Origin of the sequence: Specibacter sp. NPDC078692 (genome assembly GCF_040686835.1) — a bacterium.
Taxonomy (GTDB): Bacteria; Actinomycetota; Actinomycetes; order Actinomycetales; family Micrococcaceae; genus Specibacter.
Genome location: NZ_JBFBLV010000012.1, coordinates 1 through 57,671, shown reverse-complemented (window position 1 = coordinate 57,671; position 57,671 = coordinate 1). Strand labels below are relative to the sequence as shown.

At 60.1% G+C, this 57,671-nt stretch carries 50 protein-coding genes, 1 tRNA gene and 1 pseudogene (1 of these 52 running past the window's edge); 37 read left to right on the top strand and 15 right to left on the bottom strand.

What is annotated here, in order from left to right; all coding sequences use genetic code 11:
• Positions 1-1,355, bottom strand: partial view of an acyl-CoA dehydrogenase gene (locus tag AB0O97_RS10400; RefSeq protein ID WP_363882228.1) — the 5' portion only. The gene continues 721 nt to the left of window position 1, outside the view; 1,355 of the gene's 2,076 nt are visible here — the first part of the coding sequence; the start codon lies at positions 1,353-1,355; its stop codon lies beyond the left edge, outside the window.
• Entirely contained in the window at positions 1,352-2,083 is a 732-nt protein-coding gene (locus AB0O97_RS10395; protein ID WP_363882226.1) for a TetR family transcriptional regulator, read from the bottom strand. The genes AB0O97_RS10400 and AB0O97_RS10395 overlap by 4 nt, the downstream gene beginning before the upstream one ends.
• Before the next feature lie 65 nt (positions 2,084-2,148).
• Here AB0O97_RS10395 and AB0O97_RS10390 point away from each other — a divergent pair, with 65 nt between their 5' ends.
• Genes AB0O97_RS10390 through AB0O97_RS10380 form a run of 3 tightly spaced genes read left to right on the top strand, consistent with a single transcriptional unit; the run spans position 2,149 to position 5,815 of the window.
• Entirely contained in the window at positions 2,149-3,531 is a 1,383-nt protein-coding gene (locus AB0O97_RS10390) for an acetyl-CoA C-acetyltransferase (RefSeq protein ID WP_363882224.1), read from the top strand.
• A gap of 5 nt (positions 3,532-3,536) precedes the next feature.
• On the top strand, positions 3,537-4,913 hold the full coding sequence (locus tag AB0O97_RS10385; RefSeq protein ID WP_363840550.1) for a 3-oxoacyl-ACP reductase: 1,377 nt from the start codon (positions 3,537-3,539) through the stop codon (positions 4,911-4,913).
• Positions 4,910-5,815 carry a MaoC/PaaZ C-terminal domain-containing protein gene (locus AB0O97_RS10380; RefSeq protein WP_363882222.1) on the top strand — a complete coding sequence of 302 codons (906 nt, stop codon included), beginning with the start codon at positions 4,910-4,912 and terminating at the stop codon, positions 5,813-5,815. Before AB0O97_RS10385 ends, AB0O97_RS10380 begins: the two co-directional genes overlap by 4 nt.
• Here the strand turns inward: AB0O97_RS10380 and AB0O97_RS10375 are convergent.
• The 3 genes and pseudogenes from AB0O97_RS10375 to AB0O97_RS10365 all read right to left on the bottom strand — a co-directional run bounded on the left by AB0O97_RS10375 (position 5,812) and on the right by AB0O97_RS10365 (position 9,143).
• Positions 5,812-7,566, bottom strand: a pseudogene (locus AB0O97_RS10375) (alpha/beta-hydrolase family protein). The gene AB0O97_RS10380 and the pseudogene AB0O97_RS10375 overlap by 4 nt on opposite strands.
• A gap of 51 nt (positions 7,567-7,617) precedes the next feature.
• Positions 7,618-8,382: a DUF2786 domain-containing protein gene (locus AB0O97_RS10370; protein WP_363882220.1), complete on the bottom strand. Its 765-nt coding sequence runs from the start codon at positions 8,380-8,382 to the stop codon at positions 7,618-7,620.
• 678 nt (positions 8,383-9,060) lie between these two features.
• Positions 9,061-9,143, bottom strand: a tRNA-Leu gene (locus AB0O97_RS10365).
• A 193-nt stretch (positions 9,144-9,336) separates the two neighbouring features.
• Between AB0O97_RS10365 and AB0O97_RS10360 the strand changes: the two genes are divergently transcribed.
• Both AB0O97_RS10360 and AB0O97_RS10355 read left to right on the top strand, forming a co-directional pair.
• Positions 9,337-10,641, top strand: coding sequence for a M20/M25/M40 family metallo-hydrolase (locus AB0O97_RS10360; RefSeq protein WP_363882219.1), 1,305 nt, complete (start codon positions 9,337-9,339; stop codon positions 10,639-10,641).
• 18 nt (positions 10,642-10,659) lie between these two features.
• Positions 10,660-11,811 (top strand): acyl-CoA dehydrogenase family protein, encoded by a 1,152-nt coding sequence (locus AB0O97_RS10355; protein WP_363882304.1) that lies wholly within the window; start codon positions 10,660-10,662, stop codon positions 11,809-11,811.
• A 63-nt stretch (positions 11,812-11,874) separates the two neighbouring features.
• On the opposite strand, the gene AB0O97_RS10350 is transcribed toward AB0O97_RS10355, so the two are convergent.
• Complete coding sequence (locus AB0O97_RS10350) at positions 11,875-12,117, bottom strand: DUF5703 family protein (protein ID WP_363840564.1); 243 nt, start codon at positions 12,115-12,117, stop codon at positions 11,875-11,877.
• Between the two features lie 194 nt (positions 12,118-12,311).
• Between AB0O97_RS10350 and AB0O97_RS10345 the strand changes: the two genes are divergently transcribed.
• Positions 12,312-12,632: a primosomal protein gene (locus tag AB0O97_RS10345; protein WP_363882217.1), complete on the top strand. Its 321-nt coding sequence runs from the start codon at positions 12,312-12,314 to the stop codon at positions 12,630-12,632.
• 21 nt (positions 12,633-12,653) lie between these two features.
• On the opposite strand, the gene AB0O97_RS10340 is transcribed toward AB0O97_RS10345, so the two are convergent.
• Positions 12,654-13,589: an aldo/keto reductase gene (locus AB0O97_RS10340; RefSeq protein ID WP_363882215.1), complete on the bottom strand. Its 936-nt coding sequence runs from the start codon at positions 13,587-13,589 to the stop codon at positions 12,654-12,656.
• A gap of 92 nt (positions 13,590-13,681) precedes the next feature.
• Here AB0O97_RS10340 and AB0O97_RS10335 point away from each other — a divergent pair, with 92 nt between their 5' ends.
• Both AB0O97_RS10335 and mshC read left to right on the top strand, forming a co-directional pair.
• Positions 13,682-14,518, top strand: a complete 837-nt coding sequence (locus AB0O97_RS10335) for an undecaprenyl-diphosphate phosphatase (protein WP_363882213.1) — start codon at positions 13,682-13,684, stop codon at positions 14,516-14,518.
• A 94-nt stretch (positions 14,519-14,612) separates the two neighbouring features.
• Positions 14,613-15,902: a cysteine--1-D-myo-inosityl 2-amino-2-deoxy-alpha-D-glucopyranoside ligase gene (gene mshC, locus AB0O97_RS10330; RefSeq protein ID WP_363882211.1), complete on the top strand. Its 1,290-nt coding sequence runs from the start codon at positions 14,613-14,615 to the stop codon at positions 15,900-15,902.
• Positions 15,903-15,936: 34 nt separating this feature from the next.
• Here mshC and AB0O97_RS10325 read toward each other — a convergent pair whose 3' ends face one another.
• Complete coding sequence (locus AB0O97_RS10325) at positions 15,937-16,827, bottom strand: PAC2 family protein (RefSeq protein WP_363840579.1); 891 nt, start codon at positions 16,825-16,827, stop codon at positions 15,937-15,939.
• A 95-nt stretch (positions 16,828-16,922) separates the two neighbouring features.
• Between AB0O97_RS10325 and AB0O97_RS10320 the strand changes: the two genes are divergently transcribed.
• The 19 genes from AB0O97_RS10320 to AB0O97_RS10230 all read left to right on the top strand — a co-directional run bounded on the left by AB0O97_RS10320 (position 16,923) and on the right by AB0O97_RS10230 (position 39,178).
• On the top strand, positions 16,923-17,660 hold the full coding sequence (locus AB0O97_RS10320) for an HAD family phosphatase (protein WP_363840581.1): 738 nt from the start codon (positions 16,923-16,925) through the stop codon (positions 17,658-17,660).
• Positions 17,657-18,817, top strand: coding sequence for a site-2 protease family protein (locus tag AB0O97_RS10315; RefSeq protein ID WP_363882209.1), 1,161 nt, complete (start codon positions 17,657-17,659; stop codon positions 18,815-18,817). The genes AB0O97_RS10320 and AB0O97_RS10315 overlap by 4 nt, the downstream gene beginning before the upstream one ends.
• A 132-nt stretch (positions 18,818-18,949) precedes the next feature.
• The gene (locus AB0O97_RS10310; RefSeq protein WP_363882207.1) at positions 18,950-20,017 is read left to right on the top strand and encodes a tRNA (adenine-N1)-methyltransferase; all 1,068 of its coding nucleotides are present in this window, start codon (positions 18,950-18,952) and stop codon (positions 20,015-20,017) included.
• A gap of 165 nt (positions 20,018-20,182) precedes the next feature.
• A complete protein-coding gene (gene arc, locus AB0O97_RS10305) occupies positions 20,183-21,883 on the top strand; it encodes a proteasome ATPase (RefSeq protein ID WP_363882302.1) in 1,701 nt (566 codons plus the stop codon).
• 14 nt (positions 21,884-21,897) lie between these two features.
• Positions 21,898-23,484 carry a depupylase/deamidase Dop gene (gene dop, locus AB0O97_RS10300; RefSeq protein ID WP_363840590.1) on the top strand — a complete coding sequence of 529 codons (1,587 nt, stop codon included), beginning with the start codon at positions 21,898-21,900 and terminating at the stop codon, positions 23,482-23,484.
• 72 nt (positions 23,485-23,556) lie between these two features.
• Positions 23,557-24,348, top strand: coding sequence for a hypothetical protein (locus AB0O97_RS10295; RefSeq protein ID WP_363882205.1), 792 nt, complete (start codon positions 23,557-23,559; stop codon positions 24,346-24,348).
• Positions 24,349-24,539: 191 nt separating this feature from the next.
• A complete protein-coding gene (locus AB0O97_RS10290; RefSeq protein ID WP_363840595.1) occupies positions 24,540-24,746 on the top strand; it encodes a ubiquitin-like protein Pup in 207 nt (68 codons plus the stop codon).
• A gap of 5 nt (positions 24,747-24,751) precedes the next feature.
• On the top strand, positions 24,752-25,588 hold the full coding sequence (gene prcB / locus AB0O97_RS10285) for a proteasome subunit beta (RefSeq protein ID WP_363882204.1): 837 nt from the start codon (positions 24,752-24,754) through the stop codon (positions 25,586-25,588).
• 1 nt (position 25,589) lies between these two features.
• The gene (prcA, locus tag AB0O97_RS10280; protein ID WP_363840601.1) at positions 25,590-26,366 is read left to right on the top strand and encodes a proteasome subunit alpha; all 777 of its coding nucleotides are present in this window, start codon (positions 25,590-25,592) and stop codon (positions 26,364-26,366) included.
• 63 nt (positions 26,367-26,429) lie between these two features.
• Positions 26,430-27,800 (top strand): Pup--protein ligase, encoded by a 1,371-nt coding sequence (gene pafA, locus AB0O97_RS10275; protein WP_363882202.1) that lies wholly within the window; start codon positions 26,430-26,432, stop codon positions 27,798-27,800.
• Positions 27,801-28,037: 237 nt separating this feature from the next.
• On the top strand, positions 28,038-28,964 hold the full coding sequence (locus AB0O97_RS10270; protein ID WP_363882200.1) for an FKBP-type peptidyl-prolyl cis-trans isomerase: 927 nt from the start codon (positions 28,038-28,040) through the stop codon (positions 28,962-28,964).
• A gap of 35 nt (positions 28,965-28,999) precedes the next feature.
• Entirely contained in the window at positions 29,000-29,395 is a 396-nt protein-coding gene (locus AB0O97_RS10265; protein ID WP_363840610.1) for an FKBP-type peptidyl-prolyl cis-trans isomerase, read from the top strand.
• A 143-nt stretch (positions 29,396-29,538) separates the two neighbouring features.
• Positions 29,539-31,644 carry a WYL domain-containing protein gene (locus AB0O97_RS10260; protein WP_363882198.1) on the top strand — a complete coding sequence of 702 codons (2,106 nt, stop codon included), beginning with the start codon at positions 29,539-29,541 and terminating at the stop codon, positions 31,642-31,644.
• A 9-nt stretch (positions 31,645-31,653) separates the two neighbouring features.
• The gene (locus AB0O97_RS10255; RefSeq protein WP_363882197.1) at positions 31,654-32,025 is read left to right on the top strand and encodes a hypothetical protein; all 372 of its coding nucleotides are present in this window, start codon (positions 31,654-31,656) and stop codon (positions 32,023-32,025) included.
• Between the two features lie 21 nt (positions 32,026-32,046).
• The gene (tatA, locus tag AB0O97_RS10250) at positions 32,047-32,340 is read left to right on the top strand and encodes a Sec-independent protein translocase subunit TatA (protein ID WP_363840619.1); all 294 of its coding nucleotides are present in this window, start codon (positions 32,047-32,049) and stop codon (positions 32,338-32,340) included.
• Between the two features lie 17 nt (positions 32,341-32,357).
• A complete protein-coding gene (gene tatC / locus AB0O97_RS10245) occupies positions 32,358-33,200 on the top strand; it encodes a twin-arginine translocase subunit TatC (protein WP_363840621.1) in 843 nt (280 codons plus the stop codon).
• A 35-nt stretch (positions 33,201-33,235) separates the two neighbouring features.
• Positions 33,236-36,145, top strand: coding sequence for a DEAD/DEAH box helicase (locus tag AB0O97_RS10240; protein WP_363882195.1), 2,910 nt, complete (start codon positions 33,236-33,238; stop codon positions 36,143-36,145).
• Between the two features lie 172 nt (positions 36,146-36,317).
• Positions 36,318-37,979 (top strand): amidohydrolase family protein, encoded by a 1,662-nt coding sequence (locus AB0O97_RS10235; RefSeq protein WP_363840627.1) that lies wholly within the window; start codon positions 36,318-36,320, stop codon positions 37,977-37,979.
• A 467-nt stretch (positions 37,980-38,446) separates the two neighbouring features.
• Entirely contained in the window at positions 38,447-39,178 is a 732-nt protein-coding gene (locus AB0O97_RS10230; RefSeq protein ID WP_363841420.1) for a polyprenol monophosphomannose synthase, read from the top strand.
• Between the two features lie 279 nt (positions 39,179-39,457).
• Here the strand turns inward: AB0O97_RS10230 and AB0O97_RS10225 are convergent, their stop codons facing one another.
• The 4 genes from AB0O97_RS10225 to AB0O97_RS10210 form a co-directional block, all read right to left on the bottom strand.
• Positions 39,458-39,799, bottom strand: coding sequence for an RNA polymerase-binding protein RbpA (locus tag AB0O97_RS10225; protein WP_363840630.1), 342 nt, complete (start codon positions 39,797-39,799; stop codon positions 39,458-39,460).
• Positions 39,800-39,973: 174 nt separating this feature from the next.
• Complete coding sequence (locus tag AB0O97_RS10220; protein WP_363840632.1) at positions 39,974-40,909, bottom strand: SPFH domain-containing protein; 936 nt, start codon at positions 40,907-40,909, stop codon at positions 39,974-39,976.
• 85 nt (positions 40,910-40,994) lie between these two features.
• Positions 40,995-41,489, bottom strand: coding sequence for an NfeD family protein (locus tag AB0O97_RS10215; RefSeq protein WP_363882193.1), 495 nt, complete (start codon positions 41,487-41,489; stop codon positions 40,995-40,997).
• A 63-nt stretch (positions 41,490-41,552) separates the two neighbouring features.
• Positions 41,553-42,962 carry a PLP-dependent aminotransferase family protein gene (locus tag AB0O97_RS10210; RefSeq protein WP_363882191.1) on the bottom strand — a complete coding sequence of 470 codons (1,410 nt, stop codon included), beginning with the start codon at positions 42,960-42,962 and terminating at the stop codon, positions 41,553-41,555.
• Positions 42,963-43,022: 60 nt separating this feature from the next.
• Here AB0O97_RS10210 and AB0O97_RS10205 point away from each other — a divergent pair, with 60 nt between their 5' ends.
• Positions 43,023-43,688 carry a hypothetical protein gene (locus tag AB0O97_RS10205; RefSeq protein WP_363882189.1) on the top strand — a complete coding sequence of 222 codons (666 nt, stop codon included), beginning with the start codon at positions 43,023-43,025 and terminating at the stop codon, positions 43,686-43,688.
• Between the two features lie 10 nt (positions 43,689-43,698).
• Here the strand turns inward: AB0O97_RS10205 and AB0O97_RS10200 are convergent, their stop codons facing one another.
• On the bottom strand, positions 43,699-44,604 hold the full coding sequence (locus AB0O97_RS10200; protein WP_363840644.1) for a putative RNA methyltransferase: 906 nt from the start codon (positions 44,602-44,604) through the stop codon (positions 43,699-43,701).
• Positions 44,605-44,665: 61 nt separating this feature from the next.
• Entirely contained in the window at positions 44,666-45,307 is a 642-nt protein-coding gene (locus AB0O97_RS10195) for a peptide deformylase (protein ID WP_363882187.1), read from the bottom strand.
• Positions 45,308-45,640: 333 nt separating this feature from the next.
• Between AB0O97_RS10195 and AB0O97_RS10190 the strand changes: the two genes are divergently transcribed.
• Complete coding sequence (locus AB0O97_RS10190; RefSeq protein WP_363840650.1) at positions 45,641-45,967, top strand: PASTA domain-containing protein; 327 nt, start codon at positions 45,641-45,643, stop codon at positions 45,965-45,967.
• Between the two features lie 90 nt (positions 45,968-46,057).
• Entirely contained in the window at positions 46,058-48,868 is a 2,811-nt protein-coding gene (locus AB0O97_RS10185; RefSeq protein WP_363882185.1) for an aconitate hydratase, read from the top strand.
• A gap of 253 nt (positions 48,869-49,121) precedes the next feature.
• Here the strand turns inward: AB0O97_RS10185 and AB0O97_RS10180 are convergent, their stop codons facing one another.
• Positions 49,122-49,472 (bottom strand): metalloregulator ArsR/SmtB family transcription factor, encoded by a 351-nt coding sequence (locus AB0O97_RS10180; RefSeq protein WP_363840656.1) that lies wholly within the window; start codon positions 49,470-49,472, stop codon positions 49,122-49,124.
• Between the two features lie 98 nt (positions 49,473-49,570).
• Between AB0O97_RS10180 and arsB the strand changes: the two genes are divergently transcribed.
• From arsB to AB0O97_RS10145, 7 genes are all read left to right on the top strand, one after another.
• Positions 49,571-50,650: an ACR3 family arsenite efflux transporter gene (gene arsB / locus AB0O97_RS10175; protein WP_363882183.1), complete on the top strand. Its 1,080-nt coding sequence runs from the start codon at positions 49,571-49,573 to the stop codon at positions 50,648-50,650.
• A gap of 53 nt (positions 50,651-50,703) precedes the next feature.
• Complete coding sequence (locus AB0O97_RS10170; protein ID WP_363882182.1) at positions 50,704-51,123, top strand: arsenate reductase ArsC; 420 nt, start codon at positions 50,704-50,706, stop codon at positions 51,121-51,123.
• Between the two features lie 49 nt (positions 51,124-51,172).
• Positions 51,173-52,276, top strand: a complete 1,104-nt coding sequence (locus AB0O97_RS10165) for an FAD-dependent oxidoreductase (RefSeq protein ID WP_363882180.1) — start codon at positions 51,173-51,175, stop codon at positions 52,274-52,276.
• A 9-nt stretch (positions 52,277-52,285) separates the two neighbouring features.
• A complete protein-coding gene (locus tag AB0O97_RS10160) occupies positions 52,286-52,975 on the top strand; it encodes a hypothetical protein (RefSeq protein WP_363882178.1) in 690 nt (229 codons plus the stop codon).
• Between the two features lie 185 nt (positions 52,976-53,160).
• Positions 53,161-53,718 carry a GNAT family N-acetyltransferase gene (locus tag AB0O97_RS10155; protein ID WP_363840668.1) on the top strand — a complete coding sequence of 186 codons (558 nt, stop codon included), beginning with the start codon at positions 53,161-53,163 and terminating at the stop codon, positions 53,716-53,718.
• Between the two features lie 212 nt (positions 53,719-53,930).
• Positions 53,931-56,315, top strand: a complete 2,385-nt coding sequence (locus tag AB0O97_RS10150; protein ID WP_363882176.1) for an excinuclease ABC subunit UvrA — start codon at positions 53,931-53,933, stop codon at positions 56,313-56,315.
• A 16-nt stretch (positions 56,316-56,331) separates the two neighbouring features.
• Entirely contained in the window at positions 56,332-57,402 is a 1,071-nt protein-coding gene (locus tag AB0O97_RS10145) for a bifunctional GNAT family N-acetyltransferase/GrpB family protein (protein ID WP_363882300.1), read from the top strand.
• The last annotated feature ends 269 nt before the right edge of the window (positions 57,403-57,671 follow it).

Here is a 57,671-nt window from a genome sequence, read left to right as displayed (position 1 = left end):
GCCAGTAGACGTTTGGCGACCAACTGTAAGAGAACGGTGTTATCGCCTTCAAAGGTTGCGTAGACGTCAAGATCTGCACGCAATGAGGTGAAGCGGTTTTCCACCATGAACCCGGCACCGCCACACGCTTCGCGGCATTCCTGCAAAGTCTCCAGCGCGTGCCAAGTGCTCAGAGACTTCAAGGCGGCGGCAAGGGTTTCTAGGTCCTGCCGGTCTTCGTCGGTGTCGTGCCGTCCGGAGAAAACGTCGTCGAACTTCACCAGCAATTCCTCATGTGCAAAAGCGGCCGCGTAAGTGGTTGCCAAGAGAGGTAGGAGTCTGCGCTGGTGGCGCTGGTAATCCAGGAGCACCACTTCCTCGGTGTCCGAGGCGGCGTTGAACTGTCGGCGTTCGGTGGCGTACTGAATCGCGATCTTCAGGGCAACTTTGGACGCTGCCACGGCTGCGCCATCCAGAGAAACGCGGCCCTGAACCAGGGTGCCAAGCATGGTGAAGAATCGGCGGCCGGGACTGGCGATCGGTGAACTGTAGCTGCCGTCGACCGCCACATCACCATAGCGGTTGAGCAGGTTGGTCCGGGGGATCCGAACGTGATCAAAAGCTAGGCGGCCGTTGTCAATGCCGTTGAGTCCACCCTTGATGTTGTCATCCAGACCCTGAATACCGGGCAAGAATTCCTTCGTCTCAGGATCACGCAGGTCCACGTAAAAAGCGTGGACACCGTGGTTGACGCCTCTGGTGATGAGCTGGGCAAACACCACTGCGGCAAGCCCATCTACGGCTGCGTTGCCGATGTATTCCTTCCAGGCTGCCTGGAACGGGGTGTTGATGATAAATTCCTGCGACTGCGCGTCATAGGTAGCCGTGGTGGCGATGGACGCAACGTCGGAGCCGTGGCCAATCTCCGTCATGGCAAAAGAGCCCGGGATCTCCAGGTTCATGATGCCCGGGAGCCACTTGTCCTGATGTTCCTGGTTTCCCAAGTGCAGCACGGCGGAACCGAACAGGCCCCACTGCACGCCGCCCTTGATCTGCAGAGATGGATCAGCAAGGACCAGTTCCTCGAAGCCGGCAACGTTGCCGCCGTGATCGTCACTGCCACCAAGCCGGGTGGGAAAGGCGCGGTGAACACCTTCCTTCTCTACGAGAATGCCCAACTGTTCGAACACCCGCTTCCGGTGCTCGGTGTGGCTCAGGCCCTCAGTTTTGTGTAGCTCGGGCAGTCCGGCCAGCGCGCGGGCCTTCAATCGGACATCAGCCCATCGGCCCAGGAGAACTTCACCTAGCTCTGCGACGTCTACTGTGACATCGTTCTGGCTGGTTGTCGGAGACAGCGGGCTCATTGTGTCAGTCATGATTTTCCTTCTGCTGCAGTTGCTGAATGGTCAGGGGTGGCGGGGGAGGCAAACTGTCCCACGCCGTTGAATAGCCAGGCAGAGATCTGTCCAGCCATGGTGTTGAAATCTGGTTTGCCTGGTTCTCCGGGGCTTCGCAGCCACAGCTCTCCGGCTGTTCGAACCATGCCGATTGCCGCCTTGGGCCAGTAACCCAGCAAGGGTGATGTTGGATCGCCCAGCAGGTGCCGCAATGGATCGGTGATCATGGCGGTAATGCTGTCGAAGAATCCGCTCAGCTCACCTGACTGGCGGGATTCGCCATCTTCTGGCACCGTGACAAAAAAGTAGACGTTGGGGGATGTCTGCGCCATCTGCAGGTACGCCGAAATCATTGCGGTGACGCCTTCGAGGGGATCTGTGGCGCCGTGCCGGGCCGCAGCAATGGTGTCCTGCATTTGCCGGATCACTACCGTTCCCACGGCATTCCGCAACCCTGATTTGTCCCCGAAATAGCGGTAGAACACCGATTTTGATGTTCCGGCCGTGACGGCGATGTCCTCCATAGAGGCGTCGGGACCCAGCCGATGGATGGCTCTGCGGGTTGCTTTTATCAAGGCACGACGGCGTTCCTCACGGTGGGTATCCCATCTCACCGAGCGTCCGTCGAGAGATGCCACCGTGGCCTTGTCTGCGCTGGGCACTGAAGAGCGGGCGGACACGGCCGGCCCTTGCTGTAACGAGTTCACGATACTCAGCGTATCAGGTACGCTGGGTATCAGTAACAATCGGTGTTCCCGAAGGAGAGAGCTTCATGACAATCCCAAACGCAGCAGCATCCAGTAACCAGCCGGCAGGCGGCACTGCATCGAGAGGCAAGACTTCAGCCAGCTCACCGGCCGCCCCTCGCAAGGCAGTTGTTGTTGGCGGAAACCGCATCCCCTTTGCACGCTCCGGTGGTGCCTATGCACACTCCTCTAACCAGGACATGTTGACAGCCGCTCTAGACGGACTTGTTGCACGGTTCGGTCTGGCCGATGAAGAGATCGGTGAAGTTGCAGCAGGTGCGGTCCTGAAGCACTCCCGCGATTTCAACCTCACCCGCGAAGCAGTCCTTGGCTCGGCACTTTCGGCAACCACACCGGCCTACGATCTCCAGCAGGCTTGTGCAACAGGCATGGAAGCGGTCATTGGACTCTCCAACAAGATCAAGCTGGGCCAAATTGACTCCGCAATTGCCGGTGGCGTCGATTCCGCCTCGGATGCGCCCATTGCTGTCAGCGAAGGGTTGCGTGCCATCCTGCTCGATCTGAACCGAGCCAAGACCATGGGGCAGAAGGTAAAGATCATCAGCCGCATCCGGCCCAAGGACCTTTCCCCGGATGCGCCCTCCACCGGCGAGCCACGCACGGGCCTATCCATGGGTGAGCACCAGGCGCTGACAACGGCCCAGTGGAATATCACCCGTCAGGCCCAAGACGAACTGGCCCTGGCCAGCCATAAGAACCTCGCCGCTGCCTACGATCGCAACTTCTTCGATGACCTCATCACCCCGTTCCGCGGATTGAACCGGGACTCGAACCTGCGTGCTGACAGCAGTTTGGAGAAGCTCGCCAAGCTCAAGCCAGCCTTCGGCAAATCCCTCGGAGATGCCGCCACCATGACAGCCGGCAACTCCACGCCGCTGACCGATGGCGCCTCGACCGTGCTGTTGGCCTCCGAAGAATGGGCTGCTGCCCGAGACCTTCCCTTTCTGGCCGACGTGCTTGATGGCGAAGCTGCTGCCGTTGATTTTGTTCACGGTAAAGACGGTCTCCTCATGGCACCTGCCTTTGCCGTCCCGCGCTTGCTGGCCCGCAATGGCCTGACATTGGCGGACATTGACTACTTTGAAATCCACGAAGCCTTTGCCGGAACAGTACTCAGTACCCTCGCGGCGTGGGAAGACGAAGAGTTCGGCAAGACCCGCCTCGGCTTGGATGGTGCCTTTGGTTCCATCGACCGCGCCAAGCTCAATGTCAACGGTTCATCGCTGGCAGCCGGGCACCCCTTCGCTGCCACGGGCGGACGCCTCGTTGCCTCGCTGGCCAAGATGCTCCACGAACACGGTCCTGTTGACGGACGCCCGGCACGCGGCCTGATCTCCGTTTGTGCTGCTGGCGGCCAGGGTGTCGTTGCCATCTTGGAAGGACGGTAGAGACTATGAACTCCCAGAAGACATCCTCTGCCGCGCGGGAGAAGGCAGATAAGTACACCGAATTCGTCAGTCGTGGTTTCGGTAGGGACTTGGCCAAGCGACTAGGCCTGCCGCAGCCCGCCGTGTTGCGCCGCTACACCCCCAACACTCCTCTGGTTCAGGGACCCATTTTGGTTCTTGGCCAAGGAGCAGGGGCCGACGCCGTTGCCCAGCTGCTGCTCGATTGGCACCAAGATGTGCGCCGGCATGCAACACCCAAAGAAAAGTTGGGTGCCATTGTGGTGGTCCTAGACGAACTTGACCACCCGGACCAGCTCTCGGCGCCTATGCTCGCCGTTGGCGCTGCGCTGCGTGACTTGAACAAGAACGCCCGTGTGGTCGCTATCTCCAGGGTGGCAACTGTCAGTGACAAACCCGCAGTGGCTGCCGCACGCAACGGCGTGGACGGGATTATTCGCTCACTGGCTAAGGAACTGCGCGCCGGAGCCACGGCAAACGGTGTGTTGTTGGCCAACGACATCGCCGCGGACGCACCCAGCGCCTCGTCGGCGCTGCGCTTCTTCCTCTCGGCGCGTTCAGCCTTTGTGGATGGGCAATTCCTCACCGCTTCCTCCGCTGGTTCCACAGCGGAGGCCGATTGGGAGAAGCCCTTGGCTGGTTCTGTTGCCGTTGTCACGGGTGCTGCGCGCGGCATTGGGGCGTCCATTGCTCGTACACTTGCCCGTGATGGTGCCACGGTTTTGGCGGTAGACGTACCAGCAGCCGGAGACCACTTGGCCGCCGTCGCCAATGAAATCCATGGCACTGCGCTCCAACTGGACATCACCAGTCTGGACGCCGGTGAACGCATTTTGGAACATGCCATCTCCCGCTATGGGCGCTTGGATATCGTGGTGCACAACGCCGGTATCACCCGCGATAAGTTGCTGGCCAACATGGATGCCGCGAAGTGGGATTCAGTCATGGCCGTCAATATCGCATCCCAGTTGCGGATGAATGAGGCATTCCTGGCTAGTAGCGATTTCGCCAACAATCCGCGCATCATCAGTGTTGCCTCCACCAGCGGGATTGCCGGTAACCGTGGCCAAACCAACTATGCAGCGTCGAAGGCAGGGGTTATGGGCATGGTCCGTTCTACCGCACCCTTGTTGAGCGAAAGCGGTGGCACCGTGAACGCCGTCGCCCCTGGTTTTATTGAAACTGATATGACGGCAAAGATCCCCTTCGCCACGCGGGAAGTGGCCCGACGCCTGAACAGCCTGCAACAAGGCGGTAAGCCCAGTGACGTGGCCGAGGCCATCGCCTTCTTCGCCCAGCCTCAAGCAGCAGGTGTCACGGCGAATGTATTGAGGGTGTGCGGACAGAATATGGTGGGGCAATGAGCGAGCCTACCCTGCTGAGCGAGATGCCTTCGCTGTCCAAGCTCTACGTCAATGCCGCGGCCATGGCGGCCAAGAGCAAAGTGGTACGGAGCGAACCCATTGTGGCACTGCCCTCACGGGCAGTAGAGGTGCGTGGTGTGCGGGCCGATCTGGCCAAGGTCACGGAGTTTGCGCACCTGATGGGTGAGCCTGCACGTGACGTGTTGCCCTCTGGCTATCTGCACGCGTTGGTCTTTCCCGTGGCCATGTCGGTCATGGTTCAGGACGATTTTCCGCTGCCGCTACTGGGCATGATTCACCTGCGCAATCAGGTGGAACACGTGGCTCCGGTGTTGTTTACGGATGAATTGTTGGTACGGGCCTGGGCGCGCGACTTGGTGGGACATCGGAGCGGTACCCAGGTGCAGCTTGTGGCGGAAGTTTTTAACGCAGACGGCACGCAACTGTTGTGGCGTGGCGTTTCCACCTACCTCGCCAAGGGCGTTTTTCTGCCGGGTCTGGACAAGCCTACGGCGGCCGCCGGCCGCGTTGACTTCGTTCCGCCGGTGCCCACGGCGCAGTGGCGGTTGGGCGTTGATACGGGGCGAGCCTATGCGGCGGTCTCGGGTGATTTCAACCCGATCCACCTCAGCGTGATCACAGCGAAAGCACTGGGTCTGCGGCGTTCCATAGCCCATGGCATGTATGCGGCGTCTCGTGTACTGGCGACGGTTCCGCAGTCCAAGCCCCATTCGTTTAGCTGGGACATCAGCTTTGACACGCCCATGTTCCTGCCAGCTACGGTCTCCCTTGAGGTCCTTGACCACAGGACTGACGACGGCGTGTGGCTGAGCTCGGAGTTCACCGCGTGGAACGCCCACAGTGCCCGAAAGTACTTCAGCGGCACTGTGAGTGCAAGCTAGTTCGTCATCGACTCCTCATACGGGTAGGCAGCGATGACCGCTTGAATCCGGTCTAGTGCGGGCTGGTCCAGGCCACTGGGGGAGACCCCATTCCAGGCCTGGACCGCCACGTCACCAAAATTATGGCCGTGGCTGGCCGGAACCGATTCGCCCATGAACATATCAAAGGCCACTTGCAAGTAAGTGATCAGGGGTATCCAGCGCATGGAATCACTCACATCGGGGGCGCGGCCTCCGCTGGCTGCACTTCCTGCGAGCCAATCCGGTTTCTGCCGGATCAACCGAGGAGTCAACCACGTCACGGCGTCGGTGCCATGCTGCAGATACGCCACGCGGCCAGGTTCCCACGGTCCATCCAGTTTTTCAAAGTCACCATTGTTCGATAGCCAGCGCACGTTGCGTCCGCCGTCGAAGACGGGTTGCCATACGGGGGAGCCGGGGTCACGCTGGGCCTGTAGCTGACCCCAAGGTTGAGAGTTGTTCGGAGCCCCTGAAAAAACTGCTCCGCCAATGCTGCTAGTCAGATCTTCTACAGTGCTGAACGCGGATTGCATTCCGGAGGCCCCCAAACTCAGCCCGTAGACCAGCAATTCGGGGCGGTTGCCTTCCGGCATGGCATCCTATTCGGCCTTCACTGCCGAGTACAGTGCCTGTGCTGAGGTGCGGGGAAGATCTTGGTGGAAGAGAAATGAGACCCAGCTGGGTTGGTAGGAATATTGCATGGACACAATGGCGGTATCGCCGCCGTGCAGGTATTCCAGTGAATCTACTGCCTGCCGCTCCAGCCAGCCTGATCCAGTGGGGGTAGCAATCAGGAGAGTGCCGCGGCCAAACGCGCCCGTCCGTTTGAGTTCGGCGACGGCCACCTGCGCGCGGTCCGCCACGGAGTTCTCTTGCTCCGATCCTACATAGACACGAACCGGTTCCTTGGCTGGAGCCCGGGTCACTTGCTCGATGGTGGCTGCTGTGGGACCGCCACCCACAAAGGCGCGGCCCTGCATGCCTAATTTGTCCCAGTCAACCGCTGATGCCGATCCAGCAGAACGGAACTCCGAATCTGGTTCTGTGATGCCTGCAGGTGTGGTGTCATTCCTGGCTGAGTACACGCGGTCCGTGCCCATGAGAGCCCCTGAAACTAGCAAGGTCAAGGCCAGCGCCGCGGTCAGAATTCCAGTGAGCAGCCCACTAGCGGTGACGAGGCGGGTGTTCCAGCCTGCACGGCGAGCCCAGCGCCGTCCCAGGGCAGCCATCTGCACTAAACCCCAGCGGACACCAAAGACGACAGCTGCTACGAGAACCGCCACCAGGAAAAAGGTACCAAGTTCCATGGCGTCTATGGGGGGCATGTCCACTTTGGCACGGACCTCGTTTTGCCAGGACACGGCAAGAATTCCCACGACCGCCACATAGATCCCGCCCATGGCCCCGAGCGCTGGCCAGACCCACAAGGGAACTGCTTTCAGCGCTGTTGGATCAGCAGGAGCCGGAACAGAAGGCGCCAGACCATCTGGATCAGATAGCGCCAGTGTGGGTGTGGCCGTAATGGCAGAAAACTGTTTCCGCTGAACCAAGAATCCAGATACCGCACGCCATAACCAAGAAGCTGCCAGATAAGCCAGTCCGAAGCTGAGACCGGCCAGGAATCCTTGGAAAAGGGCGGGTCGTGGAACAAGGGATGGAGTCAGAGCAATGGCAACAGCTGCCACTCCCGCTACGAGCCCGGCAATGCGGGGGAATCGGGTGTGCTGCATGGCGGGCATGTCCTTACTGCTGCGTGTTGAATTGAAGTCCTAGCCTATCGGTTACGCCTTGAGTGAGCCGCGGACAGACGCACTCATTTCGGCATTGACGCTGGCCCTAGTGCCGGCGTAACTGCCGGCCGAATGTGCATTTCTGGATCCCATGGACATGCTTTGCCGCCGAGCCGCACGAAGCTGCGGGTACAAGTCATTGACGTGTTGGTCCGCGCGATCCCGGCGGCTTGCGAGCACCAGCTCGTTCCCGGGTTCTCCGTTGGTCACCTCAGCGCTGTAGATGGCGCCGATCCTGCCGGCGACGGTGGTGAGGAAACCGAGCTGAAACTGCCGACGTTCGAGGGTCTTTTCCTGAGCACTCAAGAAGTCTTTGTAGGGGTATGTGGGCCACCACGCCTGCATGGCTGCCGCCAATTGCAGACGCAAGGAATCGAAGAGTCGTAGCACCTGGGCCACATCGGACTCGGCCCCGATGAGATAGAGGAGCTTTTTGGACGGAGTATTGGCCTGCAGCACCCTGACGGTGTTGAAGGCCAAAGCGACCGAGGTGAATCCTCGTGCCTGGCCCACCTTGTATTGCCCACCAAATTCCACACGTTCCTCCACCATGGGCTCCTGTGGGCGGCCGGACTTACCGGCCTCGGCGTCGATGGTGGCCTGCTCGATGCCGTAACGAACCATAAGCCGTTCGGCATGCTCTTGAAAAGCTTGCGCTTCAGCAGGGAAGGGCGTGTTTGCCGCCTTGGCGAGCAATTTAGTGATCAGCTTGAGCGTTTTCTCGGCCTTGCGGCTAGATTCTTCCTCGGTCTTCATGGTGCAGCACTCCTTTGCATTGATCAGGACTCTACGGCGGGGGTCTGACAAAATAGTGGGCCCGGCCTAGAACCTATGAAGCACGGGGCGGGCCTTGACGGGCTGGACCACCGGTTAGGCAATGGGGCCTGCGCTGGACGGGGCGGTCGCCAGGTAGTTACGGGTTGGATTCGAAAACGCGGATGATGCGATGAAAATCGAGAATTTGTCGCTTCTTCTGCAGTCTCGAACAGGTTAAGCGCAGCATCTGCAGTTTCGAAGCAGAAGCCGTTGACACGCCCGGGCTGTACACACATTCTCGCCGCTACCCCGAGACCTTGGCCGCACTCGAGTCGTCAGATGCTGCACTCGAGTCGTCAGATATGGCCCGTTTAATCGCATTTTCGGGGCCAGACATGGCAACTCGAGGATTGCGGATTCGAAAACGCGGATGATGCGATGAAAATCGCGAATTTGTCGCGTCTTCTGCAGTCTCGAACAGGTTAAGCGCAGCATCTGCTGTTTCGAAGCAGAAGCCGCTGACACGCCTGGGCTGTACACACATTTTCGCCGCTACCCCCATTTTGGCCGCTAACCCAAGAAACACTGGGTAATCAGTGACCATAATCACGTCCAGGAAGGGCTCTTTCGGAAACAAAAAGACTCCCTGAGAACCTTAGTTCTCAGGGAGTCTGTCAGTGCGCGGAAAGGGACTTGAACCCTCACCCCGTTTCCAGGACTAGCACCTCAAGCTAGCGCGTCTGCCATTCCGCCACCCGCGCAGGTGATCGCAGGAATTCGTTTCTCGCTCTCGCTTGAATCGTTGTTCCCTGCAGCAGCGATGAAAACAATAGCACGACTTTTATGTGAAAGAACAATCGAGTCCTGCCCCGCCCATTTTCCGGCTGTCCGGGTGCCTGAAAAGACACGAAAGGTAGGCTGGACCAAACGCCCTAGAACATAAGGAGTCATCCCGTGAACAACGTCAGGCCAGAGGACGAAGTGGCAGGCATTTGCGCCGATCTCATTCGTTTCGACACCAGTAACTACGCCGATAACGAAGGTCCGGGGGAGCGGGCCATTGCTGAGCACACTGCTGCTTTGATTTCCGAGGTGGGGTTGTCGGCTGAGCTCTATGAGTCGTCTCCGGGGCGAGCCAATGTTGTCAGCAGGATTTCTGGAACGGATTCTTCACTGCCAGCCCTGGTGGTGCACGGGCACCTAGACGTAGTTCCGGCGCAGGCCTCGGACTGGAGCGTTGATCCCTTTGCCGGCGAAGAACGTGACGGGATGATTTGGGGTCGCGGGGCGGTCGACATGAAGGATATGAACGCCATGATGCTTTCGGTCATGCGCTCTATGGGTCGCGAAGGCCGTCAGCCCAAGCGGGATCTGATCTTCGCCTTCTTCGCCGATGAGGAAGCTGGCGGCAAGTATGGTGCCCGCTGGTCCGTGGACAACCGCCCCGATCTATTCGAAGGAGCAACTGAAGCCATCTCCGAGGTGGGTGGCTTCTCCACCGACATCAACGGTAAACGCGCCTACCTCCTGCAGACCGCAGAGAAGGGCCTTGCTTGGTTACGCCTGACCGCCCACGGCCGCGCCGGCCACGGATCGCACATCAACACTGACAATGCGGTGACCCGGCTGGCCCGGGCCGTAACCCGGATTGGTGATCACGAGTGGCCCATTGAGTACACCGATACCACCCGTGCCTTCCTCGAGGGCGTTTCGGAGCTCACCGGCATCGAGTTTGACGAGGGAAACCCGGAAACTCTGCTGAGCCAGCTCGGCACGGTGTCACGATTCGTTGGCGCAACACTGCAAAACACGTCCAACCCCACGTTCCTGAAGAGCGGCTACAAGGCAAATGTGATTCCCGGCACGGCCGAGGCCATGATCGACATCCGCACGCTGCCCGGCCAGCATGAGCAGGTCCTTGAAATCGTCCGCGAGCTTGCAGGTGAGGGCATCGACATCTCCACCATCCACAACGACGTCTCGCTCGAAACTCCCTTCGCCGGCAACCTCGTGGACGCCATGATCGATTCCCTCCACACTGAAGATCCCGGCTCCACCGTCCTGCCCTACACGCTATCCGGCGGTACTGACAATAAATCGCTGAGCCGTCTGGGCATTAGAGGCTATGGCTTCGCCCCACTGCAGCTGCCCGCGGAGTTGGACTTCACTGGCATGTTTCACGGAGTGGACGAACGCGTTCCCGTCGATTCACTGAAATTCGGCTCCCGCGTTCTGGACCGCCTGCTGAGCAACTACTAAGGACCTCGCACCATGAGTATTGACCTGCAAGAACTGCTCCCCGATGAGCTGCTGGAACGTTTCCGAGTCCGTGCCAAGGGTTATGACGAACGCAATGAGTTTTTCCACGAGGACTTCGCCGAACTCAAGGACCAGGGCTACTTGCGCATGTTTGCTGCCACGCACGACGGCGGACTCGGCTTTGGTCTGGAGCAGGCCGCTGCCGCACAACGCAGGTTGGCGACAGCCGCCCCGGCCACCGCATTGGCGATCAACATGCACTTGGTGTGGACCGGCGTCGCACATCTTCTCGCGCAGCGAGGGGACAACTCTCTCCACTATGTGCTGACGGAGGCGGTGGCGGGGGAGGTGTTTGCCTTTGGTAATTCGGAGGCGGGCAACGATTCGGTGCTGTTCGATTCCAACACCGTGGCAGCGCCCCAGGGCGACGGTAGCTACTCCTTTACCGGCACCAAGATCTTCACCTCGCTCTCGCCAGCCTGGACCCGGCTGGGGATCTTCGGGAAGGACAGCAGCGGGGAGGAAGCTGTTCTAGTGCATGCGTTCATCACCCGTGAGACACCCGGATACACCATCAAAGACGATTGGAACACGCTCGGCATGCGGGCGAGCCAGTCAAACACCACCGTGCTCGACGGCGTGGTGGCACCGGCTGATCGGGTGTTCCGGAAACTGTCTGTGGGCCCCAACGCGGACCCGCTGATCTTCTCCATCTTCGCTTGCTTTGAGACGCTGCTGGCCGCCGTGTACACGGGCCTGGGCGAGCGGGCGCTGCAGCTTGGTGTGGAAACGGTGCATAAACGTAAGTCCAAGAAGTCGGGCAAGAGCTACGCTCAAGATCCGGACATCCGTTGGCGCATCGCCGACGCAGCGTTGGCCATGGACGGCCTTTACCCGCAGCTGGAATCGGTGGCCCGCGACGTAGACAACCTCGTCAATCATGGATCCCAGTGGTTTCCCAAGATGGTGGGACTGAAAGTTCGGGCCACGGAAACGGCCAGGACAGTAGTGGATTTGATCATCCGAGTCAGCGGAGGCAGCAGCTACTTTGCTGGCAATGAACTCGGCCGCCTCTACCGTGATGTGTTGGCGGGAATGTTCCATCCTTCGGACGACGAATCGGCGCACTCCACGATTGCCAACGCATGGCTGGGTCCGCTCGAGGACTGAACGGGGGCCCTAAGTGCAGTGGCCACCAGTCCCGTGGTTCTGGGTGGTTGTGGAAGGCGCGGCTCAGGAGAAGATATCGAGGGTCCGCTGAACCCGTAGCACCCTGCGGCGCATCACGTATTTGCGGTGACCGCCCATGTACAAGGTGCTGCGGGCCAGCTCCCACTTGCCATATTCGGCATGTTCACGCAGACGCTGATAAGCGGTCGGCACCGACTCGCCAGCGGAGACCGTGATTTCCAAGTACTCGTACTGGCGCAGGGGTGCCCCCGGGCTGGTCGATGCAGGTTTCAAGGTTTCCCTCATGAAGTGTCCTTCCTGTCAGTACTTTCCGAGCCACTTGCCGCCGCTATCCCTCCGGCAGACCCCTAACAGTGGGGTATCTAGAGCTGGTGCGCAAAGTGTGCCGCTTCACACCAAGCTACCCGTGTTTCCCGCCAAAATCCTCACCCAGTGAAAAGGACTTTCAAGTTACCGGGCACACTGGTACCGTCAATCGCATGAGCATCGATCCCCGCGCAGCCCTGAGTGCCCTGACTACCGCCCTAGAAGAACACCTGGTTGCCGCTTCGGCACGCCGCGGGGAAGAAGACCCCATCGTCGAAGCAACCTTCCTTGGCATCATTGACGCCTTTGAAGCCTACGAAGAAGCGCTCTTTGACGCCTTCGATGAAGTAACACCATTAGTCATCTACGGCGAAGACGGTGAAGAAGGCGACTTTGATGACGACGACGACAATGATGACGACTCCGAAGACGATGACAACGATGACGATTCAGAGGACGAGCCGGAGAATTCAGGCAGCAGTACCCAGGGATAGCTAGCAACTCGTAGCTAGCTGTCAGGAGAGCTGGGAAACCTCGTTCAGGACCGTTGCGATTTGTTCCGGCAGCGGTTCCAGGGAGGACGTAAGGATTTCCTGCAACTGCTCTTGGGTGCGCGGGCCAACCACGGCCGAAGCCACGGCATGGTGCTCCAGCAGCCAGCCCAACGCAACATCTAGAGGAGCCCGTCCTAGGCCTTTGGCGGCCGTAATCAAGGCCTCGGTGATGCGGGCCGGGCGGCCGTCCAAATACCTCTCTACGTAGGCGCTCATGGTGGTGCTGGCTCCGCGTGAGTCAGCCGGAATCTGTCCACGGTACTTTCCGGTCAGGACGCCGCGGCCCAGAGGAGCCCAGCACAGCAGGCCCGCGCCCATATGCTCGGCGGCGGGGACCACCTCCCGTTCGGCCTCGCGAGCCAGCAAGGAGTACTCCACTTGATTGGCCACGAGCGTGGTTTCACACAGGGTCGCGGCCCGTGCAAACTGCCAGCCGTTGTAGTTGGAGACTCCGGCATAGCGTACGCGTCCGCTGCTGACGGCATATTCCAAGGCGCTAAGAGTCTCCTCCAAGGGCACGTTTTCGTCCCACACGTGTGCCAGCCACAAATCTAGATGGTCCGTACCGAGACGCGCCAGGGAAGCATCAAGTCCGGCAAGCATGGCACGCCGGGACGTGTCCACCATTCGTTTGTCGCTGCGGTGACTGACGCCAGCTTTTGAGACCAACACCACATCGCTGCGGGGGACTACATCTCCGAGCAGTTCGCCGAGGATCGCTTCACTGCGCCCCTCAACATAACTGACGGCAGTGTCCAGTGTGGTGCCGCCGGCATCCACGAAATCTCGCAGTTGCGCCCGCGCAGTCTCGGGGCTGGTTTCATTTCCCCAGGTCATTGTGCCCAAGGTCAAGGCAGAAACGCGCAGTCCGCTGGTGCCCATGAATCGTTGTTCCATGGCTGCAAGCTTACGGGGAATTGGCTGTGTGTTTTGCCCGACGTTGCCGCGTGTGCATGGCGTAGCGGCCTACATGCTTTAGGCTGAAACCCGTGAACTGGTTTGAAGCTGCCTTCTTAGGCCTTGTCCAGGGCCTGACTGAATTCCTCCCGATTTCTTCAAGTGCCCATCTCTTCGTCGTCGGTAAATTCCTGCCCTCAGGGGAGGATCCCGGTGCGGCCTTTACCGCTGTCAGTCAGCTGGGCACGGAAACTGCCGTGCTGCTGTACTTCTGGCGCGATATTGTTCGCATCATCAAAGCGTGGTGGGGATCGCTGCGGGGACGTGTGCCTCGCACCGATCCAGATGTCCGCATGGGTTGGTTGGTCATCATCGGCAGCTTGCCCATTGCTCTGCTGGGTGTGCTGTTCCAGCACCACATCGAATCCACCCTCCGAAACTTGTGGCTCGTAGCCACCACCTTGATTGTCTTCGGCTTGATTCTTGCCGTGGCGGACCATATCGCGAGCCAGCAGCGCGAGCTCAAGGACCTGAGCTACAAGCACGGCATCCTCTACGGATTCGCCCAGGCGCTGGCCTTGATTCCGGGGGTTTCACGTTCCGGCGGGACAATCACCGCCGGCCTGCTTATGGGTTACACACGTGAGGCCGCGGCACGCTACGCATTCTTGCTGGCCATCCCCGCCGTTTTTGGTAGCGGATTCTATGAGCTGTACAAGGTTTTCGCTAAGCACGAGGGCGCTCAGGGCCACTTCGGCATCGGCGAAATCGCACTGGCAACCGCCATTGCTTTCGCTGTGGGATATCTCATCATTGGCTGGTTCCTCAAGTACATCTCTACGAAGAGCTTCCGCCCCTTCGTTTGGTACCGCATTGGCTTGGGATTGCTGCTCTTCATCCTCCTCGGCACCAACGTCATTACCCCCTAGGGGAGAGGCGTTAACTCTCCAGCCGGCCAAGCCTTTGCGCTTCCTAAAGCTCTCTTCGCTCACTTTGGGTCCCTCGGCGGTTAGGCTTGTGCATGTGAAAACTTGGAAGTCCCACTCCCTGCCCCAGCTCCCCGGACTCATGCCTGCCCTTGCGTTGCATGAAACGACTCGGAATCGAGTCGAGCTTTTGCCGGAGACTGGCCCAGCCAGCATGTATGTTTGCGGCATCACCCCCTACGACGCCACCCACATGGGCCACGCCGCCACTTACGTTGCCTTCGACCTGCTCAACCGGGTATGGCGCGACGCGGACCGCACCGTCAACTACGTACAAAATGTCACTGACATTGACGATCCCCTCCTAGAACGCGCAACCCGCGACGGCGTTGACTGGCGTGAACTGGCAGCCTCCCAAACGGCGCTATTCCACGCCGACATGGAAGCCCTGAACGTGCTCGCCCCAGATCACTACATCGGTGCAGTTGAAGCCATTGAATGGATTGTGCCCGAGATTGAGAAGTTGTTGGCCGCGGGTCTCGCTTACCCCGTTGCGGGAAACGATGGAGCGCCCGACGGCGATATTTACTTCTCCGTCGAGGCCGCCTCGGCTGCCGAAAAAGATAACGGACCCGAAGCGGCGTGGTGGTTGGGGCAGATCTCGGGCCTCAGCCAAGAGGAAATGCTTCCTGTCTTTGCTGAGCGTGGCGGAGACCCGGCCCGCCCGGGGAAACGCCACCCGCTCGATGCCTTGCTCTGGCGGGTCGCCCGCGACGGAGAGCCCTCCTGGGACGGTGCCTCCCTGGGCGCCGGACGACCCGGTTGGCACATTGAATGTACCGTTATCGCCCAGCGATTCTTGCCCAAGCCCTTCACGGTGCAGGGCGGCGGCAGCGATCTAGTCTTCCCGCACCACGAGATGGGAGCTGGCCACGCCTATGCGCTGAGCCACACTCCCATGGCATCGCACTACGTCCACACGGCCATGGTTGGTCTGGACGGTGAAAAAATGAGCAAATCCCTGGGTAACTTGGTGCTCGTTTCACAATTGCGTGCAGAAGGTGTTGACCCGGCCGCTATCCGGTTGGCAATCATGGCCCATCACTACCGCAGTGACTGGTTCTGGACACAGGAGCTGTTGGAATCCGCGCAGGACCGGCTGGAGCGTTGGCGGAAAGCGGCACCGCGTGCTGCCGAAGGCTCTGCCATGGCGTTGGTGGCCGAACTGCGTGCGGCGCTGTCGCAAGATTTGGATGCGCCCCGTGCCCTGGCTGCCGTAGATGCTTGGGCGGAACTATCTACCGCTAGCGATGCCACCCCAGCTTCCGAGCGCGATTCCGCATTGGTATCGGATGCTCTTGAAGCCCTCCTCGGCGTGGAGCTCTAAGCCACAGAGGTCGGCGGTGCAGCCCTCAGCGAGCTTAGGGCTGTTCGTTGCCTCTACGGCGCAGGTAGCGCTCGAATTCTTGGGCAATGGATTCGCCGGTCGCTTCTGGCAGTTCTGCCGTGTCCTTAGCTTGTTCCAGCTGTTGGACGTACGCGGCGATCTCGGCGTCCTGGGACGCCAGTTCGTTGACCCCGCGTTCCCAAGCATGGGCGTCCTCGGCCAAGTCGGTAGTGGGTAAGGAGACCTTCAAGAAGTCTTCGATCTTGTTCAGCAACGCCAGTTCAGCCTTGGGGGAAGGCGCCTGAGCCACGTAGTGCGGCACGGCTGCCCACAGCGACACGGTGGGCAGCCCCGCCAGCAAGGCAACCTCATTGAGTACCCCGACAATGCCAATGGGGCCCTCGTATTGGGAGGCTTCCAGCTTCAAACGAGTGGCGAGCTCGTCGTCGTCGCACGTTGCTGTGACGGGAATGGGACGTGAGTGGGGAACGTCGGCCAGTAAGGCGCCCACTAGTACCACGTAGTTGACGTTCAGTTCGGCGGCCTTGGCCAACAGCTCTGCCGTGTAGGCACGCCAGCGGTACGACGGTTCAATGCCGTGCACCAGGATCACATCAATGTTGGTGCCCGGAATGGAAGCTTTGGCGATCTTGGTGACGGGCCATTTGATCTTGTGGCCGCCGGAGGAGGTGAGCCGAACTTCGGGGCGGGTGAATTGGAAGTCGTAATATTCATCGGGTTCAATCACCGCGACCCGTTTGGCATCCCACAGTCTGTGCAAGTATTTGAGGGCGTCGCTGGCTGCCTCGCCGGCGTCGTTCCAGCCTTCAAAGGCGGCTAACAGGACTGTTAACCGCTCCTCACCGGCAGGCACTTCCAAAAACGCTTCCGGTTCTTCGGCTTCTCCACCACTGAATGTGCTCACATCCCCAGCCTAAGGCGCCTAGCGGTTTGCGGCACCACCCACCACGCGCGGCTGTGGAAAACAGTTCCACGCCTCTCTCCACGTAGACTAGTGGCATGCTTTCACCCACTCCTGCCGCCGCCCACCTTGAGGCATCCACCGACCATCCGCTTAAAGCTGTCCTCTGGGACATGGACGGGACGTTGGTGGACACGGAACCGTATTGGATCGCCGCTGAAATAGCTCTCGTTGAGGCCCATGGCGGGCAGTGGGATGAGGAGAAGGCCCACCAGCTAGTAGGCAACGCACTGGATAGCACCGCCAAGGTGCTGCAGTTGGCCGGTGTGGAGCTTTCCGTCAGGGAGATCATCGACTACCTCTCCAATAGTGTGGTGGCCGGAATCCGCAAGGTGGTGCCTTGGCGCCCCGGAGCCCGCGAGTTACTGGCAGAACTGCACGCGAAGGGAGTTCGCTGTGCCCTCGTGACCATGAGCGAACGGCACATGGCGCAAGAGGTCGTTGATGCCCTCGATGAGAACTATTTCGAATTCCTGATTACCGGCGATGAAGTCACCCATGGCAAGCCGCATCCTGAGCCGTATCTCTTAGCCGTGGAGCAATTGCAGGGGAGCGATCCTGAGCTCACGCTGTTCAACTGTGCGGCTTTGGAGGACTCTGTTCCGGGTGTGGCCTCCGCCATCGCCTCAGGGATGGCCACGATTGCTATCCCCAATGCCGTGCCCTTGGCAGATGACCCACGGCGCACCACGTGGGACACGCTCGCTGAGAAGACGTACGACGACGTCCAGCTGGTTGTCGCTGCCCACGCACGTTCTGCCGGAGCTGCTTTGTGAGCGGATCCACCAAGGAAATGAAGGAAAAGCGTGAAGGGCTAGTCTTGGGATCGATCGGGGGGACCCCGATTATTCTGGCCAACTCCTGGTTCTTGATCGCCGCCATCACAGTCATGATCTTTGGCCCGCAGCTGGAAAGAAACTTTGCCGGACTCGGCTGGCGTGCCTATGGCGTGGCCTTTGCCTATGCCCTGCTGCTGTTATTTTCCGTGCTGATTCACGAATTGGCACACGCCGTTGCGGCCAAGCTGTATGGCTGGACCACCCACAAGATTGTGCTCAACCTCTGGGGTGGGCACACGGAGTTTGATTTCAGTAAGGCGACTCCAGGCAAAGCGCTCGTGGTGGCCTTCGCCGGACCTGTGGCCAACTTTGTGCTGGCGGGCTTGGGCTGGCTGGTAGCGATGCTCTTGCCGGAAGCCACCTCCCTCACGACAGTGATCCTGGTCTTGCTAAGCAACATCTTCATCTGGGCCAACTTGTTGATCGGTGCGTTCAACATTCTCCCCGGCTTACCGCTCGACGGCGGACGCCTGGTGGAATCTATTGTCTGGAAAACCACCGGCAACCAGGAGAAAGGTACCGTGGCCGCTGGCTGGGCCGGACGGATCATCGTGGTGGTGATGATTGCCGTTGTCCTGGCAGTGCCATTACTGCAGGGCCAGCAGCCCGAACTGACCACCACCTTTATCGTGGTCTTGCTGGCGGGCTTCTTATGGATGGGTGCCTCGGCATCCATCAAGGGGGCCACCATGCGACTGCGGCTACCAGCTGTCAGCGCCGGCACCTTGGCAACTCCGGCGGTCAGCGCCTCGATCGAATGCACCGTGGCCCAGCTGTGGACGTTGCGGGGCCAGTTCCCGCAGGAACCCATTGTGTTGTTCGGCCAAGACGGCCGTCCCACAGCTGTCGTTGACGAGTACGCTTTGGCCCATGTGCCGCCGCAGGCTGCGCTCATCACACCGGCAAGTGCGGTGGCCCGGTCACTATCTAAGGGAGCCTATGTTCCCGATGTGGCTTCGGGGGTGGAGCTAGTGTCCTACCTAGCCCAACTGCCGGATACTGAATATGCCGTAATCAATCTAGATGGCAAGGTCACTGGCCTGCTCAGTCAGGCGAAGGTTGTGGCCGCCATGACCGGCAAGCCAATCAGCTGATGGCCCCGTGAGGGTTGACCACCGTCGCCACTTGCCCCACATTTTTCCCTTTCCTAGCATTTCACTCTGACCAGGCCCCCACTGCGGGCCGCAACCGCTGACCTTTAGGCACCAAACGTGAGGAACCACCCGATGAAGCAAGACGAAACAACGCCAGAAACCGGCCAGCGGCCTCACGGTGCCGCATCACGGCGTGGGCCTTTCCGCTCCGGCGAACGCGTGCAGCTCACCGATGAACGTGGCCGCATGAACACCATCACCTTGACCCCCGGCACGGCCTACCACACACACAAGGGCTTCTTGAATCACGATCTTTTGATCGGCCAGCCCGAGGGCTCCATGGTGGAAAGCAACGTGGGCCAGCAGTACCAAGCACTGCGTCCGTTGCTCTCTGACTTTGTCCTGTCCATGCCCCGCGGTGCCGCGGTGGTGTACCCGAAGGATGCCGGCCAGATCATCACCATGGGTGATATTTTCCCCGGCGCCCGCGTGGTTGAAGCCGGCGTTGGTTCCGGAGCCCTGTCCATCTCCTTGCTGCGTGCTGTAGGAGATCAGGGTTACTTGCATTCCTTCGAACGCCGTCAGGAATTTGCCGACATTGCCCGCGGCAACGTGGAAACTATTTTCGGCGGCCCGCACCCCGCCTGGAAGATCTCCCTCGGTGACTTCCAAGACCAGGTAGTAGAGCAGGAAGCCCCCGGCAGCGTTGACCGTGTCGTCCTGGACATGTTGGCTCCCTGGGAGTGCCTAGACGCCGTCGCCACCGTTCTGGCTCCCGGCGGCGTCTGGATCAACTACGTTGCCACCGTGACCCAGCTGTCCCGCACCGCCGAGGCCATCCGTGCCGACGGCCGCTTCACCGAGCCCGACGCCTGGGAGTCCATGGTTCGCGGCTGGCACCTTGAAGGCCTGGCAGTGCGCCCTGACCACCGCATGGTGGCCCACACAGGTTTCTTGATGGTGACCCGCCGCCTCGCCGACGGGGTCACAGGGATGACACCCAAGCGCCGCGCGTCGAAAACTGACTTTGCTCAGGAAGACCTGGACGCGTGGACACCGGCCGCGGTGGGCGAGCGTTCAGTCTCAGATAAGAAGCTGCGCCGTGCCGCCCGCGATGCCTCTTCGACGGTACAAACCAAGCGGAACCAAGAGCAGTCGGAGGAAACTGAAACCCGACAAGACGGCTTCGGCGAGCAGTAGCACTAAGATCGGCAGTACCGGTTAGCCACGGCTGCGGCGGCATACACCGCGGAAGGATACAAAGTCATGAACGACTCAACGCACTCCACCCCAGAACTTCCCGAGGACGGCAGCACGCCAGGCACGGGAACACCCGCGCCTGGCTCCCTCGGGGCCAGCTACTCTATCGGCCCCGGCCAGCAGGCCGTGCTCGAACGCCAGCTCAATGTGCTCCGCGACAAGGCCCGCAACTTGGACCGTCAGCTGGCATCGGCAACGGCGAACAACTCCAAGCTGGTCGCAGTGCTGGAAACAGCCAAGACGGAGATTCTCAAACTTCGCAGCGCCCTGGAAAACGACGGCGAACCGCCCTACAGTTTCGGGACCATTTTGTCCCTGAATCGGGCTTCGGCCACGACAGGCGCCAGCACCGCCGTAATGAAAGAAAACCTGGATGTGTATGCATCGGGCCGTAAAATGCGCGTTTCACTGAGCCCCTTGCTGCGCATGAATGATCTCTCAGTGGGGCAAGAGGTGCTGCTCAACGAGGCCTACACAGTCATCGCCGCGTTGGGACTGCCCGACGTTGGTGAGCTCGTCACGGTGAAGGAATTGCTCGGAACGGACCGTGCCATGGTGGTGGGCCGGGCCGATGAGGAACGGGTGCTCCGGCTTGCCGGCGCTTTGCAGGGTGGCGTCGTCAAGGTGGGCGATGCGCTCACCATGGACGGACGCACCGGCTACGCCATGGAAAAGATTCCGCGATCAGAGGTAGAGAATCTGATCCTGGAGGAAGTTCCAGACATCTCTTACGCCGATATTGGCGGATTGGCCTCGCAGATTGAACAAATACGCGATGCTGTTGAATTGCCCTTCCTGCATCCTGACCTCTACCGTGAGCACGGGCTCAAGGCGCCCAAGGGCATTCTGTTGTACGGCCCTCCCGGCTGTGGCAAGACGCTCATCGCGAAGGCCGTGGCGAACTCTTTGGCTCAGCGAGCCGCCGAACGCTCCGGGGTCAAGGATCAAAAGAGCTACTTTTTGAACATCAAGGGCCCGGAACTGCTGGATAAGTATGTGGGCGAGACGGAGCGACAGATCCGTCTGATCTTCAGCCGCGCCCGAGAAAAAGCCTCTGACGGTAGCGCCGTGGTGGTGTTCTTTGACGAGATGGATTCACTCTTCCGCACCCGCGGCACGGGCGTTTCCTCGGACGTAGAGACCACCATTGTGCCGCAGCTACTGAGCGAGATCGACGGCGTCGAACGTCTCGATAACGTGATTGTGATCGGTGCCTCCAACCGTGAGGACATGATTGACCCCGCCATCCTGAGGCCCGGCCGTCTGGACGTCAAGGTCAAAATCCAGCGCCCCGACGCGGAATCAGCTGCAGATATTTTCACGAAGTATGTCACCACCAAGCTGCCCTTCCACGCCGATGATGTTGCAGCGAACCACGGCAGCTTGCAGGAGACCGTTGACGCCATGATTCAGCGCACGGTTGAGGCCATGTATGCCACGAACAAGGGCAATGAGTTTCTTGAGGTGACCTATGCCAACGGTGATACCGAGATGCTGTATTTCAAGGACTTCAACTCCGGTGCGGTCATTCAAAACGTGGTGGATAGGGCCAAGAAATACGCCATCAAGGACCTGTTGACCAGTGGTGAGAAGGGGATTCGGATCGAACACATGCTGCGTGCGGTGGTGGATGAGTTCCGGGAACACGAGGACATGCCCAATACCACCAACCCCGATGACTGGGCCCGAATTTCCGGTAAGAAGGGGGAACGGATCACCTACATCCGCACCATCGTGCAGAGTAAAGAAGGCCAAGTTCCGGGACGGACGTTGGAAACCCTGCCGAACACGGGGCAGTACTTGTGAGTGCCATCCGGGTCATGGGGGCCGAGACAGAATACGGGATCCACGCGCCGGGTACCCAAGAGTTCAACGCCACTTGGCTCTCCACCCAGGTGGTGCACGCGTATTCGAGGGAAACAAATCACAGGGCCTCCGCCGGTGGGGAAACCCGCTGGGACTACACCGACGAGGACCCCTTGGCGGATGCCCGCGGCTGGTCCATGCCACGCTCCGTTGCGGACCCTAGCCAGCTGACGGATTCTGAACCTGTGCTGACGGCCGCCCAAATCGCATTGGAAGGCGGGGAAGTCGGTGAGGTTGGTGAGAGTTCGACCCCACTGATGATGAACATGGTGTTGGGCAATGGGGCGCGGCTCTACGTGGACCATGCCCACCCGGAATACTCCTCACCTGAGGTGACCAACCCGCTTGACGCCGTGCGCTGGGACGCGGCCGGGGATCTGGTGGCACTGGCCGCGGTACGCAGGATTGGCGCCACCCCGGGTGTACCTGCCATCAATCTGTACAAGAACAACACTGACAACAAGTCGGTCTCCTACGGCAGCCACGAGAACTATCTGATGCCCCGCAGTGTCCCGTTCAAGGACATTGTGGCCGGGCTGACGCCGTTCTTTGTTACTCGCGCCATCATGTGCGGGGCTGGCCGTGTTGGCCTGGGCCAGGATGGTTCGGGCCACGGCTTCCAAATCACCCAGCGGGCTGACTTCTTTGAAGCAGAAGTTGGGCTAGAAACAACCATTCGCCGGCCCATCATCAACACCAGAGACGAACCGCACGCCACGGCCGAGAAATACCGGCGCTTGCATGTGATCATAGGCGACGCCAATTTGTGCCAAGTCTCCAATTTTCTCAAATTCGGCACCACGGCGCTTGTGCTCGACATGATTGAACACGGTAGTGCACCCGAACTGGAATTTGCGGATTCGGTGGCAACCCTGCGCGCTATTAGCCACGATTGGGAGCTCAAGGAAAAGCACCAACTTATCGATGGCCGCTTGGTCAGTGCCTTGGATGTGCAATGGCAATACCTGACGGCAGCGCAAGCCCACTGCGTTGCCAACGGATCGAGCCACCCCGACACGGGGGACGGCCACACCAGCATGGTCTTGGCTAAATGGGAAGAAGTGCTGACAGCGCTGGGGGACGATCCCATGAGTCTGGCCGGACAACTGGAATGGGTCGCCAAACTAAACCTGCTCCAGCAATACCGGGCTCGGGACAAGATGTCGTGGGATGATCCGCGCCTAGGACTCATAGACCTGCAATGGTCTGATATCCGTCCCGAGAAAGGCCTCTACTACAAGTTGCTCCAGCGCGGGCGCATCGAGCGGCTGGTCACCGATGAGTCCATTGCGGCTGCCGTGCGGCAGCCGCCAGCCGATACCCGGGCCTATTTCCGTGGCCGCTGCATTCAGGCCTTTGGCCGGCATGTGGTGGGGGCCAGCTGGGATTCCGTCATCTTTGAAGTACCTGAGCTGCGCAGATTGCAACGTGTTTCTACGAAGGAACCGCTGCGGGGGACCGAATTGCTGACCCGTGAGCTATTCGATACCCACTCCGAGCTGCAGGATTTTCTGACCACGCTCTTGGCTGCGGGGCACTAGCAGGGAGTCCGTTGAGGCGTCGGTAGAGAATCAGATATAATTAGTCATTCGATTATACAAATGGGGGATAGTATGACTTTTTCATTGAATACTGCACGTAAGAACGCACGTCCGTCCGTCCTTATCTCGGTCGCAGCAGCAGCCATTTTGGCGCTGACATCTTGCAGCGGTGCTGCAACACAGGATGCATCATCGGAGCAGAGCCCTGCAGCCTCAACTGAGCAGAGCGCAGCCGCCGAGTCCACCACAGCGAAGGCTGAGGAGACGAAGGCCGCCTCGTCCAAGGAATACACGGAGGCCGAGCTGACAGCAATCCTGGAGGGCCTCAAGGATGCCGACGGTAACCCGATCACTCTGGTTCCGGCCGCAGATTTGAAGCAAGGCCAGGATCTTGCAAAGTCCAGTATGGACTCGATCACCATCACGCCCGAAGCGTGCAAAGCGTTCGCTAGCTCCAACGCAGAACTGCCTGAGGGCAGCGTCTACGCGGCTGGCACCTGGACAGGGGATGTGACCGCCGGACAAATGATGGGCGTCACCATCCTCTCCGCCAAGCCTCAGGTACTCGCCGAGACCATGGACCGTGCCAGTGGCGACCGGGGAGCCTGCTCCACGTTCACCATGGAAATTGCCGGTCAGTCAGTGAAGACCACCATGAAGCCGGTCAAGGTTGACACTTCCGCCGAAAAGGACAACGGAACCCTGATCACCCAAGAACTGCCCACCGGCACCAACAACACCGTCACAGTGGAAGCGCTCCAGGGCGGCCTGCTGGTCTCGGTAGTGAAGATGGGTGGCGGTGCCGATGAGGCAGCCGCCGCAGAACTGGCCACCTTGGTGGATAGCATCCTGGCTGCTTCTTAATCCAAACGTCCGACTTCTGATACCGCAGGCTCTGTTACCTCAGGCATTACTGCAGAATCTGAATTCGCACTGTCTTAAACCACTGACTTAAACCACGGACCCGCTGACTGCACACAAAGTCAGCGGGTCCGTGGCAGTATGGGAGCAGGTGCCGAACAAGGCTCCGGGAAATCAGTAAAGAAGGATGCATCATGGCTTCTCAGGAACAGAAAAACGTCTCCTCGCGCACCGAGGAAGAGCACGTGGATGAACTTCCCGCACCCACGCCCACCCCGGACTCAGCAGCAGCCCAAGCCGCTACCTCCGGTGTCGATGACCTGCTGGATGAGATTGACGGTGTCCTGGAAGTCAACGCTGAGGAATTCGTGCGCGGCTTCGTCCAAAAGGGCGGTCAGTAGGGTCCATGGACGGCACTGGGCACAATGGCAGCAAGCACCCTGGCTTTCCGGCACTAGAAGGTGATGGCTCCTCGTCGTCGTTCTTGGATCATGTGAGCCGAAGCAATCCAGGGCTCCTGCCGTTTGGGCGCGAGCTCCCTGCCGGCGGTATGCCCAGCACCCCGCATGGCACCACCATCGTGGCGTTGACGTTTAGCGGCGGCGTGCTCATGGCGGGCGACCGTCGGGCCACGATGGGTTCGATGATCGCTAGCCGGCGGATTGAAAAAGTCTTCCCAGCGGACAAATATTCGGTGCTGGGTATCGCCGGGACCGCAGGTATCGCCATTGACATGGTGCGGCTATTCCAGGTGGAGCTGGAGCACTACGAGAAGATTGAAGGCACGCGCCTCAGTCTCGAGGGCAAGGCCAACCGGCTCGGGGCCATGGTCCGTGCAAACCTCCCGATGGCGCTCCAAGGGCTTTCGGTGGTGCCCCTGTTTGCCGGGATGGAACGCGGCGAAGCGGCGGGGCGGCTGTTCTCCTACGACGTCACCGGCGGCCGGTATGAAGAACTCGAACACCACAGTGTCGGTTCGGGATCAGTCTTTGCACGCGGCGCCCTGAAAAAGCTGTGGCATCCGGAGCTCTCCGGAGATGACGCGGTAGCCGTAGCCGTGGAAGCGCTCATCGATGCCGCCGACGACGATTCCGCCACCGGCGGCCCTGATCTGATCAGGCAGTTGTGGCCCGTGGTCTATGCGGTGACGCGCGACGGCGCAGCCCGGGTACCGCAAGAAGCGTTGGCTGCCGTTGTTAGCAAGATCTTGACGCGCCGAACCGCCGAACGCCGGGAGGCCTGAGATGAGCCAACAATTTTACGTGTCACCGGAACAAGTCATGAAGGACAGGGCTGATTTTGCTCGCAAGGGCATTGCCCGTGGCAGGTCCGTGGTGGTGCTCAGTTACCGGGACGGCATGGCGCTCGTGGCTGAGAACCCTTCGGCCACCCTGCATAAAATTGGCGAGATTTATGATCGCATCGCCTTTGCCGCGGTGGGGAAATACAACGAATTTGAGAGCCTGCGCCAAGCTGGTATCCGCTACGCCGATGTACGCGGTTACTCCTATGACCGGGTTGATGTGACAGCTCGAGGCCTGGCCAGTGTGTACGCCCAAAGTTTGGGCACAGTCTTTACCGCCGAACAAAAGCCGTTCGAAGTTGAGCTGGCCGTGGCCGAGGTGGGTGAGAGCGAATCAGAGGATCATATCTTCCGCCTGAACTTTGACGGTTCCATTGCCGATGAAACCGGATTCTTGGCCATGGGCGGTCAAGCGGATACGGTGCAGTCAGCTCTGGAAAAGCTGTGGCAGCCCGGGGCTGATTTGGCGTCCGCACTGCGCTGGGCGGTTGGTGCGCTGGAGTTTCCCCGCAGAGCCACCAGCGACACCGGTGCTGCCAATGCTGCCAATGCTGCCAGTACTAGTGGGCCCACCGACGCCCCGGTATTTTTACCACTCGAGGCCGCGACTTTGGAAGTTGCCGTACTGGAGCGCCATGCCTCCCGGGTCCGTGGATCCCATCGCGCTTTCCGGCGCCTAGAGGACACCGAACTCGCAGCTCACCTGGCCAGCGGCTAGTTGTCCTCGCCTCAAAACATTACTCAGCTATGTGAACACATCAATATAAAGGAGACCTGACCGGTGGACCGGCGGATATTTGGCATCGAAACCGAATTTGGCGTTACCTATTCAGCGCCCGGGTCCCGGCCCTTGTCCCCGGAAGAAGTGGCTCGGTACCTCTTTCGCAAGGTGGTCAGCTGGGGCCGTTCCTCCAACGTCTTCTTGCCCAACGGCTCCCGCCTGTACCTAGACGTAGGGTCTCACCCCGAGTATGCGACGGCAGAGTGTGATGGCATCGCCCAGTTGATCGCCCAGGACCGGGCCGGTGAGTTGATTCTGCACGATTTGGTGCAGGAGGCCCAGATCAAGCTGGCACAGGACGGATATGCCGGGAAGATCTTCTTGTTCAAGAACAATGTGGATTCCGCTGGAAATTCCTACGGTAGCCACGAGAACTACCTGATAACACGACGAGGGGAATTCAACCGCCTAGCGGACATCCTCATTCCGTTCCTGGTGACACGGCAGCTAATTGCCGGCGCCGGCAGGGTGCTGCCTGCCCAGCAGGGTGGTAAGTTCGCTTTCTCTCAACGTGCCGACCATATTTGGGAGGGCGTGTCCTCGGCCACCACCCGATCCCGCCCCATCATCAACACCAGGGACGAGCCGCATGCCGATGCGGAACTGTATCGCCGCCTGCACGTCATTGTGGGGGATTCGAACATGTCCGAGACCACCAGTATGTTGAAGGTGGGAAGCATGGATCTCATTCTGCGTATGGTGGAGGCCGGCACCATCATGACCGACATGCGCCTTGAGAACCCTATTCGCAGCATCCGCGAAATCTCCCACGATCTCACCGGATCCCACCCGTTGAAGATGGCCGACGGCCGGACCATGACTGCGTTGGATATACAGCGGCACTATCTAGAAAAAGTTAGTGGCTTTGTGCGCTCCCACGGCGCCCACAACAACTTGGTTCCACGCATTCTCGACTTGTGGGAACGGACCCTTGACGCCATTGAATCCCAGAACTACTCGAGCATTGACACGGAGATTGACTGGGCCATCAAAGCCAAGCTCCTAGGCTCCTACGCAGACAGGCATAACCTGCCGTGGGGATCGGCACAAGTGGGTCAGCTGGACCTGCGCTATCACGACATTGACCCGCAACGCGGGCTCTTCAACATGCTCGAACGTCGGGGGGCGGCAGCGAAATTGATGAGCGGCGCCGAGATTGCAGAGGCCGTCGACATAGCCCCGAGCACCACTCGGGCGCACCTGCGTGGGCAATTTGTCAACGCCGCCCGGAAATCTGGGCGTGATTACACCGTTGACTGGGTGCATCTAAAACTCAATGACAGATCCCACCAGACCATCCTGTGCAAGGACCCGTTCAAGAGCGTTGATGAGCGTGTTGATGAACTGATTGCGTCCTTGCAAAGCCAATAGCCACTCAACGGACAGCGTTCATTCAGCTTTACCCGATAAACTAGGTTTGGCCGTGTTTCACGAACGCCGTGTTTTACGAACACAGGATTGACTCGCGTGATCGCACACCGGCCCGAAAATCTTAGAGCTTCACCGTGGTTGCTAAGCTTCGCCACGGCACCTGACCTGTTTAATCCAGCCATCGAAAGTGTATCTGTGCGTCGACTTCTTGCACTGCTTCTTCCTCTCCTGCTTCTTGTGACAGCCTGTTCCCAAGCAACTCCGGATGCTTCGGCCAGTTCTACCGTCTCGGTCCCGCCCTCTCACGCTGAGGTACTTGCTTCGGTCAAGGCTGAGGATCAGGGCGAAGGAAAGGCCCCCGCGGTCACCTTTGACAAGCCACTGGCCATCACGGATGAGTCCATGCGCCTCATGACCCCGGGCACCGGAGCCCAGGTGAAGGCTGGGCAGGCTGTTGAGTTCCGTGAAGTGGCACTCAACGCTGAGACCGGCGAGGTTCTTGACGAGTCCTTCACCAAGGACGCCGGTGGAACGATCGTTCTCAACGATTCCTTCAGGGACCAGTTCCCCTTGGTGTACTCCATTTTTTCCAGCGCCAAAGTGGGTTCCTACATTGCCTACGGACTTGCAGGTAGCGCAGCGACCCAAGGCAGCACCGAAACTCCGGCACAGGCTGCACAAGCTGCCAGCTTGAGCGTGTTCCAGGTAAAGTCCGCTGCGGATGTGCCGCCCGTAGTTGCGCCATTGTCGGCCCCTGAAGGCGAGTCGGTGACACCGCCAGCAGGTCTTCCCACTGTCAAAGACGATGACAAGGGAATCCCTCAGATCACCATTGGTGATGCCAAGGCTTCCAAGGAACTCATTGCCCAGGATCTGATCAAGGGTAAGGGTGCTGTCGTAAAGGCCACAGACAGCATTGTTGCCAACTACGTCGGTGTGAACCTTGTTGGCGGGGCAAAATTTGATTCCAGCTTCGACCGGGGCCAGGTCGCAGAGCTTTCTTTGCAACAAGTCATTAAGGGCTGGACCCAAGGCCTCGCAGGCAAGACCGTGGGCTCACGTGTTCTACTGCAGATTCCCGCGGACTTGGCCTACGGTGCAGCTGGCCAGGGCGACGCCAAGGGCGATCTGGTCTTTGTCGTTGATATCCTAGGTATCAAGTAACACCAACAACCCCAAAACCAACCCCAAGGAGCATTATGTCTTTCGGAGACCGCAAACTAGACCGCACTAAGCCGGAAATTGATTTCCCGGCCCACGAAGTCCCCACCGAACTGGTGATTGAGGACTTGATCGAGGGCACCGGCACCGAAGTAGTGCGTGGCAGCACCGTCTCAACCCACTACGTCGGAGTCGCCTTCTCCACCGGTGAGGAATTCGATTCCTCCTGGGGCCGCGGCGCACCGCTGGACTTCAAGGCTGGCATTGGTCAGGTCATCCAGGGCTGGGACCAGGGCCTCCTAGGCATGAAGGTCGGTGGCCGTCGTCGTTTGGAGATCCCCTCGGAGCTGGCTTACGGCTCACGCGGTGCCGGCGGAGCCATTGGCCCGAACGAAGCACTGATCTTCGTGGTTGACCTGGTAGCCGTTCGCTAAGCTCCCGTTTCACAAAAATGCCGTCGTTTGACGCATCTGCCATAGTTCAGACCGTGGCATTTACGTCAAGCGGCGGCATTTTTCGTCGTAACGTGGACGCAGTCATGCCCTGAAAGCGCCACGCCACCTAGTACGCTGACAAGGTGTCCACAAAAATTGATGCCACAGAACGTCTGTTGAACCTGGTGATCGCCCTTCTGGGTACCCGGCGCGGATACAGCAAGAGCCATATTCGGAACCACATCAACGGCTATGCCAGCGATGCTGGTGCCGATGACGAGAAGGCTCAGGTCTCGTTTGAGCGTATGTTCGAACGCGACAAGAAGATCCTTTTGGAACTCGGCATTCCCTTGAAGCAATCCGAGGTTGCCGGAAACGATGCTCAGGAACAGGTGCTGTACCGCATCCGCCCGGAGGACTATCGTGTCCCTGAAATCCGTCTCGACGAGTCAGCCATGACGCTGCTGGCCATCGCAGCCAACCTGTGGGCGGGAGCTTCACTCGGGGCACCGGCCCAATCGGCATTGCGCAAAATTGCGGCTCGTACCGGCACCGGCTGGTACGAGGACGACACCACTTCACAGTCACGGATCCGTACGGCTGAGCCGGCCTTCGAGGCGCTCTGGGATGCTCTGCGCAACCATCACCCGGTCACGTTCGACTACCGTAAGTCCGCCACCGCCCAGGCCACCCCTCGCACCGTCCAGCCGTGGGGGCTGGGAAGCAAGTACGGCCAATGGTATTTGGCTGCGTACGACCTGGAGAAGAATGCAGAACGCAATTTTCGCCTCTCACGCATCACTTCCGAGGTGTTGGTGCACGGCAAGGAGCGCTTTGAGCCACCGGCAAATTTCCAGATCGGTACTGTCCTGAGTCGACTGGGCACGGGGACCGAACTCAGCGCACACATCGGCGTTCCGGAAGGCTCGGCCCACTGGCTGCGCACCGAGGCAATGGGCCAAGCCGCAGCGTTACAAACGTCACAGACACAAGCTCCAGAAGCACAAGCCGCCGATGATGGCTTGGACGATCTTCTTTGGAGCAGGGAGGGCTGGGAGGTACTGACTACCACCTACCGTTCGCCTGAACTCATGGCCGACGACGTTGCTGCCATGGGTGCCCAGGCGTTCGTTGTGGCTCCTGCCGAACTAAAAGACGCCGTGGCCGGGCGGTTGCACAGGGCCGCCGCTGCGGCTGAGCAGGAGCCCCAAACTCTGAACTGGTCCAAGCCAATGGCCCCGGCCAACTCACGCAAGCCAGATTCTCGTGAACGGCTGGTCCGGCTCTTATCCATGGTGCCGTACCTGGTGACGAACCCGGGAGTGGAAGAGTCCGAGGTCATGGCTGAGTTCGGTATCAGCGCCAAACAGTGGGAGAAGGATCGGGACACGCTGAGCCTGACCGGACTGCCCGGGTATTTCCCGGGAGATCTTATGGATGTCTCCACCGAATCCGGCCAAGTCTTTATCAGGGATGCAGAAACACTGGCCAGCCCCCTGCGCCTCACCCAAGAGGAAGCCTGCTCCGTATTGATCGGCCTACAGGCCCTGTCCACCATCCCGGCACCCGGCCGGGCGCGCGCTCTCGAACAAGCCATTGCCTCACTCACCGCGGTGGCTGGCAAGGACGCCTGGCTAGCTGACGCCGTCGGACTTCACCTGGTCTCCGGCAAAGAAATGGACAATGTTGCCGCCCTGCAGAACATCATCCAACAAGGCCGCGCATGCTCCATCACCTACCTTGTGCGCCACCGGGACGAGGTCAGTGAACGCATCGTGGAACCGTTGCGGCTCTTTTCTCTGGATGCAACCTGGTATCTGCGTGCTTGGTGCCGCAAAGTGGAGGGGCTGCGCAGTTTCCGGGTGGACCGCATCCAAGAAATGAGCGACGCCGGCACCCAAGCCCATGTGCCAGCCACCTCGGTCGACTGGCAGCCCGGCGGCAGCATTTACAGTCCAGGCAGCGGCGATCAACAAGTCCAGCTGATCGCCGATTCCACCACTGCCAGAAGGCTGGCACCAGCCTACAATGCCCAGCTCTTCGACCTCGGCGGCGGCATGGTGGGTCTGCAGCTACTGGTGGGGGACACCTCCACTCTGGCCCCGCTCATGGCGCGGCTAGGGGGTCACGCTCGCGTTGCTGGCCCGGAACCGGTCCGCCAACAGGTAGCAGCCTGGCTGAGCGAATCGGCCACCAGCTATGACGCTGACGGCGAAACAGTCCGGGCTATTCCCAGCGTGGGCCGATAGACTCATCACATGCCTTGGTGGTCTTGGATTCTCATTTGGATAGCGCTTACAGCCCTGTCCCTGCTTTTCGTTCTCTTTTTGGGTTTCAAGCTGTGGCGCGGCGCCATGGCGGTGATGCGCACCGTCAGCGAGATCTCGGCTGAGCGCAGCACTTATTGGGACACAAGCCTAGAACGCGCCAAAGTGCAACACATCACAGAACCGCGTAATGTAGTTCCGGGCGCTGCGGTTTTTGCAACCCCTGAAGAAATGAAGCATGATTACCTAGCTGCCAAAGAAGAACGGCGTTTCGCCCGACTCCAACGGCGCGTCGCCCGCAGGAAAGAACGCGGACAGCTCCAATCCTTGCGCGACATCGAAGCATTACAAGACGTAGGATGAACCAAAAGGAAAGGCTTTACCGTGGGAAGACTTTTTGAGAGCCCCTGGGCTATCACCATCATTATCATTGTTGTACTTCTGCTCTTCGCAGCCCCCAAGCTGCCGGGCATGGCTCGCAGCCTGGGTCAGTCCATGCGGATTATCAAGTCCGAGGTCAAGGAAATGAAGAACGACGGCAAGGACGAGAAGGCAGCTCCTGCTCCCACCGCTTCCCCTGAGCCTGAAGCCCCGTTTGAGGGCAAGATCGTTAACAATCCGGCACAGGGCAACGCCACGGGCGACGGTACCGGAACCGGTACCGGCGCTCAGTCATAGAAACCGTCGCCAAGCCGGTGGGTGCCACAAAGGGCCGTAAGGCCAACCCTGAAGGCCGGATGCCGCTCAAGGCACACTTGATTGAGGCGCGCAATCGCCTCTTCAAGAGCGCCTTGGCCATGATCCCGGGTGTGGTCCTCGGCTGGATCCTCTACGATCCGCTGATGTACGCCATTACCCAGCCACTACGCGACATCAGTGAGAGCCGAAACATTGTTGCCTCGCTGAACTTCGAGGGCGTGACAACGTCCTTTGACTTGAAGATTCAGATCTCGCTGATCCTTGGCTTGATCATTGCCTCACCGGTATGGATTTATCAGCTCTGGGCGTTTATCACTCCGGGTCTGACGAAAAAGGAACGCCGGTACACGCTGTCCTATATGTTCGCCTCGGTGCCACTGTTTTTGGCCGGGATCTTTGCTGGCTGGACTATCTGGCCAAACATTGTCAAGGCGTTGACGTCTTTCACTCCGGCGAATACCGAGAGTGCCAACTTGATGAAGGCGATCGATTACCTGCAGTTTGCCCTGCAGCTGATGCTCTTCATGGGCGTAGCCTTCTTGGTGCCGGTATTGCTCTTTGCGCTCAACGCCATTGGCATGGTGCGGGGAAAGACCTACCTGAAGGCTTGGCGTTTCACCATTTTGGGCGTCACCATTGTTTCGGCCATGGCCGCACCTGGCTCGGACGTCATGAGCATGTTCTTCTTGGCTGCACCCCTGCTGGTGCTGTACTTCGGTGCCATTGGGTTGTGCATGCTCAATGACAAACGTAGGGACCGCAAGGAAGCCAAAAAGGTGGTCGAATCTGAAGCCAACGCGGATGTTGCTACACCCTCAACTGATCTGGAATTACTCTGAGCTTTGAGCCAGTCTGGCTGACGTAGGCTTGTACTATGCCCACATCAGACATGCTAAGTCCTTCCGAACGATTCTTGGCAGCGAAGCTGCGGGTTCAAGATGACAGATCCGATCTTGGGGACTTCAAAGCGGGCCTGAATTTTGACCTTGACGAGTTTCAAAACACCGCGTGCCGCGCCGTTCAGGCCGGTCGCGGTGTTTTAGTTGCTGCACCTACCGGCGCCGGGAAAACCATCGTAGGCGAGTTCGCTGTTTATCTAGCTCTGCAACGTGGGAACAAGGCGTTCTACACCACCCCCATCAAGGCCCTGAGCAATCAAAAGTTCCAGGAATTTTGTGCCAAATATGGCGCAGAAAACGTAGGCCTGCTAACCGGGGATACCAGCATCAATTCCGAAGCGCCCGTAGTGGTCATGACCACCGAGGTACTCCGGAACATGCTGTACGCCGACTCCCACACACTGACCGGTCTGGCCTACGTGGTCATGGATGAGGTCCACTACTTGGCCGACCGCTTCCGTGGGGCTGTGTGGGAAGAAGTGATCATCCATCTTCCCAGTGAAGTCTCCGTCATTTCACTGAGTGCAACCGTCTCCAACGCAGAAGAATTTGGTGCCTGGCTAGGTAGCGTCCGGGGCGACACCGCCGTGGTGGTCTCCGAGCACCGCCCGGTGCCGCTATGGCAGCACATCATGGTCCGCAAGGACTTGGTGGACCTCTTCGCCGAGAACGTAGCGTTTGATGAAATTGCCCCCGAAACGGTGGGCCCCGGAACCCAAGAACGCCGGGCCGTCAGTACGGCCAAAACCCCCAAAATCAACGCTGAACTACTCAAACTTGCCCGCAGCGAATCCGTCAGCACCGGAAGGGGCTCAAGCCACGGCCGTAGAGGTGGCGGCGGATCTCGCGGCCGCGGCTACCAGGACGCTTCCCGGCAGGATCACGGCACCCGCAACGGAGGTTCCCAGGGCAGCCCTCAGGGGTGGGCCCGCGCCGCCTCCCGCCCGCAAGTCATCAGGGCGCTGGAGAGCAAGAACCTGTTACCTGCCATCACCTTTATCTTTTCCCGTGCCGCCTGCGACGCCGCCGTACAACAATGTTCGGCCGCAGGGCTCTGGCTGACCACAGCTGAGGAACAAGTCGAGATTGCGCGCCGTGTAGACACAGCCTGCGCGGAACTTCCCGACTCGGATAGGGAGGTACTGGGTTATTGGGGCTGGCGTGACGGTCTCCTGCGAGGACTCGCCGCCCACCACGCAGGGATGCTGCCCAGTTTCAAAGAAGTGGTGGAAGACCTGTTTGTGGACGGACTGGTCCGCGCCGTCTTCGCCACTGAAACGCTGGCCCTGGGCATCAATATGCCAGCCCGCACCGTGGTACTGGAAAAACTTGAGAAATACAACGGCGAGGCTCATGTGGGCATCACCGCGGGCGAGTACACCCAGCTGACAGGCCGCGCCGGGCGGCGTGGCATCGACGTTGAAGGTCACGCCGTAGTGCTGTGGCAGCCTGGGACAGACCCGGCCGCTGTGGGCGGCTTGGCTTCCAAGCGCACCTACCCGCTGAACTCGAGCTTCCGCCCCACCTACAACATGAGCATCAACCTCATCGCCCAATTTGGCCGGGTCCGTACGCGCTCCATTTTGGAATCCTCCTTTGCCCAGTTCCAGGCCGACCGTTCAGTGGTTGATCTGGCACGCCAAGTCCGTTCCCGCGAGGAATCACTGTCGGGGTACGAAAAGTCCATGACCTGCCATTTGGGGGACTTCAACGAGTACGCCAAACTGCGCCGGGAACTCTCGGATCACGAGTCCGGCGCGTCCAAGTCCAAAGCCAAGCAGCGCCGTGACGCCGTAGCCCAATCCATGTCGAATCTGCGCGCTGGGGACGTGATCATGGTGAGCGGCGGGCGCAACCCGGGCTACGCCGTCGTACTTGATGAAGACAGCAAAGCGCGCGTACCGCGGCCGGGTGTATTGGGTATGGATAAGGAATACCGGCGCCTGAACGTGCAGGATCTCGACGGGCCCGTGGAGCCGGTGGGCCAAGTACGTGTCGCCAAGGGGTTCAATCCCAAAGTGCCCAAGGACAAACGCAACCTGTTGGCCGCTGTCGAGGCCAAGCTGGCCGAGCCCGCAGCGCAGCGTCCACACCGCTCAGCTGCCTTCTCATTTGCTGGATCTGCCGCGGCCGACGACGAGGCGATCGCCACGCTGCGCCGAAACCTGCGCGCCCACCCGTGCCACGGCTGTAGCGAGCGTGAGGATCATGCGCGTTGGTCCGAGCGCTGGTGGAAACTGCGGAAGGAAACAGATGGCATAGTCCATGCCATCCAGGCCCGCACCAACACCATCGCCCGAACCTTTGACCGGGTGATTGATCTGCTGGCCAGTTATGGATTCGTGGTGGCTGATCCTTCCGGGAACCTGGTGCCTAGCGAGGACGGCCAACGCTTGCGACGCGTGTACGGTGAGAAGGACCTGCTCATTGCTCTGGCACTGCGCAAGGGTGCCTTTAACGATCTCGATGCGCCGGAACTTGCGGCGTTTGTGACCACGCTGGTCTACCAATCCAAGCGCGACGCCGAGGGCACCCGCCCGCGCATGCCCAGCGTCAGTCTGGAACAGGCAGCCGAAGACGTAGTGGTGTTGTGGTCTGCGCTGCAGGACGCTGAGGAATCGCACAAGCTGCCGCTGACCAGCGAGCCCGAGATGGGGTTGGTGTGGGCCATGTACAAATGGGCCAAGGGGCGGAGTCTGCACGATGCCCTGAACAGCACCGACCTGGCGGCGGGTGACTTTGTGCGCTGGACCAAGCAAGTGATCGACCTTTTGGGCCAGCTCTCCCAGGTCCCAAATGTGCAGCCCGGTTTTTCCGGAACCTGCCGGAAAGCTGTTGAACTGCTACGCCGCGGCGTGGTGGCGTATACGACGGTGGAGAACTAGAAGTAGTAGACACGGGGACTCCGTTGCACAGGTGCACAGGTTGCGCAGGGCGTCCACCTCCGATCCGAGGGTCACCGTGCCGAAATGCCGAGGCCCGAAGCGTCACGATTTTTGTTGGATTATTTTTATTGAATTTTGTCCAGGTTGGACATTGTGAAAGGACCATAAAGCCATGTCTTTAACCCTGTACCGCAACGGTTCGGTATACAGCTCTGTAGACCCGCTGGCCACGGCCATGCTGGTAGATGGCGACGTGGTGGCTTGGGTGGGCTCCGAACACGCTGCCACTTCGCTGCTGGATTCGCGTATGCGGGAAGTGAACTTGGCAGGGGCTTTGGTAACACCGGGGTTCGTTGATTCACACACGCACATCACCGAGACCGGTTTGGCGATGAACTCAGTGGATCTTTCCGGGGCCGGTTCTGCCAGAGAGGTCCTGGAGTTGGTCGCCGCAGCATCGGCGTCCGCGACTGACGGAGCCGCGAATGCCGGAGTGCTGCTGGGTCATGGCTGGGATAACTCACTGTGGCAAGACACACGCTTGCCCAGTGCAGTCGAGCTGGATAACGCCACGGGCGGGGGAGAGGTTTATCTGGCCCGCGTAGATGTGCACTCCGGGCTCGTTTCCGCCACTCTAGCCCAGCGGTGCTCGCTGGCCGGCTTGGCTGGTTGGGACGGTGACGGCTTGGTCAGCGGCGCTGCCCATATTGCCGCACGTGATGCGGCCCGTAATCTCACGCCAGAGCGTCGTGAGTCCGTTCAGCGTAATGCGCTTCGGCACGCGGCCGCGAACGGTTATGTGGCCTTGGCCGAGATGGCTGCCCCTCATGTGGGTTCACCCGCAGACCTGGCAGCTCTCGTGGCGCTGGGTGCCAGCGACGCCACCGAGGCGCTTCCTGAAGTGCTGCCTTACTGGGGGCAGTTGGTTTCCAGCGCCGATGAGGCCCGTGCAGTGATGGCAAGTCTCGGCGTCGCTGTTTTAGGCCTTGCTGGCGACATCAACATTGATGGCTCCCTGGGCTCACGCTCGGCCTTGCTGCGCCAACCCTACGCCGACGCCCCTGAAAACTACGGCACAGCCCACCTCACGGTAGAGCAGGTGGCCGACCACTTTGCTGCCACCTCAGAGCTGGGGCTGACCGGGGGCTTCCATGTGATTGGCGACGGAGCCATGGAGATCGCCGTGCAAGGCCTCGAGCGTGCTGCCCAGCGGGTAGGCGTCGATCAGATCAGAGCCGCCGGGCACCGTCTCGAACATGCAGAAATGGTCGACGCCGCAGCCATGGACGCCCTTGCGAAGTACTCCGTGACGGTTTCTGTTCAGCCTGCCTTCGATGCACAGTGGGGAGGTGCTGAGGGTATGTATGCGCGCCGCTTGGGAGCTGAGCGCGCCAGCGATCTGAATCCCTTGGGTCGGTTCTATGCGGCCGGTGTTCCGCTCTGCTTTGGCTCAGATACTCCGGTGACGCCCCTGAACCCTTGGGCCAGCGTTAGGGCTGCACTGAACCACCACAACCCCGCTGCGAGGGTCTCAGCACGGGCTGCCTTTATTGGGCACACCCGCGCTGGCTGGCGAGCAGCAAAGACCGAGAACCCGTTCATGGGCCAGCTGGGCCCGGGTGCGCCGGCAAGCTTCGCCATTTGGGATGTGGAGCAGCTCATGGTCCAGGTGGCCGATGAGCGCGTGCAGTCGTGGTCCACGGATCCGCGGGCGCGTACTCCGTTGCTTCCAGCCCTGGACACTGGCAGTGACCCGCGTTGTCTCCAGACGGTCCACCAAGGACGGGAACTGTATGCTGCCGCTGACTTCGATGTGGCGGATCCCACGCCTTAAGCTCTGTTCTTGTTGTGCGTCTTGTTGAGCGCTCATCCGCGCTGGCAGGGTTGTAAGGATGCTGCCTAACAGGAAAAAGATTGTCCTCGCCTTCACTGTTCTGACCTGCACTGATAGGCATCAGCGCAGGTCAGGGCCATGTTGACAGTCCTGCCGGAGGCAATTAGTTTTAGGGGAGTGGAGAACCTCCTCTGGGAGGCTTCCGGTCGGTATGGATGTCTTACACCTCCGCCGACACTTTGGAGATAAGCTCACGCGCCAGTAGAAAACAGAGCTGTTCTGCGCCTTTGCGCAGATCGGCTTTGGTCCGAAGGCGTGTGGGCTTATCTTTTGCTCCGCGCCCTCGCCTATAATGGATTCTTGGCGCTATCTGCCGGGTCACTGTGAGGAGAATTCCAGTGCCGGCCCGGGCGGAAGTGTTGGTAGCGTCCTCCACCTTGACTATCTTTACGGAAAGGCACCAATTGTTGCGTGTCCTGACGATCATTCCCACATACAACGAGATCGAGTCGTTGCCCAAGACGCTGGCCCGTCTGCGGGCTGCTGTGCCGCATTCGGACGTGCTGGTTGCTGACGATAACAGCCCCGATGGCACTGGCCAGTGGGCCGATGAGTTCGCAGCCAACGACTCCCAGGTTCATGTTCTCCACCGCGCCGGTAAAGAAGGGCTCGGTGCCGCTTATCTGGCTGGCTTCACGTGGGGCCTGGCCGAAGGGTATGACGTGCTCGTGGAGATGGACGCCGACGGCTCCCACCAGCCCGAGCAGCTGCCGTTGTTGTTGGATGCCATTGATCAAGGCGCAGACTTGGTGCTGGGTTCACGTTGGGTTCCCGGCGGCAAAGTAGTCAACTGGCCGCTGCACCGCAAACTGATCTCCACCTGTGGCAGCCTCTACTCAAGGGTCATCTTGGGGATCTCCATCCGCGACGTCACCGGTGGCTATCGGGCTTTCCGCCGCACCACCCTTGAGGCGTTGGACTTCAGCGCGGTTGAATCTGTGGGCTACGGCTTCCAGGTCGACATGTTGTGGCGCGTCTGCCAAAAGGGCATGAAAGTGGTGGAAGTTCCCATCACGTTCGTGGAACGCGAATTCGGCGCCTCCAAGATGAGCGGCAACATCGTCCAAGAAGCCATGGTCAATGTCACCAAGTGGGGCTTGAGCGCCCGTTGGAACAAGCTGACCGGCCGCAACAAGTAACGCCAATCTTCTAAACACTATGCTTCTGCCGCGTACCTCAGAACACAGTACTTAAGCCGTTCCTGGCCGGTGACGTGGGTAGCTGTACGGGCAAGCCGCAGCAGAAGTTGGTGCAGAGACCTGCTCGAGCCCATGAGCCCGAAGCCATTAATCAAAGAAGCCATTAATCAAAGAACGCCCCTGGGAATCTTCCCAAGGGCGTTCTTTGCAGTTCGGTGCATGAGCCAAACCGTATGAGCTAAACCGTATGGTCTAAAGCTCATGCCTGAACTGTTTCGCTTAGACTTTTTCGCCGCGCTTTTCGCGCAGGACGGTCAGTCGGTCGGCCAAGATCACTTCCAGCTCGGGAAGGCTGCGGCGTTCCAGCAGCATGTCCCAGTGGGTGCGGACAGGCTTGTCGTTGGAGGTATCGGGGGCCTCGCCGTTGACCAGCAGGGCTTCCTTGCCGGTTTTGGACATCCACGTGGCCGGGATTTCAGCCTCGGATGAGAATGTGACGAACACCTGCTCGCCATCGGCGCAGCGGTACTCCACACGCTGGCGGGGAGCCGGCTCCACACCTGATTCAGTTTCCATGCTTTGTGCGCCCAGACGCATGCCACGCAAGCTGCGATCGCTCATGACTTCTCCCTCAAATTGATTACTGTTGTTTCAACGCGCCACATCCGCCAGTTGTTCCTGCCCTGACATCTGTGATGCTAAAACTCCGGCCGGGCAAACGCCACGCGGCCAATCACCCATTATACGTGATTGGCCGCGTGGACTATGCAGTTGGTGGTGTTGGCAGGTGCCGGGTTATTGCCCGGCGCCTGCGAGAGGATCGTGCGTCTCGTCCGAGTCAGGTGAACTGGTCCCCAAAACGTTGCCGATTCCCTTCAAAGCCTCGCCCACTTCACTGGGGATGATCCACAGCTTGTTGGAGGTTCCGGAAGCGATCTTGGGCAGTGTCTGCAGGTACTGGTAGGCCAGCAGTTTCTGCGTCGGGTTGCCCTTGTGGATAGCTGAGAAGACCTTCTGGATGGCCTGAGATTCACCATCGGCACGCAAGATGGCCGCTTTAGCGTCACCCTCCGCCTTCAAGATAGAGGACTGGCGTTCACCTTCAGCAGTCAAAATAGCTGACTGCTTGGTGCCTTCCGCGGTCAGAATAGCTGCACGGCGGTCACGCTCTGCGCGCATCTGCTTCTCCATCGAGTCCTGGATAGACAGGGGCGGATCAATGGCCTTGAGCTCAACACGACTAACGCGGATTCCCCAGCGGCCGGTGGCCTCATCGAGCACGCCACGGAGCTGACCGTTGATCTGGTCACGTGAGGTCAGCGCCTCTTCCAAGTTCAAGCCACCCACAACGTTACGCAAGGTGGTGGTGGTCAGCTGCTCAACAGCTTGGATGTAGTTGGCGATCTCGTACGTTGCCGCACGGGGATCGGTGACCTGGAAGTAGACCACGGTGTCAATGGAGACCACCAGGTTGTCTTCGGTAATAACCGGCTGCGGCGGGAACGATACAACTTGCTCACGCAGATCCAGCAGCGGCAACAGACGATCCACAAACGGGATCAAAATGGTCAGGCCAGGATTGAGTGTGCGCTGGTACTTACCCAGACGCTCCACCACACCGGCGCGAGCCTGCGGAATGATGCGCACCGAGCGCACCAGGACAATGACGACAAATATCAGTAGGACAAGAATTACAAACAGCCACACTATTGCGCCGGCTCCGTCTCCCATCAAATCCCCTCTTTTCTATGTTAAGAATCCTGTATCTGCGCATGGGTACACCGCGCAGCCGCGGTGTACCCAGCGCATGAAGTGCTTAGGCTGTTGTTGCTGGTGTCCCGGGTGTTCCACTGGCCTTGTGCGCGGACGGGTGTTTGATGATGGCTGTTGCCCCGTCAATGGCGGCAACTTCAACCGTGGCGCCCACAGGAATATCGGCACCCCCGGAAATCCTGGCAGTCCAGATGTCTCCACCAATTTTGACCAGTCCGCCGCCGGTGCCAACTGTTTCCAGGACTACCGCAGAGTGACCAATGAGGCGCTCTACGTTGGAGAGTTGGTCGGCGGGGCCACGATGCAGGTGGCTCATGGCCAGCGGCCTAATGAGAACTGTTGTGGCCAGGGCAACGACGCAGAAGATGACAATCTGCAACCAGAGCTCAGCGCCAAACAGGAATGCCACAAGTGCGGCGAGTGCTCCTACGGACATCAAGATGAAATACAGATTCAACGTCAGCATTTCAGCGACAGCCAGAAGCAGGAAAACCGTCAGCCAGATGATCCAGCCGAAGTCATTGATCCATTCGAGCATTGAGTCCCCCTTAGGACTTATTTCGTATCTATGACCCTACTACGTCGAGCTGAAAACTTCCGGCTAGATTACTGCTTGAAGGGGCATTCTTGGCGGTTCCGAACCAACCTGTCCAGACAGCGAGCTCAGGATCTGCACACCGTCACGTAATTGCTCGTTGCTATAGCAAAAGGGCAGCCGCAAATGCCGCTCAAAGGCACCGTCAATGCCGAACCGGGGTCCGGGCACCAGACCCAGCCCTTGCGCACGGGCGGTGAGAGCCAGCGCGGAGCTGGACATGGTTTCGGTGTTGATCCACAAAGACAGGCCGCCTTCAGGGACGTCCACCTGCCATTGCGGCATGTACTCACGGAGCAATTGCACCAGCGTGTCGCGGCCGCGCCGCAAGTCTAGGCTGCGACTTGCAGCCATGGACGGCAGATCGTTCATGAGGGCAAGGGCTGCCAGCTGTTCCATCAGCGGGGTGCCAAGATCGACGGCGGGACGGTTGCGTAGGAGTCGAGCCTGCATTTCCCGAGAGCTTCTGATCCAACCGAGCCGCAGCCCGCCCCACGCGATCTTTCCCAAGGACCCCAACGTGATGATGTTGGGGGAGAAGGATGCCATGGGTGGCAGTGGACCACGGTTGATGTCCAGTAGCGCCGTGGTTTCATCCACTACCAAGACCGTTCCTTCCCTGTCAGCTGCTGCGGCCAAGTATTCGCGGTCGGCCACGGACATGCTCAATCCGGTGGGGTTGTGGAAGTCCGGCATCAGGTAGGCCATGCTGGGGGCGGCGCGGCGAATTTGCAAGAGTGCTTGCTGCAAATCCCAGCCAGTTTCCTGTCGTACCGGAAATGCCAGAATGCGAGCGCCCAAGGAGGTGAAGGTGTCTAGGGCGTGGGGGTAGGTGGGCTGTTCAACGAGGATGCGTTCGCCGGGGGAGTACAGGGTCTTCGCCACAAGATTCAATGCATGTTGGGCGCCTACTGTAACCATGATTTGATCTGCGCTGGTGGGCAGCCCTCGATCGCTAAAGCTTTGCGCGATGGCTTCGCGCAGATCCGGCAAGCCCACCATGTCAAAGCCGTCGTGGGAGAGGTAGCAGGGCAGTGCGCTCAGTGCCGTGGCGTAGGCGGATTGGAGGCCGGGATAGGCGGGTGTTGTGGCCTTCGTGAAGTCCAAGGCGATGCCGGGGTGCAGGCTGTGTTCGCCGCGTTCGCGGCCGGGCAAGCGCAGGGTGCTGCCAGATCCACGGACACTGTCCAGAAAGCCGTCCTCGCGCAGCTTTGAGTATGCGGCCGCGACGGTGGTTCGGCTTAGGTCTAGGGCCTGGCTCAGTTCGCGTTCGGCAGGGAGCTTGGCGCCACTGGAGAGCCGCCCATCCATCAAAAGGACCCTGATGCGTTCGGCGAGGGACCGGTAGGCGGGGGCATTACTGCGCCATTCACCGAGTTCGCGCGCCAGCCTGCGTCCAGTGACAAAAGTGTTCATAGGGCCACATTAGTTGAATTGGATCTATGTTGTAAGGCCACTTTCACTAATGATGGACTCATGCGCCAGTTCTTCACGTCTGTGATCACCACCCAAAACCTCTCCGTGCGGTTCGTTCGACTCTTCGTAGGGCTCGTCCTGTACGGCATTGCCATCGCGTTGATGATCAGAGGAAACATTGGCGCCTCACCATGGGACGTCTTCGCCCAGGGACTGTCTCGCGCAGTGGGTATTTCCTTTGGGCTGTGCACCATCATTATCAGCGCTGTGGTGCTGCTGTTCTGGATACCGCTGAGGCAGCGTCCGGGAATAGGCACCATCGCCAACGCCATCCTGGTGGGCGTCTTTGCTGATGTGGGGCTAGCCCTGATTCCGCAGGCCGACCACCTCGCCCTGCAGACCTTGTCCTTTGCCGCAGGTTTGTTCATGCTCGCTTTCGCAACAGCGCTGTACATTGGTGCTGGTCTGGGTCCGGGGCCACGTGACGGTCTGATGACCGGGCTGGTGCGCGTCACCGGTCGCCCTGTGTGGCTCATCCGCACCGGTATCGAGCTGACAGTTGTGGTGGTTGGCTTCCTGCTAGGTGGCGTAGTGGGTGCCGGCACCGCTGCCTTCGCCTTGGGTGTGGGCCCGTTGACTCAGGTGACGCTGCGCTGGCTGCGAGTGGACCTGCACGCTAAGAGCCAGCGCGCCGTCAAGGTAGAGCTGCCCGAGCCTCACCGTTAGAGCCGGAACTCTAGTGCTGGCGGGCCGTGAAGGTAGAAATCCGGAACGCAGCCGTTGCTTCAGTGGTAACAGGTAGCTGAGCCAGACGCTCGCCGAGCTCAACTTCGTCCAGGTGATGACCAGCCGGTCCCATGAGGGCAACGTTGCCAATGTCTGCTGGCCCAAGACGCAGAGGTACCAGTAGCTCGCGACTACCCGCCGGTGTGAAGTGGTCCTCAAGGGAATGCTTCAGCGCAGCTTCCTTGTCCTCTTGAATGCCCAGCAGGCCGGCCTCTTGGGCAATCTCGGCCAGGTGGCTCGCCAGCGGGGTGACCACGATGAGGGTGCCGCCCGGTTTGAGGATGCGCGCAAATTCGCTGGCGTTGCGCGGCGCAAAGACCACAAGTACGACGTCGGCCGTGCCGGCTCCCAGCGGTAGCTCACGCCACAGGTCCCACACAATGTTCAAGGCGGCCGGGTTGCGCCGGGCCGCCCGGCGTAGCGCGAACTTGGAGATGTCCATACCCACGGCAGTCACCGCAGGCGCCATCCCAGGATCCTGGGTCTCCCCGTGGCCCTCATTACATCCGGCCAGTACATGCTGGAGGTAGTAGCCGGTGCCGGTGCCGGCGTCGACAATCAGGGGAACGGCATTTAGGCCTGCGCCAGCTATGAGTTCCTTAACCTTCTCTGCGAGCGCTAAGGCAAGCGGTTCATAGTGCCCGGCGTCAAGGAAGGAATCGCGGGCGGAGACCATTGCTGCTGTATCGGGGACAAATTTGGTCCCGTGACCTGTCAGTAAGTTCAGATATCCCTGCCGGGCAATGTCAAAGCTGTGACCGGCAGTGCATGCCAGAGACGCAGCGCCAGCGGCCGGGGTGGAGAACTCCGATCCGCAATGAGGGCACAACAGGGCATTGACAGCAGAGATTTCCATGCAATCATCTTAGGCGCTCGCAGGCAGAGCAGTTGAGGCTGGGCAGCTGCGGGTCACCAACTCAGAAGCGAAGGCCCGCCTTCGCGGCGACGATGTCGGGATTAGCCCAGTGCTCGCTGTACTGTGCGTTACTGGCCAGTGAACGCGTGTGGGCCTTGTCTATATAGAGGGTGCCGAACAAGTGGTCGGCCTCGTGCTGGACAATGCGTGCCTGCCACCCCGAGAACTGGCGGGTGCGCGCGGTGCCGTGTTCGTCGTCGTACCTCAAGGCAACGGCGGCGGGCCGGTCAACAACCGCCTGCCAGCCTGACATGGACAGGCAGCCCTCATAATGCGAGGCCAGCTTCGGGCCCAGTGGCTCGTAGTGCGGGTTGATGATCGTGAAGTGTTCCAAAGGTTCGCGATCGCGGGCAGCGGCGTTCTCAGGAGAAACTTCGAACATATCTTCGAGCACGGCGAGTTGCAGTGGAATGCCGATTTGCGGGGCGGCCAGTCCCACGCCCGGCGCTGCGTGCATGGTGGCCGTCATGATCTCGATAAGCCGGGCCAGTTCCGTCGCAGTGAGTTGGCCGGTGAAGGGTAGGGCCCGGGCGCGTAGTACGGGGTGGCCGGCCTGCACTATGGCGGGCAGTTCATCGGCGGCCAGGATGGCGGCAACGGTGGCGCGCAGGTAGGAGTCATCGATGGTCAGTGGCTCAGACATTGCCGCCCCCGACAACCCCGGCTACCCTACCTACCCCGGCTGCATCGAATTCATTGCTCTCTAACAAGGTGAAACCCTGCATATCCGTACCGTGCACTGTCATGCCGCGCGCTCCTGGGTCTGATGATTGTCTCTGCTGATGTCTCTGCCAATGAGGAGGCCCTGTGTCGATCCCCGTTCCTATTGTGCCAAGCAATGAGTGATGCGCGTGCCTTTAGGGTGCGCGGCCCATGACTCGCCGCAGGGCCCTACCCAACCCACCGGGGCTATTCTGGGGGAAGCTAAGGACCGGGTTCACCGTGCTCGCTGTTATGACCGATGGGAGATGCGCAGATGGTTCAACGCAGAACGGTGGCTGTTCCTGATCTCGTGGGTCAGCCTGTGCATATTGCAGAAGAGATGGCGGCGAACCTTGGGCTGCTTCTCTCCAGCGGTGATCCTGACGGGCAGGGGCTCCATTCGCGCACATGGCCCGGGCTGTTCTGGGTGACCGCCCAAGACCCTTCGGTGGGGTCGTTCCTCGAGTGGGGCAGCGACATCCGGATCACTTTCATGAAGGACGGTCAAGCCCGCAGTGACGTGCCCGCGCAGCCGAGTGGGCCTGCGCCCACGCTGAAGAACCACGCAGACGATGCTGCAGATCCCGACAGGGACTCGTGAGAGCGGCTAAGGAGACTCGCTGCACTCTTGCCTTCTGCGCTATTCGGGGCCATGGTGGCATAAAGGGTTGGTTCGACTAAGGGGATAGACATGTCTTCGAATAGTTTCGATGCGCGCAGTGAGCTCGTGGTTGACGGCGAGCGCTATGAGATTTACCGGCTTGATGCCGTGCCGGGGTCGGAACGGCTGCCGTACAGCCTGAAGATCCTGCTGGAGAACCTGCTCCGCAATGAGGATGGGCGCCTGGTCACCGCGGATCAGGTGCGTGCCGTGGGGGAGTGGGACCCTGCAGCTGAGGCCAGCAAGGAGATCCAGTACACCCCGGCGCGCGTGTTGATGCAGGACTTCACCGGTGTCCCCTGCGTGGTTGATCTGGTGGCCATGCGCGACGCCATGGCTGATTTGGGCGGGGATCCCACCAAGATTAACCCGCTCATTCCCGGGGAGCTGGTCATTGACCACTCCGTCATTGCCGATGTTTTCAACCGGCCCGACGCTGTGACCCGCAACTCCGAGTTTGAATTCCACCGCAACAAGGAACGGTATGAGCTGCTGCGCTGGGCCCAGCAATCGTTCGCCGACTTCCTGGTGGTTCCGCCAGACACCGGCATCTGCCACCAGGTCAACCTTGAGTACCTCTCCCGGGTGGTGTTCACAAGAACGGTCGACGGCGTGGCGCAGGCTTATCCCGACACTCTCGTGGGCACTGACTCGCACACGCCCATGGTGAATGGCTTGGGCGTGTTGGGCTGGGGTGTGGGTGGCATTGAGGCTGAGGCTGCCATGTTGGGCCAGCCGATGAGCATGCTGGTCCCACAGGTGGTGGGCTTCAAGCTCACCGGTGAGCTGCCAGAGGGCACCACCGCCACCGACCTGGTCCTGACCGTCGCCGAACTGCTGCGCAAGACGCGGGTGGTGGGGAAGTTCGTGGACTTCTTCGGCCCCGGCGTTGCCAATGTGCCGTTGGCCAACCGTGCCACCCTGGGCAATATGAGCCCCGAGTACGGCTCAACCTGCGCCATCTTCCCGATCGACCAGGAAACCCTGGGCTACATGCGCCTCACCGGCCGCTCCGAACACCAGATCGCACTGGTGGAGGCCTACGCCAAGGAGCAGGGGATCTGGCACGACCCCAACCACACCCCGGACTACTCCCAGATCGTGGAACTAGATCTCTCCACGGTGGAGACCTCCATCGCCGGGCCCAAGCGCCCGCAGGATAGGATCCCGCTGCGCAGCGCCACCCGTGCGGTCCGAGGACTGCTCGCAGGGGAGAGCCAGGATGTTGCCGTCATGGCCGGCGGGCTCGACGATGCCGGGGATGAGTCCTTCCCGGCGAGTGACCCCGTGGCCATCAGCACCCGAATCCCGCGCGACGAGCCACCGCACGTCTACGCGGACAGCGGTGATGAAGACGCAGGTGACGGGCTCGACTGGCCCAGCGACCCGGCGTCGTTCATCCTTGACGGGGCACAGATGAGCCTGGACCACGGCGACATAGTCATCGCCGCCATCACCTCCTGCACCAACACCTCCAACCCGTCGGTCATGATCGGAGCAGGGCTGCTGGCGAAGAAGGCCGTGGAGCTGGGCCTGGACCGCAAGCCCTGGGTCAAGACCACACTGGCCCCGGGCTCACGCGTCGTCACCGACTACCTCGACCGGGCCGGGCTCAGCCCATATTTGGACAAGATCGGCTTCAGCCTGGTGGGTTACGGCTGCACCACCTGCATCGGCAACTCCGGCCCGCTCATCCCCGAGGTCAGCGCCGCCGTCAATGGCAATGACCTGAACGTCTCCGCCGTGCTCTCCGGCAACCGCAACTTCGAGGGCCGCATCCACCCCGAAGTCAAGATGAACTTCCTCGCCTCCCCGCCCCTGGTCATCGCGTACGCGCTCGCAGGCAGCATGCACGTGGATCTGCTCCGGGACCCCTTGGGCACCTCCGCCGCCGAGGAACCGGTGTTTCTGAAGGACCTTTGGCCCACGACGGCGGAGATCAAGGAAGTGGTTGACGCCAGCCTCGAGGCGCACATGTTCACGGACGGCTACGCGGATGTCTACCACGGCGATGAGAACTGGCGTGGCATGGAGGTGCCCGAGGGCGACATGTTCGCCTGGTCCGACGACTCCACCTATGTGCGCAAGCCACCCTACTTTGACGGCATGGAGCGCGAACCGGCGCCCGTCACCGACATTGAGGGTGCCCGCGTGCTGGCGCTGCTGGGAGATTCGGTCACCACCGACCACATCTCCCCGGCCGGCAATATCCGTGCGTCGTCTCCGGCAGGTGAATATCTGCTGGAGAACGGCGTGGCCCGGGCCGACTTCAACTCCTACGGCTCCCGCCGTGGAAACCACAACGTGATGATCCGCGGCACCTTCGCCAACATCCGGCTGCGCAACCAGCTGGTGCCAGGCGTGGAGGGCGGCTTTACCAAGCGCTCTGCCGAGGGGGAGGTGGAGACGATCTTCGACGCCTCCACCGCGTACCTGGCTGCGGGCACGCCGCTGGTGGTCATCGCCGGCACCGACTACGGCTCGGGCTCTTCCCGCGACTGGGCGGCCAAGGGCACCATGCTGCTGGGCGTCAAGGCGGTGCTGGCCACCTCGTTTGAGCGCATCCACCGCTCCAACCTGATTGGCATGGGCGTGCTGCCGCTGCAGTTCAAGGACGGCGAATCTGCCACATCGCTGGGGTTGACGGGCTTTGAAACGTACTCCATCGTGGGCCTTGCCGGGGCGAACCCGCTCCCGCGCGAGGTGATTGTCAGGGTTGAATCCGGGGGAGTCACCCGAGAAATCGCGACCGCCCTGCGCATCGACACTCCCGCCGAGGAAGCGTATTACGTTCACGGGGGCATCCTGCAGTACGTGTTGCGTCAGCTTCTGGATGCTTAGGCTCGTGGGTCGAGCGTGAGGTGATGCTCGGATTCGTCCGTTCGCTCACGGGCCCGTACGCCTGCAGCCCGCATCACGGCACAGGGCCATCATATTTCCCGATTGGGGAACGAAACGCTCAGCATGGCGGGACACCAATATTGAGATCACCGGCGATATGGAGCTCGCCGCACGGTATCCCGGTAGCGTCAACATCTCGATAGCGTCAACGCATCTAAGACCGGGCCCTCTGGAGCTGAACCCGGGTGAGCGGTTACAGTCCGGTGATAAGCGCGGCAGCCCGCTCGAGTGCGCCTGGAACCAGAGAGTAGTAGGCCCATGTGCCGCGCTTTTCCCGCTCCAAAAGGCCTGCATCCACCAGAATTTTCAAGTGGTGCGAGACGGTGGGTTGGCCCAAGTCCAGCGGTTCGGTGAGGTCACATACGCAGGCTTCGCCGCCGTCGCCCGCTTTGACAATGGAGAGCAGCCGCAGGCGATTTGGATCAGAGAGAGCCTTGAGGATCCGGGCAGATTCCTGCGCCGCCGCAGAGGACAGCGCGGGTTGGCCGCCGGGCTCGCAACAGAGCTGAGCAGTATCTGTCTTCAGCGTTAATGCAGTGGTCATGCACCCATTATGCCCTTAGATTGACATTTATCGATATAGCGGTCGATACTTTCTATATCGACAACCGTCAATCTAATGCAGAATCGGCAAGGACCCTTGTGAGTACCCAGATCAGGACACCACCCATCGCTGGCGAGGCTGTCGTGGTCGCTAAGCTCTCCACCTTGGACCGGTTCCTGCCGGTGTGGATTATCGCTGCCATGGCCATTGGTCTGTTGCTGGGCAAGTTTGTTCCGGGCCTGAACACTGCCTTGGACGCAGTGAAGATTGGCAGTGTCTCGCTGCCTATTGCCATTGGTCTGTTGGTCATGATGTACCCGGTGCTGGCGAAGGTTCGCTACAACGAAACCGGCAAAGTGCTGGCGGACCGGACGTTACTGATCACCTCGTTGATCATCAACTGGGTAGCGGCTCCGGCATTCATGTTTGCCCTGGCCTGGATCTTTGTTCCGGATCTGCCCGAGTACCGCACGGGGCTGATCATTGTTGGTCTGGCACGCTGTATTGCCATGGTCATGATCTGGAATGACTTGGCCTGCGGCGACCGCGAGGCAGCCACGGTGCTGGTGCTGATCAACTCCGTGTTTCAGGTCTTCGCTTTCGGCGCACTGGGCTGGTTCTATCTTCAGGTGCTGCCCGGCTTGTTGGGACTTCCGACGACGTCTGCTGACTTCTCCTTTTGGGCCATCACCGCCTCGGTGCTGATTTTCCTCGGCATACCGTTGTTGGCGGGTTACCTGACCCGCACCCTTGGCGAAAAGGCCAAGGGCCGTGACTGGTACGAAGGAAAATTCCTGCCCAAGCTTGGGCCTTGGGCCCTCTACGGGCTCCTGTTCACGATCGTGCTGCTGTTCGCACTCCAAGGCGATTCCATCACCTCCAATCCGCTGGACGTAGCCCGAATCGCGTTACCGCTGCTGGTCTACTTCATCGTCGTCTTCGGAGTCAGCATGGTGATTGGCAGAGCCCTCAACCTCGGCTACGCGAAAACCACCACGCTGGCGTTCACTGCCTCCGGAAATAACTTCGAGCTCGCCATAGCTGTGGCGATCGGGACCTTTGGCGTCACCAGTGGCCAAGCTCTGGCGGGTGTTGTCGGCCCACTGATTGAAGTCCCCGTGCTGGTCGCTTTGGTCTATGTGGCCCTGTGGGCACGCAAACGATTCTTCACCCACTAACCGCGATCTGTTTGCCCCGCCATCCCTACATTTACTTCAAGGAGCGTCGATCCATGAGCATCACCGAAACCACTAAGAAGCCCTCCGTTCTGTTCGTCTGCGTGCACAACGCCGGACGCTCCCAGATGGCCGCCGCCTACCTCACCTCCCTCTCCGACGGGGCCATAGAGGTCCGCTCCGCTGGATCCGCACCAGCTGATTCGGTCAACCCCGCAGCCGTGGCCGCGATGGCAGAGGAGGGCATCGACATGTCCACTGAGATCCCCAAGGTCCTCACCACGGACGCTGTCCGGGAGTCCGACGTCGTGATCACCATGGGTTGCGGCGATAGCTGCCCGATCTTCCCGGGAAAGCGCTACGAAGACTGGGAACTTGAGGACCCAGCCGGGCAAGGTGTTGACTCTGTCCGTCCCATCCGCGATGACATCAAGGCCCGCATCCAGACCCTCATCGCCGAGCTTCTGGCCAGCTAACCCCACACTCACACAACTCGCAGTGAAACGCTTGAGGAGGACCACGGACATGACGGAACGACGAAATGATCTACCAGTTGCCATCATCGGTGCAGGCCCGGTGGGTCTGGCCACGGCAGCGAACCTGATCGAACGCGGCATCACGCCTATCATCTTTGAAAAGGGTGCGGACGTGGGTTCGGCCATTCGCCAGTGGGGACACATTCGATTGTTTTCTCCGTGGCGGCACAATATTGATCCCGCCTCCCGCCGCCTGCTCGAACCCACCGGCTGGAGTGAACCCCGGCTCACCTCCTTGCCCTACGGTGCCGAGCTCGTGGAGAAGTACCTCAAGCCGTTGGCTGCGGTGCCTGCCATCAATGCTGCTCTGCGCACCTCCGCCAAGGTGACGGCTGTGAGTCGGGTCGGGATGGATAAATCGCACTCCCGGGATCGCAACGAGCGGCCCTTTTTAGTGCGGGTCGAAACCGCCGACGGGACGGTGCGCGATCACCAGGTGCGCGCAGTGGTGGACACTTCCGGCACCTGGGCGCACCCCAACCCGCTCGGCCAGGCCGGGCTGCCAGCTCCGGGTGAAGCTGAAGCCATGATGGCCGGACTCATCACTGAGCCCTTGCCGGATATTACTGGAGCTGACCGTGCACTGTTCGCAGGCAAGCACATCATGGTCATCGGAGCTGGCCATTCAGCAGCAAATACGTTGCTCGCCCTGGGCCAGCTGGTCAAAAATGAACCAGGAACCCGGGTTAGCTGGGCAGTCCGCGGCGCCGACGCCTCGCGTCTCTACGGCGGAGGAGACCTTGACGGATTGCCAGCCCGCGGACAACTCGGTACGCGCCTTCGCGGCCTTGTTGAGGATGGGCATATCGAACTGCATACTTCCTTCACCACCACCTCCTTCAGCGTTAGTGATGGCTTGGCGGTCACCGGCACAACACCGGACGGGGACGTGACACTGGATGTGGACCTGTTGATCCCCGCCACCGGATTCCGGCCCGATCTGGAGATCTTGCGTGAAATCCGTTTGGAGCTTGATCCAATCGTGGAAGCTCCTCGGGACTTGGGCCCTTTGATCGATCCCGAATTCCACTCTTGCGGCACCGTCCCAGCCCACGGCGCGAGTGTCCTGGCCCACCCGGATAGGGACTTCTAGATTGCCGGGATGAAGTCCTACGGACGCGCTCCTACCTTCTTGCTCTCCACTGGATATGAGCAAGTCCGATCCATCGTCGCTGCCTTGGCTGGAGACCGGGAAGCAGCCAATCAGGTCCACCTTGACCTGCCGGAAACCGGTGTCTGCTCCACAGGCCTCGGCGGCAGCGCCGACACTCCTGCTGCAGACGCCACGGAAGCAGTCGAGCCAGCATCATCGTGCTGCGCCACCCCAGAGCCGCTCCTCGACCGGCACGGACTGAAGGAAGATCCCCTTATGATGAGGAACAATGCAGGAGTCCTGTTCGTGTGTGTGAAGAACGGCGGTAAGTCCCAGATGGCCGGCGGACTCATGCGCCACCTCACAGGAGGCACCGTTACCGTTTATACGGCTGGGACCACACCCGGCGCCGTGCTCAACGCCCAATCGGTAGAATCCTTGGCAGAATTAGGGATCGACATCTCCGGGGAACACACCAAGTCCATCACCGCGGAGATGCTCGCCGACGTCGATCTCATCATCACGCTCGGTAGCGAAGCCGTAGTGGATCAAATCCCCGGTATCGAGATGCGTCACTGGGACACCGATGAACCCTCCCTACGTGGCATTGACGGCATGGAGCGGATGCGGCTGGTGCGCGACGATATCCACGTCCGCGTCAAAGACTTGGCTGCAGAACTGAGCGGAGACAAGAGCTGATATCCGAGAAGCTCCCACGAACGCTGCTATTGGGGGATCTCCCGGTCGGCTGCTGGTTTATCCATCAACGGATAGCACTCCCAGGAGGCGTAGCTGGCTCCCGTGGAAACTTTTGTTACGGCGGGGCTCGCCCGGGAATCCGTGGGCCAAGCCCGTCGCTCTATTGAAACGTGCATAATGCTTTTATGACAGTTCACATCAAAACCGAACGCCTTGCCCTGCGCCCTTGGGAGGAATCCGACGTCGATTTTGTCTTCGATCTTTACTCCCGCTGGGTGGTTCAGCGCTTCATCGGGACCGAGCCGGCCGTGATGGAAAGTCGTTCCGAAGCGGTGGAGCGAGTCCGCCGTTTCATGGAGGTCGGAGAACACCCTGTCCACGGCATTTGGGCCGTGACACGCAAAGAAGATGGCCTGCCCGTGGGTGCGCTGCTGCTCAAACCGATTCCCGCTTCAGGCGAGGAACCGCTGCAAGCCTCGGACGACGTCGAAATTGGCTGGCACTTCCACCCGGATCATTGGGGGAGCGGCTTTGCCTCAGAGGCAGCTACGGCAGTGCTCGAGCACGCCTTTGCCTCCGGTTTGGAGCAAGTAGTGGCCGTGACCAACCCCGCCAACGAAGCTTCCCAGAGCGTGTGCCGCCGCATTGGCATGGAACACCAAGGTTCCACGAAGAAGTACTACAACGCCCGTTGCGAGCTGTTCGTTATCGAGAAGCCAGCCGAAGCGCAGCCCGTTTCGTAACAGTCGGCAGAAGCCAGCAAGGGATCAAGAATTATGAGAATGCCCGGGCCAAGAATTTGGTCCGGGCATTCTCATAGGTGGGGGAGTGAGTTACTCCGGCCCGTAGCGTAATTGAGCAGGATTGAAGAACGAATTCTCACTCCGGAAGTAGCCGTTGGCGCTACAGTGGACAGCGACCGCGCAAGCGGGAAGCCCTAGAGAGAAGAGCCAGGATGAGCCAGGACCTGACAGCGCAGGCTGCCGAGAAGCACTCCGCTGACACCCATGATTTGATCCGCGTGCAGGGTGCTCGAGTCAACAACCTCAAGAACATCAGCGTCGAGATTCCCAAGCGCCGTCTCACGGTGTTCACAGGCGTCTCCGGTTCGGGTAAAAGCTCGCTTGTCTTCGGCACTATCGCCGCCGAATCGCAGCGGATGATCAATGAAACCTACAGCGCGTTTGTCCAGGGTTTCATGCCAACACTGGCGCGCCCCGACGTCGACGTCCTAGAGGGGCTGACCACGGCCATTTTGGTCGACCAGGAGCGGATGGGCGCCAATCCGCGCTCCACCGTGGGCACAGTAACCGATGCCAACGCCATGCTTCGGATCGTCTTTAGCCGGCTGGCGCAGCCCCACATTGGCTCTCCTCAGGCGTATTCGTTCAATGTCGCCTCGATCTCCGGTGCCGGTGCCGTGACCATCGAGCGGGCGGGGGAGAAGGTCAAGGAGCGCCGCAGCTTCTCCATCACCGGCGGCATGTGTCCGCGCTGCGAGGGCATGGGCAAGGTCAACGACTTCAACTTAGCCGCGCTGTTCGACGCCGAAAAATCGTTGTCCGAGGGGGCCATCACCGTACCCAACTACAGCATGGATGGCTGGTACGGGCGCATCTTTGCCGGCTCCGGATTCTTCGACATGGACAAGAAGCTCGGCAAGTTCACCAAAAAGGAACTGCACGATCTGCTCTACAAGGAACCGGTCAAGATCAAGGTTGAGGGCATCAACCTGACCTACGAGGGCATCATTCCCAAGATGCAAAAATCCATGCTGAGCAAGGACGTGGACGCCATGCAGCCACACATCCGCGCCTTCGTGGAGCGTGCCGTCGTCTTTACCACCTGCCCCGAGTGCGAAGGAACGCGTTTGGCCGAGCATGCGCGCAATTCCATGATCGACGGCGTCAGCATCGCCGATGCGTGTGCCATGCAAATCAGCGATCTTGCCGTGTGGGTGCGGTCCTTAGATCAGCCGTCGGTGGGTCCGCTGCTGGAATCGCTGGGGGAGTCCCTGGATTCGTTCGTGGATATTGGACTCGGCTACCTTTCCCTGGACCGCCCGTCCGGCACCCTGTCCGGCGGTGAGGCTCAGCGGACCAAGATGATCCGCCATCTGGGGTCATCGCTGACCGACATCACCTACGTTTTTGACGAGCCGACCATCGGTCTGCACCCACATGACATTGCCCGAATGAACCAGCTGCTGCTGCAGTTGCGCGACAAAGGCAACACGGTATTGGTCGTTGAGCATAAGCCCGAAGCCATCACCATTGCCGATCACGTGGTGGATCTGGGTCCCTTGGCTGGCTCCGCCGGTGGGGAGGTTGTCTACGAGGGCACCATCGCTGGCCTGCGAGCCAGCGGCACCCTGACCGGCAAGCATCTCGATGACCGGACGTCGCTTAAGGATTCTTTCCGGACGCCAACAGCTGCCCTCGAGGTGCGCGGCGCCAATGAGAACAACTTGAAGAATGTGAACGTCGACATTCCGCTGGGCGTGCTGACGGTGATCACGGGCGTGGCCGGTTCCGGCAAGAGCTCGCTGATCCATGGTTCCGTTTCCGGGCGCGAAGGCGTGGTCACCGTAGATCAGGGTGCCATCCGCGGATCTCGGCGCAGTAATCCGGCCACCTACACGGGCCTACTGGAGCCCATCCGCAAGGCTTTCGCTAAGGCCAATGGCGTCAAGCCGGCCTTGTTCAGCGCCAATTCCGAGGGTGCCTGCCCTACCTGCAACGGTGCCGGGGTCATCTACACGGATCTGGGCATGATGGCGGGTGTCTCCACCGTTTGCGAGGAGTGCGAGGGGCGCCGCTTCCAAGCAGCCGTCCTGGAATACCATTTGGGCGGAAAAAACATCAGCGAGGTGCTGAACATGTCCGTGGATCAGGCGCTGGAGTATTTCCGCGAAGGGGAGGCTAGACTACCTGCCGCGGATAAGATCGTCAGCCGCCTGTCCGACGTCGGACTTGGTTACCTCAAGCTGGGTCAGCCGCTCACCACCCTCTCCGGCGGTGAGCGCCAGCGCATCAAACTGGCCACGCACCTGGGGGAGAAGGGCGGCATTTACGTTTTGGACGAACCAACCACAGGCCTGCACTTGGCCGACGTCGAGAAGCTCCTGGGGCTGCTGGATCGGCTGGTTGAGTCAGGGAAATCGGTGATTGTGATTGAACATCACCAAGCCGTCATGGCCCATGCGGACTGGATCATTGATATTGGACCTGGGGCCGGGCACGACGGCGGCACAGTGGTTTTCGAGGGCACGCCGGCTGCGTTGGTGGCCTCGAAAGAGACGCTGACAGGCCAGCATCTGGCGGCTTATGTTGACGCCTGAGGGACCCTTGAGTCAGATGCCCCGCCCCGAAGGAAACTTCGTCAACTATGAACCGGATGAGAAGTCACTCGGTGACGCTCTGGCGCCCGGGCAACTGGTCATTCGCCAAGCCGTTGTGGCCGATATCCCTCGAATAGTTGAGACCAACGAGCAGTCTGGTCAGGATTCTGTGGGCCTCCTCCCGCTCGCAGCGGCGATCTCGGATGAGTCGCGGCTGGTGGTGGTTGCCTGTGTTGAGGGGGTCATTGTTGGCTGGGCTAAAACCCATTTCTGGGCGCAGGCGGACGAGTTGGCTCCGGTTGGGCACTATTTGGGCGGAGTCAGCGTGAAGCCCGAATGGCGGCGGCGGGGGATTGGTATTGCCCTGACACAAGCGCGGTTAGCCTGGATCTGGGAGCGGGCTGCGGTGGCTTGCTACGTTGTGAATGCGGCTAATTTGGCCTCCATAGACCTGCATGAACGATGGGGATTTCGTACTGTTGAGACCGCCGCAAAATTCCACACGACCGAATTCTTAGGTGGCGTGGGGCTACTCATGCGCGCCGTCCGCCCCAGACAACGGGAAGACGTCACGGACGTGGAATTAGTAGGGGGAGTGGAACACCGCAAGCTCGAGCTCCTGCCCTATGACCAGTCTTGGCCGGTGCGCTATGAGGTAGAACGGCACAAGATTGAATCCTCGCTGGGTGAGCATCTTGTGTCGATCGACCACGTTGGCTCAACCTCTGTCCCTGGCTTAGCCGCAAAAGACATTATCGACATTCTGGTCACCGTTCCTGACATCACAGACGAGGAACATTATGTCAAGCAATTGATTTCTGCCGGATACGAATTGCGTGTGCGAGAACCAGGGCATCGCCTGTTAAGGACACCCGCCAAGGACGTGCACATTCACGTGAACGAAGCCGGTGAGCCGGATGCAGCAGAAAAGCTACGGTTCCGGGACCAGCTCCGTCGCAGCGACAATGATCGAGGGCTCTACGAGTCAACCAAGCAAATGTTGCTACGGCGTGACTGGGCTGACATGAATGTCTACGCCGACGCCAAGACCGAGGTCATCAAGGAAATTTTGTCGCACACTCAGTAGAGCTGTGATTCTCCTACATAGGCATCCAGAGGGCAGAAACCCCTGAAATCTGCCACTTTCAGAAATAGTGATATTGCGCCGATAATCTACATTATGTCAAGTAAAGTGAATCTGGGCTCCGGAAGGGGCGCTGCTGTCCTGGCTTATCTAAAGTGACGCAATTCTCCTCTGCCCTTGTCCTGTCTCATTACAGTTAAGGCAATCTCACTTTAGTTAAGGCATCAGGGTTATTTGTCTCATTACAGATGAGGCATTGGCCAGCTGCGTCT

Coding starts and splice junctions, on each gene's coding strand:
- AB0O97_RS10390 (WP_363882224.1), top strand. CDS start 2,149: ATGACAATCCCAAACGCAGCAGCATCCAGTAACCAGCCGGCAGGCGGC.
- AB0O97_RS10385 (WP_363840550.1), top strand. CDS start 3,537: ATGAACTCCCAGAAGACATCCTCTGCCGCGCGGGAGAAGGCAGATAAG.
- AB0O97_RS10380 (WP_363882222.1), top strand. CDS start 4,910: ATGAGCGAGCCTACCCTGCTGAGCGAGATGCCTTCGCTGTCCAAGCTC.
- AB0O97_RS10370 (WP_363882220.1), bottom strand. CDS start 8,382: ATGAAGACCGAGGAAGAATCTAGCCGCAAGGCCGAGAAAACGCTCAAG.
- AB0O97_RS10350 (WP_363840564.1), bottom strand. CDS start 12,117: ATGAGGGAAACCTTGAAACCTGCATCGACCAGCCCGGGGGCACCCCTG.
- AB0O97_RS10345 (WP_363882217.1), top strand. CDS start 12,312: ATGAGCATCGATCCCCGCGCAGCCCTGAGTGCCCTGACTACCGCCCTA.
- AB0O97_RS10340 (WP_363882215.1), bottom strand. CDS start 13,589: ATGGAACAACGATTCATGGGCACCAGCGGACTGCGCGTTTCTGCCTTG.
- AB0O97_RS10320 (WP_363840581.1), top strand. CDS start 16,923: ATGCTTTCACCCACTCCTGCCGCCGCCCACCTTGAGGCATCCACCGAC.
- AB0O97_RS10310 (WP_363882207.1), top strand. CDS start 18,950: ATGAAGCAAGACGAAACAACGCCAGAAACCGGCCAGCGGCCTCACGGT.
- dop (WP_363840590.1), top strand. CDS start 21,898: ATGGGGGCCGAGACAGAATACGGGATCCACGCGCCGGGTACCCAAGAG.
- AB0O97_RS10295 (WP_363882205.1), top strand. CDS start 23,557: ATGACTTTTTCATTGAATACTGCACGTAAGAACGCACGTCCGTCCGTC.
- AB0O97_RS10290 (WP_363840595.1), top strand. CDS start 24,540: ATGGCTTCTCAGGAACAGAAAAACGTCTCCTCGCGCACCGAGGAAGAG.
- prcB (WP_363882204.1), top strand. CDS start 24,752: ATGGACGGCACTGGGCACAATGGCAGCAAGCACCCTGGCTTTCCGGCA.
- prcA (WP_363840601.1), top strand. CDS start 25,590: ATGAGCCAACAATTTTACGTGTCACCGGAACAAGTCATGAAGGACAGG.
- AB0O97_RS10265 (WP_363840610.1), top strand. CDS start 29,000: ATGTCTTTCGGAGACCGCAAACTAGACCGCACTAAGCCGGAAATTGAT.
- AB0O97_RS10255 (WP_363882197.1), top strand. CDS start 31,654: ATGCCTTGGTGGTCTTGGATTCTCATTTGGATAGCGCTTACAGCCCTG.
- AB0O97_RS10240 (WP_363882195.1), top strand. CDS start 33,236: ATGCCCACATCAGACATGCTAAGTCCTTCCGAACGATTCTTGGCAGCG.
- AB0O97_RS10235 (WP_363840627.1), top strand. CDS start 36,318: ATGTCTTTAACCCTGTACCGCAACGGTTCGGTATACAGCTCTGTAGAC.
- AB0O97_RS10225 (WP_363840630.1), bottom strand. CDS start 39,799: ATGAGCGATCGCAGCTTGCGTGGCATGCGTCTGGGCGCACAAAGCATG.
- AB0O97_RS10220 (WP_363840632.1), bottom strand. CDS start 40,909: ATGGGAGACGGAGCCGGCGCAATAGTGTGGCTGTTTGTAATTCTTGTC.
- AB0O97_RS10215 (WP_363882193.1), bottom strand. CDS start 41,489: ATGCTCGAATGGATCAATGACTTCGGCTGGATCATCTGGCTGACGGTT.
- AB0O97_RS10210 (WP_363882191.1), bottom strand. CDS start 42,962: ATGAACACTTTTGTCACTGGACGCAGGCTGGCGCGCGAACTCGGTGAA.
- AB0O97_RS10205 (WP_363882189.1), top strand. CDS start 43,023: ATGCGCCAGTTCTTCACGTCTGTGATCACCACCCAAAACCTCTCCGTG.
- AB0O97_RS10200 (WP_363840644.1), bottom strand. CDS start 44,604: ATGGAAATCTCTGCTGTCAATGCCCTGTTGTGCCCTCATTGCGGATCG.
- AB0O97_RS10195 (WP_363882187.1), bottom strand. CDS start 45,307: ATGTCTGAGCCACTGACCATCGATGACTCCTACCTGCGCGCCACCGTT.
- AB0O97_RS10190 (WP_363840650.1), top strand. CDS start 45,641: ATGGTTCAACGCAGAACGGTGGCTGTTCCTGATCTCGTGGGTCAGCCT.
- AB0O97_RS10185 (WP_363882185.1), top strand. CDS start 46,058: ATGTCTTCGAATAGTTTCGATGCGCGCAGTGAGCTCGTGGTTGACGGC.
- AB0O97_RS10180 (WP_363840656.1), bottom strand. CDS start 49,472: ATGACCACTGCATTAACGCTGAAGACAGATACTGCTCAGCTCTGTTGC.
- AB0O97_RS10170 (WP_363882182.1), top strand. CDS start 50,704: ATGAGCATCACCGAAACCACTAAGAAGCCCTCCGTTCTGTTCGTCTGC.
- AB0O97_RS10165 (WP_363882180.1), top strand. CDS start 51,173: ATGACGGAACGACGAAATGATCTACCAGTTGCCATCATCGGTGCAGGC.
- AB0O97_RS10160 (WP_363882178.1), top strand. CDS start 52,286: ATGAAGTCCTACGGACGCGCTCCTACCTTCTTGCTCTCCACTGGATAT.
- AB0O97_RS10155 (WP_363840668.1), top strand. CDS start 53,161: ATGACAGTTCACATCAAAACCGAACGCCTTGCCCTGCGCCCTTGGGAG.
- AB0O97_RS10150 (WP_363882176.1), top strand. CDS start 53,931: ATGAGCCAGGACCTGACAGCGCAGGCTGCCGAGAAGCACTCCGCTGAC.
- AB0O97_RS10145 (WP_363882300.1), top strand. CDS start 56,332: ATGCCCCGCCCCGAAGGAAACTTCGTCAACTATGAACCGGATGAGAAG.